The 57671-nt window shown below is 70.6% G+C and carries 50 protein-coding genes, 2 tRNA genes and 4 pseudogenes (2 of these 56 only partly in view); 31 read left to right on the top strand and 25 right to left on the bottom strand.

Annotation, left to right across the window (positions count from 1 at the left end; translation table 11 throughout):
• Together AB0P24_RS10635 and AB0P24_RS10630 are read right to left on the bottom strand one after the other, a co-directional pair.
• Positions 1–2589 carry the 5' portion of a PKD domain-containing protein gene (locus AB0P24_RS10635; RefSeq protein WP_365792299.1) on the bottom strand. The gene continues 213 nt to the left of window position 1, outside the view, so only the first 2589 of its 2802 coding nucleotides appear in the window; its start codon is at positions 2587–2589; the stop codon falls past the left edge of the window.
• 129 nt (positions 2590–2718) lie between these two features.
• Positions 2719–3036 (bottom strand): hypothetical protein, encoded by a 318-nt coding sequence (locus AB0P24_RS10630; RefSeq protein WP_365792297.1) that lies wholly within the window; start codon positions 3034–3036, stop codon positions 2719–2721.
• 107 nt (positions 3037–3143) lie between these two features.
• Between AB0P24_RS10630 and AB0P24_RS10625 the strand changes: the two genes are divergently transcribed.
• Complete coding sequence (locus tag AB0P24_RS10625) at positions 3144–3743, top strand: hypothetical protein (protein ID WP_365792295.1); 600 nt, start codon at positions 3144–3146, stop codon at positions 3741–3743.
• Positions 3744–3894: 151 nt separating this feature from the next.
• Here the strand turns inward: AB0P24_RS10625 and AB0P24_RS10620 are convergent, their stop codons facing one another.
• The 4 genes and pseudogenes from AB0P24_RS10620 to AB0P24_RS10605 all read right to left on the bottom strand — a co-directional run bounded on the left by AB0P24_RS10620 (position 3895) and on the right by AB0P24_RS10605 (position 7234).
• Complete coding sequence (locus AB0P24_RS10620; RefSeq protein WP_365792462.1) at positions 3895–5259, bottom strand: replication initiator; 1365 nt, start codon at positions 5257–5259, stop codon at positions 3895–3897.
• 299 nt (positions 5260–5558) lie between these two features.
• Entirely contained in the window at positions 5559–5756 is a 198-nt protein-coding gene (locus tag AB0P24_RS10615; protein WP_365792293.1) for a hypothetical protein, read from the bottom strand.
• Positions 5753–6716 (bottom strand): annotated as a pseudogene (locus AB0P24_RS10610) (FtsK/SpoIIIE domain-containing protein); the annotation flags it as partial. The pseudogene AB0P24_RS10610 and the gene AB0P24_RS10615, both read right to left, overlap by 4 nt.
• A gap of 188 nt (positions 6717–6904) precedes the next feature.
• A complete protein-coding gene (locus tag AB0P24_RS10605) occupies positions 6905–7234 on the bottom strand; it encodes an antibiotic biosynthesis monooxygenase (protein WP_365792291.1) in 330 nt (109 codons plus the stop codon).
• Positions 7235–7343: 109 nt separating this feature from the next.
• On the opposite strand from AB0P24_RS10605, the gene AB0P24_RS10600 reads away from it, so the two are divergent.
• A complete protein-coding gene (locus tag AB0P24_RS10600; RefSeq protein WP_365792289.1) occupies positions 7344–7892 on the top strand; it encodes a hypothetical protein in 549 nt (182 codons plus the stop codon).
• Positions 7893–7990: 98 nt separating this feature from the next.
• Here AB0P24_RS10600 and AB0P24_RS10595 read toward each other — a convergent pair whose 3' ends face one another.
• Both AB0P24_RS10595 and AB0P24_RS10590 read right to left on the bottom strand, forming a co-directional pair.
• Entirely contained in the window at positions 7991–8608 is a 618-nt protein-coding gene (locus AB0P24_RS10595) for a hypothetical protein (protein WP_365792287.1), read from the bottom strand.
• Between the two features lie 175 nt (positions 8609–8783).
• A pseudogene (locus tag AB0P24_RS10590) lies at positions 8784–8915 on the bottom strand (antibiotic biosynthesis monooxygenase); the annotation flags it as partial.
• Positions 8916–8949: 34 nt separating this feature from the next.
• On the opposite strand from AB0P24_RS10590, the gene AB0P24_RS10585 reads away from it, so the two are divergent.
• Positions 8950–10461 (top strand): FG-GAP and VCBS repeat-containing protein, encoded by a 1512-nt coding sequence (locus AB0P24_RS10585; protein WP_365792285.1) that lies wholly within the window; start codon positions 8950–8952, stop codon positions 10459–10461.
• Positions 10462–10719: 258 nt separating this feature from the next.
• Positions 10720–11694, top strand: coding sequence for a Yip1 family protein (locus tag AB0P24_RS10580; protein ID WP_365792283.1), 975 nt, complete (start codon positions 10720–10722; stop codon positions 11692–11694).
• Positions 11695–11836: 142 nt separating this feature from the next.
• On the opposite strand, the gene AB0P24_RS10575 is transcribed toward AB0P24_RS10580, so the two are convergent.
• From AB0P24_RS10575 to AB0P24_RS10565, 3 genes are all read right to left on the bottom strand, one after another.
• Positions 11837–12343 carry a phosphoribosyltransferase gene (locus tag AB0P24_RS10575; RefSeq protein ID WP_365792281.1) on the bottom strand — a complete coding sequence of 169 codons (507 nt, stop codon included), beginning with the start codon at positions 12341–12343 and terminating at the stop codon, positions 11837–11839.
• Positions 12344–12353: 10 nt separating this feature from the next.
• Positions 12354–12929, bottom strand: coding sequence for a dCTP deaminase (gene dcd / locus AB0P24_RS10570; protein ID WP_181803915.1), 576 nt, complete (start codon positions 12927–12929; stop codon positions 12354–12356).
• A gap of 87 nt (positions 12930–13016) precedes the next feature.
• Positions 13017–13178 carry a hypothetical protein gene (locus AB0P24_RS10565; RefSeq protein WP_177233016.1) on the bottom strand — a complete coding sequence of 54 codons (162 nt, stop codon included), beginning with the start codon at positions 13176–13178 and terminating at the stop codon, positions 13017–13019.
• A gap of 294 nt (positions 13179–13472) precedes the next feature.
• Between AB0P24_RS10565 and AB0P24_RS10560 the strand changes: the two genes are divergently transcribed.
• Positions 13473–13543, top strand: a tRNA-Gly gene (locus tag AB0P24_RS10560).
• A 75-nt stretch (positions 13544–13618) separates the two neighbouring features.
• On the opposite strand, the gene AB0P24_RS10555 is transcribed toward AB0P24_RS10560, so the two are convergent.
• Entirely contained in the window at positions 13619–14233 is a 615-nt protein-coding gene (locus AB0P24_RS10555; RefSeq protein ID WP_365792278.1) for a TetR/AcrR family transcriptional regulator, read from the bottom strand.
• Positions 14234–14370: 137 nt separating this feature from the next.
• On the opposite strand from AB0P24_RS10555, the gene AB0P24_RS10550 reads away from it, so the two are divergent.
• The 3 genes from AB0P24_RS10550 to AB0P24_RS10540 are packed head-to-tail and all read left to right on the top strand — an operon-like array spanning position 14371 to position 17145.
• Positions 14371–14829 carry a cupin domain-containing protein gene (locus tag AB0P24_RS10550; protein ID WP_365792276.1) on the top strand — a complete coding sequence of 153 codons (459 nt, stop codon included), beginning with the start codon at positions 14371–14373 and terminating at the stop codon, positions 14827–14829.
• 58 nt (positions 14830–14887) lie between these two features.
• Positions 14888–15712 (top strand): alpha/beta hydrolase, encoded by an 825-nt coding sequence (locus AB0P24_RS10545; RefSeq protein ID WP_365792274.1) that lies wholly within the window; start codon positions 14888–14890, stop codon positions 15710–15712.
• A 14-nt stretch (positions 15713–15726) separates the two neighbouring features.
• Positions 15727–17145, top strand: a complete 1419-nt coding sequence (locus AB0P24_RS10540; protein WP_365792272.1) for a DHA2 family efflux MFS transporter permease subunit — start codon at positions 15727–15729, stop codon at positions 17143–17145.
• Positions 17146–17629: 484 nt separating this feature from the next.
• Here the strand turns inward: AB0P24_RS10540 and AB0P24_RS10535 are convergent, their stop codons facing one another.
• On the bottom strand, positions 17630–18040 hold the full coding sequence (locus AB0P24_RS10535) for a PIN domain-containing protein (protein WP_365792270.1): 411 nt from the start codon (positions 18038–18040) through the stop codon (positions 17630–17632).
• Complete coding sequence (locus tag AB0P24_RS10530; RefSeq protein ID WP_365792268.1) at positions 18037–18258, bottom strand: type II toxin-antitoxin system VapB family antitoxin; 222 nt, start codon at positions 18256–18258, stop codon at positions 18037–18039. The genes AB0P24_RS10535 and AB0P24_RS10530 overlap by 4 nt, the downstream gene beginning before the upstream one ends.
• Positions 18259–19109: 851 nt before the next feature.
• Between AB0P24_RS10530 and AB0P24_RS10525 the strand changes: the two genes are divergently transcribed.
• Positions 19110–20675: a hypothetical protein gene (locus AB0P24_RS10525; RefSeq protein WP_365792266.1), complete on the top strand. Its 1566-nt coding sequence runs from the start codon at positions 19110–19112 to the stop codon at positions 20673–20675.
• Between the two features lie 723 nt (positions 20676–21398).
• Here the strand turns inward: AB0P24_RS10525 and AB0P24_RS10520 are convergent.
• Entirely contained in the window at positions 21399–21707 is a 309-nt protein-coding gene (locus AB0P24_RS10520; RefSeq protein ID WP_365792264.1) for a hypothetical protein, read from the bottom strand.
• Here AB0P24_RS10520 and AB0P24_RS10515 point away from each other — a divergent pair.
• From AB0P24_RS10515 to AB0P24_RS10495, 5 genes are all read left to right on the top strand, one after another.
• On the top strand, positions 21689–22726 hold the full coding sequence (locus tag AB0P24_RS10515; RefSeq protein ID WP_365792262.1) for an alpha/beta fold hydrolase: 1038 nt from the start codon (positions 21689–21691) through the stop codon (positions 22724–22726). The two genes, AB0P24_RS10520 and AB0P24_RS10515, sit on opposite strands and share 19 nt — an antisense overlap.
• A gap of 215 nt (positions 22727–22941) precedes the next feature.
• The gene (locus AB0P24_RS10510) at positions 22942–24513 is read left to right on the top strand and encodes a hypothetical protein (protein WP_365792260.1); all 1572 of its coding nucleotides are present in this window, start codon (positions 22942–22944) and stop codon (positions 24511–24513) included.
• Between the two features lie 515 nt (positions 24514–25028).
• A complete protein-coding gene (locus AB0P24_RS10505; protein ID WP_365792258.1) occupies positions 25029–26087 on the top strand; it encodes a hypothetical protein in 1059 nt (352 codons plus the stop codon).
• Positions 26088–26244: 157 nt separating this feature from the next.
• Positions 26245–26397, top strand: a complete 153-nt coding sequence (locus AB0P24_RS10500) for a hypothetical protein (protein WP_365792256.1) — start codon at positions 26245–26247, stop codon at positions 26395–26397.
• 426 nt (positions 26398–26823) lie between these two features.
• The gene (locus tag AB0P24_RS10495; protein WP_365792254.1) at positions 26824–28128 is read left to right on the top strand and encodes a HEAT repeat domain-containing protein; all 1305 of its coding nucleotides are present in this window, start codon (positions 26824–26826) and stop codon (positions 28126–28128) included.
• Positions 28129–28534: 406 nt separating this feature from the next.
• Here the strand turns inward: AB0P24_RS10495 and AB0P24_RS10490 are convergent.
• Positions 28535–28975 (bottom strand): annotated as a pseudogene (locus AB0P24_RS10490) (PIN domain-containing protein).
• A gap of 747 nt (positions 28976–29722) precedes the next feature.
• Here AB0P24_RS10490 and AB0P24_RS10485 point away from each other — a divergent pair.
• Complete coding sequence (locus tag AB0P24_RS10485) at positions 29723–30964, top strand: PP2C family protein-serine/threonine phosphatase (RefSeq protein ID WP_365792252.1); 1242 nt, start codon at positions 29723–29725, stop codon at positions 30962–30964.
• A 295-nt stretch (positions 30965–31259) separates the two neighbouring features.
• On the opposite strand, the gene AB0P24_RS10480 is transcribed toward AB0P24_RS10485, so the two are convergent.
• On the bottom strand, positions 31260–32102 hold the full coding sequence (locus AB0P24_RS10480) for a helix-turn-helix transcriptional regulator (RefSeq protein ID WP_365792460.1): 843 nt from the start codon (positions 32100–32102) through the stop codon (positions 31260–31262).
• A 151-nt stretch (positions 32103–32253) separates the two neighbouring features.
• Here AB0P24_RS10480 and AB0P24_RS10475 point away from each other — a divergent pair, with 151 nt between their 5' ends.
• The 3 genes from AB0P24_RS10475 (at position 32254) to AB0P24_RS10465 (ending at position 35486) form a co-directional block, all read left to right on the top strand.
• Complete coding sequence (locus AB0P24_RS10475) at positions 32254–33213, top strand: NADP-dependent oxidoreductase (RefSeq protein WP_365792250.1); 960 nt, start codon at positions 32254–32256, stop codon at positions 33211–33213.
• 398 nt (positions 33214–33611) lie between these two features.
• Positions 33612–33815, top strand: a complete 204-nt coding sequence (locus AB0P24_RS10470; protein ID WP_004986771.1) for a cold-shock protein — start codon at positions 33612–33614, stop codon at positions 33813–33815.
• Positions 33816–33995: 180 nt separating this feature from the next.
• Positions 33996–35486: a DEAD/DEAH box helicase gene (locus AB0P24_RS10465; protein ID WP_365792248.1), complete on the top strand. Its 1491-nt coding sequence runs from the start codon at positions 33996–33998 to the stop codon at positions 35484–35486.
• Between the two features lie 192 nt (positions 35487–35678).
• Here AB0P24_RS10465 and AB0P24_RS10460 read toward each other — a convergent pair whose 3' ends face one another.
• Positions 35679–36053 carry a hypothetical protein gene (locus tag AB0P24_RS10460; protein WP_365792246.1) on the bottom strand — a complete coding sequence of 125 codons (375 nt, stop codon included), beginning with the start codon at positions 36051–36053 and terminating at the stop codon, positions 35679–35681.
• 699 nt (positions 36054–36752) lie between these two features.
• Between AB0P24_RS10460 and AB0P24_RS10455 the strand changes: the two genes are divergently transcribed.
• A complete protein-coding gene (locus AB0P24_RS10455; protein WP_365792244.1) occupies positions 36753–37097 on the top strand; it encodes a helix-turn-helix domain-containing protein in 345 nt (114 codons plus the stop codon).
• A gap of 376 nt (positions 37098–37473) precedes the next feature.
• Here the strand turns inward: AB0P24_RS10455 and AB0P24_RS10450 are convergent, their stop codons facing one another.
• The 3 genes from AB0P24_RS10450 to AB0P24_RS10440 form a co-directional block, all read right to left on the bottom strand.
• Entirely contained in the window at positions 37474–38982 is a 1509-nt protein-coding gene (locus tag AB0P24_RS10450) for an FAD-binding oxidoreductase (protein WP_365792242.1), read from the bottom strand.
• Positions 38983–39257: 275 nt separating this feature from the next.
• Positions 39258–39908, bottom strand: a complete 651-nt coding sequence (locus tag AB0P24_RS10445; protein WP_365792241.1) for a hypothetical protein — start codon at positions 39906–39908, stop codon at positions 39258–39260.
• Positions 39909–40164: 256 nt separating this feature from the next.
• Positions 40165–40566, bottom strand: a complete 402-nt coding sequence (locus AB0P24_RS10440; protein WP_365792239.1) for a DUF5994 family protein — start codon at positions 40564–40566, stop codon at positions 40165–40167.
• Between the two features lie 414 nt (positions 40567–40980).
• Between AB0P24_RS10440 and AB0P24_RS10435 the strand changes: the two genes are divergently transcribed.
• Positions 40981–41325, top strand: a complete 345-nt coding sequence (locus AB0P24_RS10435; protein WP_365792237.1) for a hypothetical protein — start codon at positions 40981–40983, stop codon at positions 41323–41325.
• Between the two features lie 225 nt (positions 41326–41550).
• On the opposite strand, the gene AB0P24_RS10430 is transcribed toward AB0P24_RS10435, so the two are convergent.
• A complete protein-coding gene (locus AB0P24_RS10430) occupies positions 41551–42033 on the bottom strand; it encodes a DUF5994 family protein (protein WP_365792235.1) in 483 nt (160 codons plus the stop codon).
• 453 nt (positions 42034–42486) lie between these two features.
• On the opposite strand from AB0P24_RS10430, the gene AB0P24_RS10425 reads away from it, so the two are divergent.
• The 6 genes from AB0P24_RS10425 to AB0P24_RS10400 all read left to right on the top strand — a co-directional run bounded on the left by AB0P24_RS10425 (position 42487) and on the right by AB0P24_RS10400 (position 46495).
• Positions 42487–42747: a hypothetical protein gene (locus tag AB0P24_RS10425; protein ID WP_365792233.1), complete on the top strand. Its 261-nt coding sequence runs from the start codon at positions 42487–42489 to the stop codon at positions 42745–42747.
• Between the two features lie 84 nt (positions 42748–42831).
• Positions 42832–43119 carry a hypothetical protein gene (locus AB0P24_RS10420; protein ID WP_365792231.1) on the top strand — a complete coding sequence of 96 codons (288 nt, stop codon included), beginning with the start codon at positions 42832–42834 and terminating at the stop codon, positions 43117–43119.
• A gap of 466 nt (positions 43120–43585) precedes the next feature.
• Positions 43586–43792 (top strand): cold-shock protein, encoded by a 207-nt coding sequence (locus AB0P24_RS10415; RefSeq protein WP_181807290.1) that lies wholly within the window; start codon positions 43586–43588, stop codon positions 43790–43792.
• 277 nt (positions 43793–44069) lie between these two features.
• On the top strand, positions 44070–45611 hold the full coding sequence (locus tag AB0P24_RS10410) for a DEAD/DEAH box helicase (protein ID WP_365792229.1): 1542 nt from the start codon (positions 44070–44072) through the stop codon (positions 45609–45611).
• Positions 45612–45705: 94 nt separating this feature from the next.
• Positions 45706–46125 carry a CBS domain-containing protein gene (locus AB0P24_RS10405; protein ID WP_365792458.1) on the top strand — a complete coding sequence of 140 codons (420 nt, stop codon included), beginning with the start codon at positions 45706–45708 and terminating at the stop codon, positions 46123–46125.
• A gap of 82 nt (positions 46126–46207) precedes the next feature.
• A complete protein-coding gene (locus AB0P24_RS10400; RefSeq protein ID WP_365792227.1) occupies positions 46208–46495 on the top strand; it encodes an SCO5918 family protein in 288 nt (95 codons plus the stop codon).
• 494 nt (positions 46496–46989) lie between these two features.
• On the opposite strand, the gene AB0P24_RS10395 is transcribed toward AB0P24_RS10400, so the two are convergent.
• A tRNA-OTHER gene (locus AB0P24_RS10395) sits at positions 46990–47074 on the bottom strand.
• Positions 47075–47510: 436 nt separating this feature from the next.
• Here AB0P24_RS10395 and AB0P24_RS10390 point away from each other — a divergent pair.
• On the top strand, positions 47511–47834 hold the full coding sequence (locus AB0P24_RS10390) for a hypothetical protein (protein WP_365792225.1): 324 nt from the start codon (positions 47511–47513) through the stop codon (positions 47832–47834).
• Positions 47835–48306: 472 nt separating this feature from the next.
• Here the strand turns inward: AB0P24_RS10390 and AB0P24_RS10385 are convergent, their stop codons facing one another.
• On the bottom strand, positions 48307–49953 hold the full coding sequence (locus AB0P24_RS10385; RefSeq protein ID WP_365792223.1) for a hypothetical protein: 1647 nt from the start codon (positions 49951–49953) through the stop codon (positions 48307–48309).
• A gap of 328 nt (positions 49954–50281) precedes the next feature.
• Here AB0P24_RS10385 and AB0P24_RS10380 point away from each other — a divergent pair, with 328 nt between their 5' ends.
• Positions 50282–50461, top strand: a complete 180-nt coding sequence (locus AB0P24_RS10380; protein ID WP_365792221.1) for a hypothetical protein — start codon at positions 50282–50284, stop codon at positions 50459–50461.
• A gap of 198 nt (positions 50462–50659) precedes the next feature.
• Here AB0P24_RS10380 and snpA read toward each other — a convergent pair.
• Positions 50660–51334, bottom strand: a pseudogene (snpA, locus tag AB0P24_RS10375) (snapalysin); the annotation flags it as partial.
• A 617-nt stretch (positions 51335–51951) separates the two neighbouring features.
• Here snpA and AB0P24_RS10370 point away from each other — a divergent pair.
• The 3 genes from AB0P24_RS10370 to AB0P24_RS10360 form a co-directional block, all read left to right on the top strand.
• Entirely contained in the window at positions 51952–55641 is a 3690-nt protein-coding gene (locus AB0P24_RS10370; RefSeq protein WP_365792219.1) for a BTAD domain-containing putative transcriptional regulator, read from the top strand.
• Between the two features lie 163 nt (positions 55642–55804).
• Positions 55805–57634, top strand: coding sequence for a serine/threonine-protein kinase (locus AB0P24_RS10365; protein ID WP_365792217.1), 1830 nt, complete (start codon positions 55805–55807; stop codon positions 57632–57634).
• Positions 57631–57671: the beginning of a hypothetical protein gene (locus tag AB0P24_RS10360; RefSeq protein WP_365792215.1), read on the top strand. Its footprint extends 667 nt past the window's final position; the window shows 41 of its 708 coding nt (coding positions 1–41); it begins with the start codon at positions 57631–57633; the stop codon falls past the right edge of the window. The genes AB0P24_RS10365 and AB0P24_RS10360 overlap by 4 nt, the downstream gene beginning before the upstream one ends.

Genomic DNA, 57671 nt, shown 5'->3' with positions numbered 1-57671 from the left:
GGTCAGCACCAGGTCGGCGGCCGTAGTGCCGGACGACGGGATGCCGTGGACGCCGCTGAACCTGAGCTTCAGCGTCTGGTGCGCCCCGAGTTTGGCGATGCGGCCACCGGTTCCGGTGCCGTTCCGGGTGTCGAGGATCCGGGTGGGCGTGGACGGCAGGTAGACCGAACCGGTGCCGGTCGCGTCGGCGTAGCCGAAGACGTCGGTGACCATCTGCACGGAGCCGCTGCTGCTGTTGTGCAGCACGACCTTGCCGTCGGCGAGCGGCACGACGGTCAGGTTCGACACCGTCTGCCCCTTGGCCCAGTACGACGTGGTGACGGCCGAGTCCACCATGCCGTGCGAGGTGACACTGAGCGATCCGGACGCCTGGGCGCTCGTCGTCTGGACGTCGAGGACGACGGCCGCCGCGTCCGACGGGATGCCGTGGGTCCCGGCGACACTGACTGTGATCGACTTCCCGGGCGTCACCGGGCCGGTGACGCCACCCGTGCCGTTTCGTGTGTCGAGCACGCGGACGGGGGTGACGGGCGTGTAGGTGTGCCCGTACTGGGCGTGGCTGAAGAACCCGGCGGTGACGACCTTCACGCTGATGGAGGCCGCGCTGCCGTTGAAGAGGTATACGTCCCCGGAGGGGCTTGTCCTGACCGTCATGCCGTTCTCGGTGGTCTGGTGCGCGGCGAAGTTCAGAGCTGAGACGGACGGCCGCGTGGTGCCGTACGGATAGAGGGTCAGATAGCCGCCCGCGGTGCCGCCGGTGACCGTGACCCTCAGGGCGGCCGCGTCGACGCCGTTCGAATCGGTGTGCAGGGTGCTGCTGGTGAGGTCGAGGAGGCCATGGGCCTTGACGGTGCCCTGGTAGTCGTACTCCGGCGGCGTCAGCGGCGTGTAGGAGTCGGCTGGCCGGAAGGTGGCGGTGGCGGTGGCGGTACGCCCGAAGATGTCAGTCTGCGTCAGCGTCAGCGTGTAGCTGCGGAACGGCTCGTAGTCATGCCCCGTGGCTCCCGCGGTGACGGGCACGCTGCTGGACGAGGCGTCGCCCCAGGAGATCGTGCGCGAGGCGAGCTCCCAGTTGTCCGAGTGGTCGAGCGTGAGGGAGGCGGTTCCCGCGTCGACGGTGCCCTGGGCGATCTCCGGGCTCACGGTCAATGACGTGGCCGGGGGCGTCGCCGTACCGACGGTGACCTTCGCCGTCCGGGTCGCGCTGCACCCGTTGGCGTCGGTGACGGTGACCTTCTCCGCGTAGACGCCGGGGGTGGTGTACGTGTGCGTGACGGTCCCCGAGGCCTCCGTGACGGCCGGGTTGCCGTCGCCGAAGTCCACCGTGTACGTCTGCGGCAGACCCCAGGAGCCGGGATGCGTGCTGCTCGGCGTCACCGACACGGTGAGCGGTCCGATACCGCTGGACGACGTGGCGCCGCTGGGCACGGGGAGCGTGTCCTGTCGTTCGAAGGCCCCGCGGTCGTACGTCGTATGGGCGCCGGTGCCGGTGTCCGCGACGAGGGGGTCGTCGACCCGGGGCGCGCCGTGCACGTCGGTGGCGAGTTCGCCCGGCGCGTCGGCGTCGGCCGAGTCGATCACCGGGGAGTTCTCGTCCGTGGCTTCCGGGTAGGCGTAGCCGACGTGGTCGAGGTCGTGGGCGCCCTGGCCGGTGGCCGCGGTGAAGGCGGCGACCGTGGTGTACGCGGTGCCGCCCCAGGAGTACTCGGTCCGGCCGCTGTTGACCGCGAGGGCGTTGTAGTCGGCGGTCACGGAGGCCGCCGAGTCGGCGGCGACGGAGAACGCGGGGGCCGTCGGGGCGGGACAGACGGTGTCGTGCCCGACGCCCGTGAAGACGTTGTTCTCCACCGTCGCGGAGGAACCGCCGTCGATGGTGAGGCCCGGCCCGCACGCGTCGTCCAGCGTGTTGCCCGTCAGATCCGCGGTAGCGGTGCCGCTGACCGCGATCTCGGCGTATCTGCTGCCTTCGAGCTCGTTGGTCGTCACGATGACGTCGTGCGCGCCGGACGCGACCTGGACAGCGGTCCCGTGACTGTCGTAGATCTGGCTGCGGGAGACGGTGACATCCGACGAGGCGCCGTCGACGGAGACCCCGTCGGTGGCCACGGTCCCGTCCTGGGGGCCCTGCTGGGCGATGAACAGACGGTCGAGCACCACGTGCTGCGAGCCCTTGACGTCGACGGCGTCGGTCGTGGTGTGGTCCAGCTGGAGGTAGGAGACGTGGACGTCGTGCACGCCCGACAGGGTGATCGTTCCGCCCAGGAGCGGCGGCAGGATCAGGGCGGCCGAGGTGCCGAGGGGGTCGGAGGAGACGCCCTGGAAGGTGATCGGCGCGGAGGAAGTGCCGGACCGGGTGAGGGTCACCCTCCCGCCGTGGCGCGGGGGGCCGACGATGTCGACCGTCTGGCCCGGCACAACCACGTCGGCGGCGGCCTGCACCGAGCAGAGCGGCACGCCCTGCGTGCCTGGGCCCGTGTCGCTGCACCAGTCGACGTCCTGCACGTACAACGTCTCGGGCTGCCCGGTGTCCGCCGCAGCGGCCGGCGCTCCGGCCAGAACGCCCACGATGACCAGCATGCTCGCGGCCAAGGCGACGAAGCGTGACGAGCCCACCATTCCCCCAATAGATCGGGTGTCCTGAGGCGCAGTCTGGCACCGGCATCACAAAGAGGGGGTCTTGCGTTGCCCTTGATCGTCTATCCGTTTGAACGTGTTCGGTCAGCCCCCCCTCGCGCGGAAGACCGCTGCACGGCGGTCAAGTACCGCCCGGAGCCGGTCGGCGTCGGTCGGGGCCTGGATGCCGCGCTTGGGCAGCATGGTGAGTCCTGTGGCGTTCATGTCGGTGCTGAGCATGACGAACAGCTCGGCCGTCTCCGCATAGCGCGGCAGCGACCCCCACCCACGATCGTCGGGGTGTCGCCCGTGGTGACCCGCACCGGAATCGTCCACCCGGACCCGGAACTCACCGCGCAGCACGCTGATCTTCGCGAGCCGGCGTGCCTGCAGCCGGGGCAGCAGCACCAGTACCAGCGTCAAGATCCACTTTCACAACACGCCTTAGTCCTCCAGTACGCAATGATCCCGCAAAGATCATTGACGGCAGGCGGCGGCCACTGTGCCATCGAGGCGATGAGGAGGAGATGTTGAACACCACTATTCGCCACGGCGCCGTTCTTGCCGCCACTGCCGGCGTCCTCAGCGCGCTCGCCGCCCACGGTGCCGCGGCTGCCGCTCAGCCCAAGGACGCCGCCACCGGGTACAACTGCCGGTACGGAGCGGTGTCGGTCTCGGACGCGGCCGGATCGGTTACACCCACCGCACACAAGCCCGGCGTTCCGCTCTACGCCACACTCCGGCTCCACAACACCGAGAACACAGCGCTCACCAAGGCCTCCTATGTCTTCGCCATCGGCAACCTCATGAAGAACCGGGGCCCCGCGCCCCATATCAAGTGGCGCGTCGGCAAGGGTTCTTGGCACGCGATGGCGCTGCACTGGAACAGCAAGACCAACGGCACGCTGCCTCTGTGGAACTCCCAGGCTCTGGCCGTGGGCACGATCCCCTCGCGCGGCACCGTCACCACGGAGATCTCCGTGACCTTCCCCAAGAAGTCCATCAAGGCTGTCTACTTCGACTTCCTCGACGTGCACAGCGGTGCTTGCGGCAACACCCGCCTGGACTGGTACACGGGCAACAGCTTCGAGTACTGGCCGTGGAAGGGAACCCCGGGCAAGCCCGCCTAGGCCTCCGGCGAGGACGGAGGAGGACCCGGGCGGCGGGTGGTGACATTCAGTCGAAGCGTAACGTTCACCCGCCGCCACTTCCGCTCCGACCATCGCGGCGCCTTGCGGGCGTGCGCCCGTGCCCATTCTCGTAACTCTTGATCCGGATCGTTCACCAAACGGCGCTCCCCCCGGCACTGCCCGCCTCAAAACGTGCGATCTCTCTGTTGAGGACGAGGTCGGAGGCGGCACTGGCAGCTATCAATGCAGCGCCCGGGGTGTGGCCGGAGCCGACGTAGCGCCAGTGCCGATCAACGATGGCTTCGGGGGTTTCGCCGTGGCCCATGTGGTGGGCGCGTTCTGCGCGGAGGGCTGCGTAGGTGGTCGAGTAGGCCCGGGACTTGGTCAGGATGTGGCCCCGGTAGCCGATGGTGTGCGTCCAGTCCCGGAGGCGGAGGGGCGCGTACTCGGGAAGGCCGCCGAGGCGCCAGGAGGCCCGCATGAGGGTGCGGACGTGTTCGCTCACGGGTGCCGACTCGATGTCCGACTGATCGGTGACAGGGTGGTCGAGGCCGGCGCCTGTCTCGCTGGCTCCCTTGCTGACGTATTTGGCGACGTACGCGGCCACGGCGTCATCGTCTGGGCCGTCGCCGTTCGTGCGCAGGGGCCGGGCGTCGATCTGGGCGCCCCAGCGCAGTGCCAGCTCTCCCACGGCCAGGCTGTACGGGGCGTGGACCAGGACGCGACCGGCGGAGGCGCGCACGGCGTCGGCCAGTAACTCAGTGGTGCCCCAGGCCGGGGGTTCGTCATCGGCCCCACTCGGTCCGTCGAGGCGTACGACGGCGTGTACGTGGACGGCCGCGCGTTTCTGGTACTCGGCGACGCGTGCGAAGGACAGTCGGGCGTGCCGTGCGAAGTGGGACTGTACGAGGCCGACAGCGGAGGCAAGGCGCCGCCGGACGTCGATGACGAACCGGTCCCACAGCTTGGAGGCGTGCGCCTGCCACAGCACGTGGGTGGTGTAGTCGTAGCAGTCGGCGCACAGCGGTTGGCCGGCGGCCGGAGCGTCCGGGGTGTGGACGGCGCCGCAGCCAAGGGGCCGCCCGTGCTCGCAGGTCCCACCGCCACGGCGAGGACGGCACACATCCCCCGACCGGTGGACCGGGCCGAAGGACGGGGCAGTCAGGGTGACGAAGAGCCGAGGCCGATGGCGGACCGTGGCGGGGACGTTCTTGCCGCCCAGCAGGCCCGCGCGGACGAGGTGGAAGGTGTCTCCTGCGTGGAGGCGGGAGCAGGCCGGGCAGACGGTCGCCCGGCGGTTGCGGCAGCGGACGAGGAGGCGTTCACCCGGTTCGCTACGGGTGTCGTAGTGGTGGAGGATCTCGCCGGTCGTGCCGTCCAGGGTGGTGGTGGAGCCGGAGAGGTGGACGGGGTGGGCGCATCCGCCGGTCGCGGTGATCTGCTCCAGCCAGCGGGGGAAGTTCGGGTCTTGGGCGAGGCGGATGGCGTCGCGGTCGGTTTCGGGGAGCTGACGCAGGCGCGCTGCGCGGTCGAGGGCGGCGCGCCTGTCAGCCGGGGTGAAGTCCGGGGTGATGGTGGTGGCCTTCCGGGGTGGGCCGCCGGGGCGGCTCGGTGGGTGGGTGGTGGTGCGCCGTTGTCCATGGGGTGGTCCCTTCGGTGGTCCGGTGGGTGGGGTTGTGGGTCAGCGGATGGTGCCGGTGCTGCGGCAGATGCGGCAGCGCCGCAGCCGTCCGGTCCAGGTCTTCCGTGCTCCGTCGCCCTTGCAGTGGGGGCACCTCACGCGAGGCATGGGCATGGTGGTGGTCCCTTCTCTGCTCAGTGGTGGGAGAAGCTGCTGATGACCCAGGTGACGAGTTCGTGCACGGTCAGGCCTACGGGGGTCTGGCCGAGGGAGAGGCCGAAGAGGCCGACGCAGGCGGCTTCCCACGGGCGGACATCGCGGGAGCGGACGAGGAGGATGGTGATGATCCCGAAGATCACCGCGAACCCGTAGGCCGTACCTTCGCTGATCACTTGCTCTCTCCTTCCAGCACCGCAAGAGCGCGGATGAGGGCGGGCAGTTGAGGGGTCAGCGCGCTGTGCTTGCGGGCCGTCGACACGGCTTCTTCGGTGGGGGTGAGGTGGGAGCGGGCGCGCGGCTCCAGCCGCCGTCCGGGCCGGTGCACACGGCCACCCCGCGTTCCTCCGCTCTGATGGACTGGGCGACGGCCACGGCGTCTTTGTTGAGGTCGCCGAGGGTCATTTCGGCGGTGCCGGGGTCGTTGACGCGGTGACAGATGCGGCCGCCGAGCTGGGCGCGCAGAGCGGTGACGCCGGGGCCGAGGTCGGAGCCGACACGCTGCCCGGCAACGACCAGGTGCAGGCCGAGGGCGGCACCGAGCTGGGCCAGCCGGAGCAGGAGCGTGGAGCATTGCTCCGCCTCGGTCTTGCTCTCGCGGGTGCCGTCCGACAGGTACAGTTCGGCGATCTCGTCGACGATCACGACGACCGGGACCGGGCGGAGCTTGTCGGGGAGCTCCCAAATGGAGCGGACGCCGGCCGACCGGCACGCGCTCATCCGCTCCCGCATGTCGGCCGCCAGCGCGAACAGCACGGTGACCGCTTCACTGCGGCAGGTGGCGAGCGCGCTCAGCCGGTCGGCGAACAGGCCCAGTTCCATGCCGCCCTTGCAGTCGATCCCGACCAGGGCAACCCGCTGCGGGGCGAGCTGTGTGATCAGCCGGGCCAGGAGCGTGGACTTGCCGGACCGGTGGCACCGGCGATCAGCCAGTGCGGCACCAGCCGCAGGTTCATCACCCAGGCACCGCCGGACTCCAGGACCCCGATCAGCGCGCTGAGGAGTTCGGCCGGCGCGGTGGCTAAGCCGGGCCGCTCCAGCGGATCCGTGGCCGTCGCCGTCAGCAGGACGAGCCCACGTTCGGGCGAGGTGACCCGGACCGCGTGGACCTTCCACGCGTGCACCAGGGCATCCGCCCGCGAGTGATCATGGCCCCGTAAGCTTCCGGCGCGTCGGGCAGGTAGTGGACCTGGCTGGTAGAGCGCGACGTTGGGGCCATGATCTTCGAGGCTCGCGCCGCGCGCGGAGCCAGCCGTCCTGAGCCCCTAGAGGAGGTTGCAATTCAGTCGGACATATAGGGCACGAAGAGTAGGTGCTTTCTGCCCTATGCGGTCTTGGGTTCGGCTTGCTGGACCACCTCGAAGGACCACAGAGTCGACCCCGTGGCGGCCGGCTTCGGCTTCTCGCCGCTCTCCTTGCCACCGCCTTGGTGCGCCGCTTTCATGGGCCCCTCCATCCATGCCTGGAATGACTCCTCATCGCGCCACCGCGTGTAAACGAGGTAGCTGTCGGTCCCTTCGACCGGACGGAGAAGTTCGAACCATTCGAACCCGTCGGAGCTCTCCACGGAGTGGGCACGGGAGGCGAACCGCTTCTCCAGCGTCTCCCGCTGTTCTGCCGGTACGGTCAGTACGTTGATCTTGACTACGCTCATGGGCCCATCCTGCCGCAAGGGTGATCAGGAGAGCGTGAGCGACGAGGACTTGTGTCCGAGCGCATCTTGCAGCCGGTGAGCGTGTTTCCGTGGCGCTGCCGTAGCCTCCGTGGCCATGTTCAGGTGGTGGCATGTGCTGGCTGATGACGAACGGCAGCGTTGGACTCTGGATCCGTTTGTGAGCGTGGGGCCGCTGGGGTTCGGTATGGCTCCCGGTGAGGTATCACGGGTACTGAGTCGGGTCGCAGGAGAGGCTCAGCGGCACAGGCTCAGCTGTCGTGCGAACGAGGCTGTCGACGTCGTGGAGGAGGGCGAGTACCGAGAGTTCGGTCTGAAGCTCTACTACCGAGAGGAACGGCTGGCCGGCATCGTGGTCGATGCCCTGCGAGGGCCTCAGGCCTTGGTAGAGGGTGTGGCCTTGGTCGGCCGGGTCCCCTCTGTTCTGGAGCAGTGGATGCTCGACCGTGCCGAAGCCCGAGAGCCGTATGCGGAGCTTTCTTACTTGGATGCCGGTGTCCCCGGGTCGGACTTGCTGGGTGTCGTTCTGGATGTGCAGCGCGCAGGCGATCACCTCCTCACCCGGCCGGTGTTCGTCCCCCGTGAGGCCCTGGAAGACTTGCCCCACTTCCTGCCCCGGGAAGCTTGGTCGCGCTGCTGAGCATGTCTGTCAGGTAGACCAGGACGACTCCGTGGCCCGTCTCCTGCATGGGTCTTAGTGGTACGTCAGCGCACCTATTGCGGCGCGTGGGTGAGGCTTTAGAACGGGCGCTCGGCTGTGCCCAGGACGACGAGGTCAGTGCTGTCCAGCGCCTCCGAGAGCGCCTGCGGCGCGCCGCGCATGTGGTAGTAGTCCCACTGCGCGCGGCGGATAGCTTGGTTCGGGTGGCTGAGCGCGCGCAGCACGTCCCAGTGCAGGGCCTGGGCCCAGACGTACCCCGGGTCGCCGTCGACGTCCTTGTCCTCCGCGTCGATCGGGGTGTCCGCGAGCGCGGAGGCCAGGCGGTGGCTGTCCACGGGCCCGGCGGCGAAGTCCAGGAACGCAGCGGGGTTCGCGCCCACGGGTGCGTTGTTGGCGGCCTCATCGTCCCGGTCTGGCCAGGAGTCGTAGCGGTGGGCGCGAACCCCGTCACGCCAGACCTCCAACTCCAGCCGGTCACCGTCGTACTGGAAGGCGGCCAGTACCGGAGCACCCAGTTCGGCGCTGATCGGCCCGGCGAGCGCGAAGACGTTGTTTTCGTCGACGGACCGGTCCGGGTGGACGAGGCAGAATCTCGGCCCGGCGGGGGTCGCGTAGCCCGCCGGGCAGACCTCGCGTAGGACGGGGGTCGCCTGTTCGAGTGGTACGGGAATCAATATCGTGCCGTACGTGGTCACGGCCTCACCCCCTGGGACGCGGTGACCCTACGTGGCGGTGACGCTGCGAGACCAACGAAATACGCCCACTTCGGTCCTGCCGTTACAGGTCAGGAGCACTTTCCGACATTTTGATCAACCCTCGGACGGGCTACCTCAGGAAAACGCGGCTAGTGGTACATCAACGCACCTGTTGCGGCCGCAGCAGCTCGAACCACTCGAACCCGTCGGAGCTCTCGACGGCATGGGCACGATGCGCGAACCGCTTCTCCAGCGTCTCCCGCTGTTCCGCTGGTACTTCGAGTACGTTGATCTTGACTACGCTCATGGGCCCATCCTGCCGCACGGGTGATCAGGAGGGCGTGAGCGACCGGGGAGCCGTCCGGTCGATCTCCACTCCCGCGCAGCCGCCCCCGGAGCACGGCTCGGCCGGAAAGCAGCGGGCGTGCGTCACAGCCGCCCCGGAGACTTCACGGAACTCACCTACAACCCTTACTTCTTGGCGCGGGTCTCCTGACTTCAACGGTGACGGCATCGGCGACATCGCCACCTCGGCCACCACCGCCTACGTCAGCGGTCACAAGGGCGCCGGCCAGGTCATCGCCCTCTACGGTTCCGCCACCGGTGTCACCACCGCCAAGCGCACCACCCTCAGCCAGAACAGCACCGGCGTCCCCGGCACCGCCGAGACGGGCGACAGCTTCGGCGAGGCCCTGGCGTACGCCGACTTCAACGCCGACGGTTACGACGACCTTGCCGTCGGCGCGCCGGGGGAGAAGGTCGGCACCGACACCGACGGCGGTACCGTCACCCTCCTGTGGGGCTCCAAGAACGGCCTCACCGGCAAGAGCGTCGACATCAAGGACCCGTCGCCGAGCAGCCACGACTACTGGCGGCTGCAACTCGCCGCCGGTGACTTCGACGGCGACGGCAAGGCGGACCTCGCCGTCGGCAGTTCCGCCGCCACCCTGTGGGTGTTCAAGGGCGGCTTCTCCGGCAGCGGTACGCCCGGCGGCCGGTACACCGTCAAGCCGCCGATCCAGCCGGGCACCGGCTCCTACCCGTACGGCCCGATGAAGCTCACCGCCGGCGACGTCAACGGCGACGGCCGTACCGACCTCGTCGTCGACGGCTACGAGACGAAGACCAGCGACCACTGGAACACCAACTACTGGCTGCCGGGCAGCGCCACGGGCGTGACCCTCACCGGCGCCAAGACGCTGAAGAGCGGCGTCGTCACCGGCATCGGCGACATCAACGGCGACGGCTACGGCGACATCGTCAGCGGCGCCTCCTGGGACGCCAGCAGCGGCGGCACCGTCTTCCCGGACTCCGCCAACGGGGGCAGGGTGGCCATCACCTACGGCAGCGCCTCCGGCCCGGCCAAGGCCACCATGTTCAACCAGAACAGCGGCAGCGTCCCCGGCACCTCCGAGAAGGGCGACAATTTCGGCTGGGAGATCGACCTCGGTGACATCAACGGCGACGGCTGCGCCGACCTGGTCGTCTCCGCCCCGTACGAGGACATCGGCAGCAACGCCGACACCGGCCAGGTGACCGTCCTCTACGGCTCGAAGACCGGGATCGACCTCGCCTCCGGCGCCCAGTCCTTCGCGCAGAGCACGGCCGGCGTCCCCGGCGACGACGAGAAGAACGACCTCTTCGGAGCCGACGTCAAGCTCGACGACGTCACCGGCGACGGCAAGGCCGACCTGGTCGTCGGCTCGTACGAGAACGGTGGCGACGGCGCGGTCACCTACCTGCCGTCCAACGGCTCGAAGATCACCACGACCGGCTCCCGGGCCCTCCCCGCGAGCAAGCTGGGCGTGTCCACGACCGGCCAGCCGCAGCTCGGCGCGGTCTTCGGCGACTGACCCACGGGGCGGAAGGCCCCCTTCCGCCCCGCCGCCACCGCACACGACGAGGCGCGTCCGGCACCGGGCTGACCGGCTGACCGGGTGACCGGTTGACCTGGGCCGCGGCATGCCTCCGGGCGGATCCGGGCCGGCCCCTCAGGGGGCCCTTGGGAGGCCCTCGGGGGTCCCTTAGGGGATGTCACAGCTCTGCCGCAATGGCGGCCTCCGCCGTCCGAGCCCGCACGCGGCCGCCACGGACCAGGTACGTTCGATGACGTGGCTGGATTCAGGATCGGACGCGGCGGCCGGGACGACCGTGCCCCGCACACGCGACCGCAACAACCCGCGTACGGGCAGCAGGCGCCGCCCCAGAGCTACGGGGGGCAGCCGGGGCCGTCGTACGGATACCCGTCGGCCCCGCAGCCGTACCCGCGGCACGGGAGCGGCCCCGGCTGGCCGCAGGCGCGTGGCGGCCACCCGGGGCAGGGCGGCGGCGACGGCCCCGAGTACTTCGGCGACGACAGCGGCAGAGGCAACGGCAACGCCAACGGTTACGGCGGACACGGCGCCGGACCGGGCGCCGGCACCCCCGACCCGTACGCGGCGAACAACCCGGGCCACACCCAGGCCTTCTCGGTCGACGAGGCCGACGGCTACACGCGGGGCGCGACCTACCACGCCGGCTCCGCGGCACCGTCCGGCCCGATCGGCCCGCGCCTGCACTGGAAGGACCTGCTGAAGGGGATCGTCCTCGCCCCGAACCAGACGTTCCTCCAGATGCGGGACTACGCGATGTGGGGCCCCGCCCTCGTCGTGACCTTCCTCTACGGCCTGCTCGCCGTCTTCGGCTTCGACGGCGCCCGCGCGGACGCGATCAACGCGACCCTCACCAACGCGGTCCCGATCGTCCTCGTGACGGCGGTCGCGATGGTGCTCTCCTCCTTCGTCCTGGGCGTGGTGACCCACACCCTGGCCCGCCAGCTCGGCGGCGACGGCGCCTGGCAGCCGACGGTCGGCCTCTCCATGCTGATCATGTCGATCACCGACGCCCCCCGCCTCCTGTTCGCCATGTTCTTCGGCGGCAACGCGGGCTTCGTCCAACTCCTCGGCTGGGCCACCTGGGTCGCGGCGGGCGCCCTCCTCACCCTGATGGTCAGCAGGTCCCACGACCTGCCGTGGCCGAAGGCCCTCGGCGCCTCGGCGATCCAGCTGATCGCCCTGCTGTCGATCGTGAAACTGGGCACGTTCTGACGCCGGACGCACACGAGAAGGGCCCCGGCTGCTGCCGGGGCCCTTCTCACGTATCCGCCGTATCCATATCCGTATACGTATCCCTCTCCGACCCGTATCCGACCCGTATCCGATCCGTATCCGCCGACGCCCGTCAGCCGTCTCAGGCGTCGAGAACCTGCCCGGCCCTCTTCGTCACAGGCGGTAGGACGCTCCACGGGAAGTTGATCCAGTCGTCCGTCCGTTTCCACACGTACTCGCACTTCACGAGCGACTGGGACTTCTCATAGATCACGGCGGACCGGACCTCGGCCACGTGATCGAGGCAGAAGTCACGCACGAGCTTCAGCGTCTTGCCGGTGTCGGCGACGTCGTCCGTGATGAGGACCTTCTTGTCGCTGAAGTCGATGACGTTGGGGACGGGCGCGAGCATCACCGGCATCTCGAGCGTGGTCCCCACCCCGGTGTAGAAGGCCACGTTGACCAGGTGCACGTTCTTGCAGTCGAGGGCATAGGCCAGCCCGCCGGCGACGAACACCCCGCCGCGGGCGATGGAGAGCACTATGTCCGGCTCGTACCCGTCGTCGGCGATGCTCTGGGCGAGCTCGCGGACGGCGACGCCGAACTGCTCGTAGCTGAGATTCTCCCGGACGTCGCTGCCGCCGCTCATGCCCGCTCCCTCACACCTGGGTCCGATGGAAATTGAGGTAGGAGCGGGAGGCGGTGGGCCCGCGCTGCCCCTGGTAGCGGGAGCCGTAGCGCTCACTGCCGTAGGGGTGCTCGGCGGGGGAGGAGAGCCGGAACATGCAGAGCTGCCCGATCTTCATGCCCGGCCACAGCTTGATGGGGAGGGTCGCGAGATTCGACAGCTCAAGGGTCACGTGCCCGCTGAACCCGGGATCGATGAACCCGGCGGTGGAGTGCGTGACCAGCCCGAGCCGCCCCAGCGAGGACTTCCCCTCCAACCGCGAGGCGAGATCGTCCGGCAGCGTGATGACCTCGTAGGTCGAGGCGAGGACGAACTCACCGGGGTGGAGGATGAAGGGCTCGTCGCCCTCGGGCTCCACGAGCCGGGTGAGGTCCGGTTGCTCGACGGAGGGGTCGATGTGTGGGTACCGGTGGTTCTCGAACACCCGGAAGAAACGGTCCAGCCGGACGTCGATGCTCGACGGCTGCACCATGGATTCGTCGTAGGGATCGATCCGTACCCGCCCGGCGTCGATCTCGGCCCGGATGTCCTTGTCTGAGAGAAGCACGCCCCGAGGATACGCAAGGCGCGCGGACCCACGAAAACCGTGACGAGTCCGCGCGCCCCCGCTACTGCTGTTCTCTACTGCTGTTCTCTACTGCTGCTTCTCAAGAGCGACCGGCACGACGCTGCGCAGCCGGGCGCACTTGGGACACCGCACGAGCCGGCCGGGGCCGAGCCGTTCGGCCTGCTGCATCGGGAACGAAGCGGTGCTGAACACGTGCCCTTCGGCACAGCGGACGACGGTGCGTTCCATCAAGTCCCTTAAGTCCCTTCCCCAGGAGCCGCGGCGGGCTTACTGCCGTGACGACGGAAAGCCACATTACGGGATCAAAGGGACGGCTCTCCAGGCGGCACTCCGACCCCGCCAGGACCCTCTCCCACACCTCCACCGTACGCCCCAACTCAGGCCGCCCGCACCCGGATCCGGCTCCCGACTCACCCCCGACCCACCCCCGAAACGCAGGCGAACCCCACGGTCCGAGCACCGGGGGTCCGTCATGAGGTACAGTGAGCGAGCGTTCGGACACCGACTCGTTCGGCGTCTTGCGCGGGTGTAGTTTAATGGTAGAACATCAGCTTCCCAAGCTGAGAGCGCGAGTTCGATTCTCGTCACCCGCTCCGTAGCGAAGCCCCAGGTCAGTGGCCTGGGGCTTGTGCTTTATCGGAAACTCTTCAGCGACCTCCGCGTTCGGCTCACCCTTGCACAGTCGTCCGCAGTGCGGCTTCGGTCAGAGCGGTCGCCGTGCGCACCGCGCTGGCTATGGCGTCGTCGGGGGCGAGGCCGCACAGGTCTGTGAGGGAGAAGAGGGCTTCTGCGCCGACGACCACGGCGAGATCCCGCTTGAGCTGGGCGAGGGCTTCTGGATCCGTGACCCCGAGTGTGTCCTCCAGGGGGAGGAGCGCGAAGTCGATCAACCCGAAGCGGACCCCGGGCCTGGCGGTCGCCGTCTCCGGGCGGGTGATGGTGGCCGCGATCATGGCGCGCACCGCTCCCTGCCGGACGAGTATGCCGCGCAACAGGAACTCGCAGGCGAAGGCGACCCGTTCGACGGGGTCGGTGGAGTCAGCGACCGGTGCGAGCGCCTCGGCGGGGGGCGGCCAGGCGCCGGCCAGGGCCTCGCTGATCAGCGAGGGAAGGTCGGGGAAGTAGCGGTATGCGGTGGCCTCGGAGACCAGGGCCGCGCGCGCGATGGCGGGCATGGTCACCTCGCCGCCCGTGCCGATGAGTTCGCAGGCGGCTTCGACGATCGCTGTACGGGTGCGCTTCTTCTGATTGGTGCGGCCGGTCTCCGCCTGCGTCGTTGCCACCAGTACGTCCCCTTTCCTGTCCGTCCATCCGCCGTCACCTTATCACTGGCCGCTCTCGTCGTAAGAGTTCACTTGCATGATGACGCCGAACCCTCTAACTTTCTTCGCGAGAGTCAACTCTCACGAAGGAGATGATGATGACCAAGGTTTCCGTGGTAGGTCCGGACGACGGCGAGACGATCCATCTGGGACCGGCACAGATCCGCATCCTCGAGGACGGCAGCACCACCGGGCACCGTCTCGGCATGGCCGAGATCACCCTCGCCCCGCATACCGAAGGGCCCCCGCAGCACCGTCACGCCCAGCACGACGAGGGCTTCTACGTGGTCTCCGGCACCGTGCACTTCACCGTCGGGGAGACGACACATGTCGCACCGGCCGGCACCCTCGCGATGATCCCGCCCGGGGCCCCGCACACCTTCGCCAACCTCGGCGACGAACCGGCGGTGATGCTCAACACCTTCACGCCCGACCTGTACGTGCAGTACTTCCGCGACCTGCGGGACATGATCGCCGGCGGCCGGGAGCTGACCCCGCAGGCGACCGTTCAGGTGATGGGCCGTTACGCCACCGTGGCGGCGACCGACTACGCGTGACGGCGGCGTCAGCAGTCCTCGCCAACCCCCGCCTCCGACAATCGACTTGGAGACTTCCATGACCGGCACCGCCCGCACTGTCACCCTCACCCTCGACTCCGGCGACGTCGACGTCGACCTGAGCTTCACCGACGATGAGCGGGGCAAGGGTCACCCCTTCCTGCTCCTGCACGGCGGCGGCGGTCCGCAGACCGTCGCCGGGTTCGCCGGGCTCCTCGCCGAGCAATGGCCGGCGCGGGTCATCACCCCCGTCCACCCCGGCTTCGGCGGGACCGCCCGGCCCGACTGGCTGACCGACGTGCCCACCCTCGCCCAGGTCTACGTACGACTGCTGGAAGACCTCGGCCTGGAGGACGTCACCGTCGTCGGCAATTCCATAGGCGGCTGGATCGCCGCCGAAACAGCCCTGCTCGGCAGTGACCGGATCAGCAGCGTCGTCCTCGTCAACGCCGCCGGCATCCATGTCCCAGGCCACCCGGTCGCCGACCCCTTCGCCCTGACACCCGCCGAGCTGTCCGCTCTCTCTTTCCACGACGTCGAGAAGTTCCGCATCGACCCCAGCACGTTCTCCGACGAACAGCGCGCGGTCGCGGCCGCCAACATGGCCGCGCTGCAGGTCTACTCGGGCCCGCACACCATGGCCGATCCCACCCTGCGCGAGCGCCTGGCCAAGGTCACTCTCCCGGTCCTCGTCGCGTGGGGCGAGAGCGACCAGGTCGTCGACACCGCGTACGGACGCGCGTACGCCGCCGCCATCCCCGGCGCCCGGTTCGAGCTCCTCCCTCGCACCGGTCACATGCCCCAGATCGAGACTCCCGGGCAACTCCTCCCTCTGGTCTGGGACTTCGCCGAAGCACACGCAACCCATCGGTCCACCAGCTGAGCGCGGGAGCCCACGTGTCCGATCCCGTACGGGGGCGTCGCGCCCCCGTCCTCGCCGTCTGCTGCCTGAGCGTGCTGCTGGTCAGTCTCGACGTCACCGTCCTCAACGTCGCACTTCCCTCGATGCAGCGGTCCCTGGACGCGTCCGTCTCCGGCCTGCAGTGGACGCTCGACGCGTACACCATCGTCCTGGCCTCGCTGCTGACCCTGGCCGGCGCCACCGCCGACCGCGTCGGACGGCGGCGCGTCTTCCAGTTCGGTCTCGTGCTGTTCACCGGCGGGTCGGCCCTGTGCAGTCTGGCGCCCACGACGGGATGGCTCGTCGTCTTCCGTATGGTGCAGGCGGTGGGCGGCAGCATGCTCACCCCCGTCGCCATGGCCATCCTCGCCAACACCTTCACCGCACCACGGGAGCGGGCGCGGGCCATCGGCGTCTGGGGCGGGGTGGTCGGCCTGAGCATGGCGGCCGGGCCGGTCCTCGGCGGGGTACTGGTGGAGTGGGCCGGATGGCGGTCGGTGTTCTGGCTGAACGTGCCGGTCGGGCTGGCCGCGCTGACGCTCACCGCGCTGTTCGTTCCGGAGTCCCGCGCGCACACGGCCCGACGCGCCGACCCCGTGGGCCAGCTGCTGGTGATCGTCCTGCTCGGCGCACTGACGTACGCCATCATCGAGGCGCCCGGAGAGGGCTGGACCGCTCCGATCGTGGCCTGCCTGATCATGGCAGCGGGCGCGCTGGCCGTCTTGATCCCGTACGAGAACCGGCGCGCCGAACCGCTGATCGACCCGCGGCTCTTCCGCAGCGCGCCTTTCAGCGGGGCCACCGCGACAGCGGTCCTCGCCTTCGGCGCGCTCGGTGGCTTCCTGTTCGCCAATACCCTCTACCTGCAACGGGTGGTGGGACTGAGCGCCCTGGGCACCGGGCTGCACCTGCTGCCGATGGCGATACTGTCCCTGGTGTGCCCGCCGCTGTCCGGGCGGATCGTGGGCAGCCGCGGCCCGCGGATCCCCCTTGTCCTCGCGGGGGCCGGTATCGGCGCCAGCGGTGTACTGGCCGTCGCCGTCACCCGCTCCGCCCATCCCTCGGACATCCTGCTGTACGTCATATACGGACTGTTCGGTCTCGGCTTCGGCTTCGTCAACGCACCGATCACCTACACGGCGGTGTCCGGTATGCCGCGCGCCCAGGCCGGCGTCGCCGCCGCAGTCGCCGCGACCAGCCGTCAGGTCGGATCCTCGCTCGGCATCGCGGTGATCGGCGCCGCGGTCGCATCCGGCGCGTGGCCTACGGCCTGGTGGATCATCGCCGGGTGCGGGGCGGCCATCCTGGTACTGGGCACCGTCACCTCCGGCCGCTGGGCCGCCGCCACCGCAGAACGTGTCGCCGCCCAGCTCAAACCCAACCCGCCGCGCGCCAAGGCGGACACCCCCGGGTGACCGTCACCGGTCTCACCGCCCTTCGCGAGCTGCAAGTGCACGTTCGACACAGTTGCCGCGTGCCGGATTCTCACCGGAACGTTGATCGCCTGGGTCGCTGGTGTCGACATGTGGCCCGCGCAACCTGCTGCGAGCGACGATCCGGCCCTACCGGCCGTCATACGAGGGCTCTAGCGTGCTCTTGCCAAACGTCAACGCGATCCACGGACCTCCAGTTCTGCCGACTCCTCGCGCAGCCATCATCGGCCCGGCACCGGACGCGGTCGCCCCAGACCCGGAGGCGACGGAAACAGCGTTGCTGAACGTCCCTGGGAACTGGGCGCCGAAGTTCTCGACTGGTTCGCCTGGAGCCCGATCCCGAGGGTGGCTCGTCCATCACCTCCGGCGTGCCGCTGGCATCACGGCCCAGGTCAGCACGCCGCCGAACCAAAGCGGCGTGTTCGCAGAACGTGCCCGTCCAGAACCTGTCGGGTGACAATGCTCCTCAGGCGATGTCGTGGATGTTGTGCTCGGTCAAGTCGGATGCATGCCGGGCGACAGTGCGGTAGTCGGCGTCGTCGTGCAGGACGGCCAGACCGTGGTGGGCCGCGGTGGCGGCGATGACGAGATCCACCGCCGAGGCACTGCGATGCCCCCTGGCCTGAGCCATACGCTGTTGCACCGCGCCGATCCAGCGCCCCGCGTTCTTTGGCACCGACACGTCGGGGTAAAGATCGGTGAACATCTCCGTGATCTCGTCGTACTCGCGTCCGTTCCGGGCACCGTGGAGGAACTCGGTGCGTTGCACGTAGCAGGATGCGATGGCCCCGGCGTCGATCGCGACGTACCAGGCTGCTTGCAGTTTTGGATCCCGGAGCAGCCGGACCAGGCCGGACGTGCCGAGCAAGTAGATCACCGGCTGTGCTTCTCCGCCCGGTGCGGAGGCTCGGCGTCCTCGACGGCGCCCCACTCACGCGCACGCTCGAAGTGACGACTGATGCGCGCCGCACGCTCCTGCTGCTCGGCGTAGAAGTGCAGAGCGAGATTGACCGCCTCCTTCTTGGTCCTGACCTTGGCCAGAGCCATGGCCCGTTCCGGGGCGTCGTCATCGATGTCGATCTGGGTCACGGACATGTGGCACCTCCCGCGCAATGCTGGGGATGTACATAGAAGAATCTGTCACCAACATCGACGATTAGTGCAGTTCAGCGGCCGTCCGGTCGCGCAGGCGCCGTCGCTTCCCAAGCTGAGAGCGCGAGTTCGATTCTCGTCACCCGCTCCATGAAGAAGGCCCAGGTCACAGACCCGGGCCTTTTTGCCGTCCATGGACAGCCCGGCCCGGACCATGGTGTCCTTGCGCGTGGCGCCGGAGCGGGTCGAAGCCGATGGACAGTCCCCGACGACGGTGCGTGGGCACGCGAGTCGGCAGGACTCGCCGTCGTCGGTACAGACTGCCGTGAACGCCTCGACGAACTTCTCCTCGCCGGCGACGGGCCGCATGCCGGGTAATCCTGCGGCGTGGCCCTCGTCACCCCGGTCGAAGCCCGAGACCGGGGGGCGGCCGGAGGAGTCCCGGACTTTTCGTCCGGGCCCTGTGCGCGGTCGCGTCGGAGGTCGGCTCTAGGATTGGCCGACCCGCAGCGCTCTGCGAGCGGCGCTGAAATGGCGTGGGTGGCGGGGCATTTGGTTTCTTTGGGGGGATTCATCGAGTGAGACTTCGCGTTGTTCTGCCTGCTCTGACAGCCGGTGCACTGCTGACAGCCGTACTGGCCCTTCCGGCAACCGCCGCCGACTCCGCGACATCTGTGCCGCACGAGTCGGAGTCGGGTGCCACCGCGAGCCCGTCCGTCGCTGCGAGCCCGGGGCCAGCGGACACACCAACGAGCCCCGCGGCCGCCACACCGACCGACACCGCCGGCCCGGTCCCGTCCGGGACCGCGACGTCCGCCCCGACCGAGAGCAGCCCGGACCCGCACCAGTTCGAGGTGTACGGAGTCGGCAACTCCTGGTCAGACCACTGGAAACTCTCACTGTCCGTCTACAGCGCCACCGCGACGGTCACGGGCATCACTGCCCGCTACCGGCCGCACGGGGCGCCCGCGGACGCGCCCGACGCCGCCACGACGTCGGACTTCGTGCCCAATCCCTACTACGGCGGTCAAGTCTCGGCCGACCGGCCCGCCCTTCCCGCCATGGGCGTCTACGACGTCTCCGTGGACGTGACGGACAGCTCGGGAAACGTCGAGCACTTCCCCGACGCCGGCGAGTTCACCTACGCGGCGCAGGTGTCCGTCGGGAAGCTGGCGTCCGACCGGAGTTCCGTGGACTACGAGCACCGCTCGTACACCGTCTCCGCCCCGATCACCGTCACCGACCCCAGCACCGGCGCGGTACTCGACCCGGCCGGTGTGTCGGTTGCCCTTGCCGACCCGGAGGCCGGGGTCCCGTCGGAAACGGTCGCGGTCGCCACCGCGCGGGCGGACGGGCGGGTAGCCGCAGCGGTCACGGTGAAAGATCGTGTCACCTACCGGACGGCCGGTGCCGACGGCACCGCCATCGCGGGATACCCGTATTTCCTCGACACCGGCGATCAGACCACGCTCACCGTGCCGGCGACGGCGGAGACCACCCGGATCCGCATCCTGAGCAAGACCGACGTCGACGTTCCCAAAGGCGGCCGCACCACGATCACCGGGGTGCTCGAACGGAAGGTCGGGTCCACCTGGGTGGGCACGCCGGACCAGAAGATCTACACCATGGGCCCGGCGTCCTTCTCCGCCACGGTCAAGACCGCCGCCACCGGCACCTTCGCCGTCAGCACCGGCACCGCCGGTGCGTACTATTTCAACAACTACTGGGACTATGATCCCTTCCTCCTGACCGCCGACAGTGACGCGACACCGGTATATGTGCACGTTCCGTCACCCAGCCGCGTCACTCCGTTCCACGTCAGCGAGGACGAGTACGGCGAGGCGGTGATCGACGGCCATCTGGACCTGCACGGGGCGGAGTTCGCGAGCGGTACGCACTCCATGACGATCCAGTACTCGTCCAACGGCAAGACGTGGCACACCGTCGGCAGCACCCGGATCGGCCGATCGGGTCTCGCCGGCGATGAGTTCATGACCTACGCGACCTACGACGGCCAGGCGAACGGCTACTGGCGGGCATACTTCCCGGGCACCCCGGACTACTCGCCCTCCTACAGCGCGGCGGTCAAGATCTACCGCACCCCCACCCGCGTCACCGGCGGCAAACCCAGCCATACCACGGTGCGCAAGAACACGTACGTAACGTTCGGCGGCCATCTTCAGCAGCGCAGTTCGTCCGGCGCCTGGTCCGGCATCTCCCATACCTACGCCTACCTGGAGTTCCGGGCCGCGGGGAGCAAGACGTGGCACTACGTCACCCGCGTGAAGACCGACACCAAGGGCACCTACCACCTGAGCGGCAAGGCAACTCACGGTGGCACCTGGACTGTCGTGTGGTTCACCTCCGACAGCCACCACATCGACTCCAGCGGCCCGGAGACGTACGTCCACGTGCACTGAGTTCTTCCTCGGGCCGAAGCCCGAGGAACAACTGCGGGATCCAGCACCGCGGCGAGGCCGGCCGGCCCACTGCCGCCGCGGTGCTGCCGCTGCTCGGCGACTCGGAACAAGGGCACCAGCGCCGGGAGGCTCTGCTGGTCCCCCCGGCGGTGGCGCTGGAGCCCTTTCCGCCAGCTCAGGCTTCCGGAGGCCGCCCGCCTGTCAGCCGCTCGGGGGAGTGCCCCGCACCTCTGAGCCGACGGCGTGCCCGTAGCGTGCCCCTATTGGGGTGTTGCAACGACCGCTGGAACGGAAGCGTGGACCCGGGGGGTTCTTTGTTGTCCAGGCCCGTGGGCTGGTGCCGCACCACTAGCGCATCATCAGCCCGCTGACGGCTGTCGGGGCCGGCGGTCCTTGTTGTGTGCGCAACAGGCGTGGCCGACCGATCAGCTCGGCCAGGCATCGGCAACCGTGCCGTCGGTCAGAGTCGTCTTGACCAGGCCGAAGGAAACCGCCATACGCCCTGCCTCCCCACGACGGCAAGTCTCCCTCTTGCCCGTTCCGTCCGACCGCATCCCATCGCCATTTGCTGCGTTTTGCAGACACGCCGACGTTGTGACGGCCGGGCATACCGCAAGTGCAGCCAACCCGCGGAGGGCAATGGCTTCGTGCTTGGCCAACGGGAGTGGTGGCGGTCGGCGAGAGAGGGAAGCGGTACGTGCCGGGTGGTCGGGTGCGCCGGGTTCAGGGTGTGTTCGGTGGGGGTGTGGCGTTGAGGAGGCGGGAGACCAGGAGTTCTGGGTGACCCGTGGGGGGGTGGGGCGATGCCGAAGATCGCGCGTAGGTAGAGCGGTGCGATGAGTTGGTCGAGGATCTGTTCCAGGGGCGGGGGTTCTCGCCGCGGGCCGTCGCCCGGTCTCGGATCTTCTCGATGGAGGCGATCCGGCGCTGGAACTGCTGTGCGCGCTCGCCCTGCGCGGTGGCGCTGCCGGACGTGGACAGGGCGACGGCGCGGATGAGGAGCAGGCCCTCCGGTGTGCGGATGCTCGCCACGCCGGCTTCGGCCCAGGCACGGATTCCTGCGGGCGTCGAACCACTACCGGTCGGCGGAGTTCTTCCTGCACGGCCACCCCTGCGGCCCGCGCCACGACCACGCCTACGCCCGTTCCGTGGAGTGCTTCAAGGCCGCTGCGGCCCTCTACACCACCCCGCCCATCGAGACCGTCGAGATCCCCTGCGAGAACACCACCCTGCCGGGCTACCTGTACCGCGTCGACGACTCCGGGACGCCCCGCCCGACCCTGATCATGCACAACGGCTTCGACGGCACCGCGGAGGAGATGCACTTCTTCGGCGCGACGGCCGGCGTCGAACGCGGCTACAACGTGCTGGTCTTCGACGGCTCCGGCATGCCAGGGCCCCGCCACCGCGAGGGCCCGGTCTTCCGCCCCGACTGGGAGAACGTCGTCTCACCCGTCGTCGACTTCGCGGAGACCGTCCCCGAGATCGACAACGACCGCATGGCGCTGCTGGGCCTCAGCATGGGCGGCGTCCTCGCTCCCAGGGCCGCCGCCTTCGAGCACCGCCTCGCCGCGCTGATAGCCGTCGACGGCCTCTACGACCTCGGCCAGGTCTCGGTCCGCAACATCCCCGGCACCCGCCAGGAGGCCGAACGGCTCTTGCGCGCCGCGTCCGCCCCCGAACTCGACGCGGCCCTCGAACAGCTCATGGCCAAGGATCCGGTCTCGCGCCGGGCCATCAACCACGGCATGTACGTCATGGGCGTCGACACCCCCCGCGCCTTCAACGCTTCCTACCTCGACTACACCGTTGCCGGCGGCATCTCCGAACAGATCCGGTGCCCCACCCTGGTCTGCGACGCCGTGGAGGACATGTTCTTCACGGGCCAGCCCGAACAGCTCTTCGAGCATCTGACCTGCCCCAGGACCCTCATGGTCTTCAGCACCGAGGAAGGCGCCGGAGCACACCGCCACCCCGGTGCCGTGCGCCTGGCCCAGGCCCGCATCTACGACTGGCTCGACGGCACCCTCAGGGCCGGTCAGCCGAGGTAGCCCTCCAGCGGTCGCGCTGACGGGGACGCCGTGGACACCGGCGACCTTCACGGCGAGGAAGAATTTGATCAACGGAAGGGCATCGCACGGCCGATGCTTGACCCCGCCATTGCCTGGGCCGTGTCGACGGCGGCGGAGCGGCTCCTCGCTTGATCGGTCGTGTCTGTGGAGTGCCTATGCTTGGCGGACTTCTTTGATTTGAGGGGGAGTTGCAAGTGACACGACGGAGATCGCTCGCTTTCGTCGGTGTTGCCGCGCTGGTACCGCTGGCCGCCTCCGCCGTCTCCGCGCAGGCGGCGTCGGGCTCGCTGACGGTCACCACGCTGGGGCGGCACGGAGCCAAGGTCTCGACGACGGTCACGGTCGTCGCCGTGCCGTCCGGCCAGACGTACAGCGTCAAGTCGGGGAAGCGGATCAGCCTGCCGGCGGGGCGCTACCTCGCGATGACCGACATATACGAGAGCGCCACCGACGGACTGGGCACCGACACCATCGGCGCGCAGGTCGTGACGGTGTCGGGCAGCAAGTCGGTGACGCTCGACGCGCGCAAGGGCAAGGCCGTCAAGGTGTCGCTCGACACGCCCGCCGACGTGACCGACCCGCCGCGGATCAGCGCGCAGGTGTGCGCCGCCGACATGGACATGCCCTCTGCCTTCAGTGCGGGCGGCTGGAACGACGAGGGCGCCCTCTACGCCATCCCGAACTCCTCCAAGCTGCTGCAGTTCGGGTATCTCGCGCAGTGGTCCGGCAAGGACAGCTATGTCGCCGTGAAGAAGACCACGGGCATCCCGGCGGCGCCCGGCGGGTCGTTCAAGCGGTCGGGGCTCGCGACGATGCGCTTCTCGGTGCGCGCCGGGACGCAGATGGGCACTCAGGTCGACACCGCGCTCCAGGTGGCGCCGAAGACCGATGACTGCACGACCGACCTGATGGCGCAGGTGCGCGACGACAACGCGCCGTACAGCGCGACCGTCCATGTGACTCCCGGGACCTGGCAGCCGCGCGACGACATCTTCGGCAGCAACGGCGACGACGTCAGCGGCGGCTTTCCGAACCCCAGGACTGTGAAGGCGGGGCAGAGCCTCACCCAGTCCTTCGGCCGGGCCGCGTGGGGCCCCATGCACAATCTGCCGCTGCTCGGGCAGAAGTCGGTCACCTTCTCCCCGGACGCCATGATCGGCGACCTCGACATCGGCGGCACCTGGGGCGACATAACGAAGGAGACGGTGGTCCTGTCCAAGGGCAGCACCACCGTCAAGAAGCAGACTCTCACCGACTGGCGCACCGGGCCCGCCGAGTTCGCCGCCCCTGTCCGCTCGGCCGGCTGGTACCGCCTGACCGTCGACGCCCTTCGTTACCGCCCGGGCATCACCTTCCCGGCCGGCATGCTCTCGCCGCGGGCGACCCTCGACTGGCACTTCAAGGTGGCCGACCCGGCCAAGGCGATCGTCGCACCGGTCTTCCTGACCCGCTTCCTGCCCACCGGTCTGAACAGCCACAACCAGGCCGCGCCGAGCAGCACCACGACGGTCGGCGTGAGCGCCGGGCGTGCCTCCCAGGGCCCCGACACCAAGCTCACCAAGGTGACTGCCAAGTCCGTCCGGGTCTGGTCGTCCGCCGACGGCGGCAAGACCTGGCAGGCGGCGACCGTCAAGCACTCCGGGTCGGCCTGGCAGGCGTCCGTCCACAACCCGGCCTTCGGCGCGGTCGCCCTGCGCTCGGAGGTGACGGACTCCGCCGGGGACCGCTCGGTGGAGACGGTGTACCGGGCGTACGCCATCGGCTGAGGGTTTTGCTCCCTCGATATTCCGACAGCCCGGAGGAGCCCTGCCTCCGGGCCGCGCCCGACTGACAGGGTCCGCCGCTGCTTCGTGTGCTCGTGCAAGGCCGTCTCGCCGGCAGAGGTCCTGCGGGGTGCTCCGGAAACGGCGAGCCGGCCGTGGGCCAGGGTGTCGGCGGAGGTCTTCTGCCGCCAGACGACTGCCTGGCCGGAACCGGAGATGTCGCCCGCGCCGGGCACGGAGGTCGTCCGCGGACGCGGCGACGGCCGCGACAGCGGTGCCGGCCTGGTGCACGGCGAGCGCTGTGAGGGCGGCTGCCGGGACAGCGAGGAACCGGCGTCTGAGGGGAGGCACGGCGGCCCGATCTCTTCACGCAGACGGTCACCGACTCCGACGGGCGCACCGCCACCGCGACCGATCCGATCACGGTCGGCGCGGCCTTCGTCGCCCACGGTCCCGTACGGCTGCTGGACACCCGGTACGGGACGGGCGCGCCCAAGCGGGCCGTCGGCGCGGGCGGTGTGGTCCGGCTGAAGATCCTCGGCGTGGGCGGCGTCCCGGCGTCCGGGGTGACGGCGGTGACCCTGAACGTCACCGACATGGGTGCCACGGCGTCCAGTTACGTGTCGGTCTACCCGGACGACGCCGCCCGCCCGAGCGCCTCGAACCTCAACTTCCGTGCCGGGCAGGTCAATCCGAGCCTGGTCACCGTCCGGGTGGGCGCCGACGGCTACGTCGACCTCTACAACGCGCACGGCAAGGTGAACCTCATCGCGGACGTGGAGGGCTACTACACCACCACCAAGCCCAGCACCGACGACGAGTCCATGACCGGCCTGGCCATGGTGACCCCGACCCGGGTGCTGGACACCCGCAACGGCACCGGGGCGGCCAAGGGCGCGGTCGGGCCGCGCACCACCACGACCTTCACCTTGCCGAAGTACGCCCGGGGCGTGGCGACCGTCGGCGCCGTCCTCAACGTCACCGTCACAGGAGGCACCAGCAGCGGCTACATCACCGTGGACTGCGGCGGTCCCACCACTCCGTCCACATCCAGCCTCAACTACCGGGCCGGACAGACCGCCTCCAACCTGACCGTCCCCTGTGTGAGCGCCGGCAAGGTCCACATCTACAACAGCGCCGGGCACGTCCAGCTGATCGCCGACCTCCAGGGGCTGTACACCAACGAACTGGCGGGCGGGGCCGACGACCCGGTCGCCCCCCACGGCGGGCCGTTCGTGGCGACCGCGCCCACCCGTTTCCTCGACACCCGCACGGGCCTGGGCGCGTCCGCAAAGCCGCTGGGTGCGAACGGCACCCTCACCGTGAAGCTCACCAAGGTCCCGGCGGGAGCCACCGCCGTACTGGTCAACCTCACGGGCGTCGCCCCGACCGCCGCCACCCACCTGACCGCCTACGGCGACGGCACCCTGCCGACCGCGTCGAACGACAACCTCACCGCGGGCCAGACCCGCCCGGTCCTCGCCGTGGTCCCGGTCGGGACCGACGGCTCCATCCGCATCCACAACGCGCTCGGCTCGGTCGATGTCGTCGCCGATCTGGAGGGCTACTACGGCTGAGGCAGAAGCCCCCCAGCGTAAAGGCCGCTAGGGTGCGGCCTCTTGCCTGGGGGCTTGCCTGGAACATCATCCGAGCGGCGGGTCCATGACCCGCCACGCGACGCTGCCCGCACGCGCCTCTCCAAGCCTTCACCCAGCGCGCCCGGAGAGGTCCCGCATGGGCAGACGCGTGCTCGTACGAGGCGCCACCGCCACCGGCCCGCTGACGGCCGGCGGCGTCTGGGGCAGCAGCAAGGACGTCACCGCCACCGACACCGACGAGGAAACGGCATCCCTGTGCACTCGCGACGGCGCGCTTCAACCGGCATAGGAGTCCTGGCCTCCAGCACAGGGAAGCGACACCACAGATGCGTTGCGCGCCTCCGTGCCCTTAGCGTGCCCGTAAGGGCGGCCAACCACGGTCAACAGGAGTGCGATCCGACCGGAACAGCCACTTTGGCACAGGGCATCTCCGCAGGTCAGAACCAAAGGGGCCAGTCAAGCGCCGTCGCTTCCCAAGCTGAGAGCGCGAGTTCGATTCTCGTCACCCGCTCCAGAATTGAGGCCCAGGTCCGAGACCTGGGCCTTGTTCGTTGTCCAGTCCGGTAGGTGGCACACCACGACCGCATCACGGAGCGGCATTCCTGGACGAACGGCCTGCCCGGGGCACGTACGAGTAGCGGGACCGCTCAACCAATGTCAGACCCCTGCGGAATCATGACGCTCTGAAGCCGGGTCGACCTTGCTGGAGGGGCACGTGGTGAATGCCGACCTGATACGGGACCTCGGCAGGTCAGACCGGTACGAGGCAGCAGCAGACGCGTTGGTCACGTTCGGCGCCGACGGGGTGGAGCAGTTGGTGCGGGAGGTGATGGACGCGGAGTCCCCGGTGGACTGGCGGCCGATCACCGCCGTACTCGGGCGGATCGGGGAGGCAGGGTTCGACGGTCTGCTCCAGGGGCTCGTCTCCGCGTCCACCGAGGAGTCCCGCAAGCGAGTCGGCTTCGCGTTCTCCCAGCTCGGCGTGGCCGTTCTCGACCGTTACACCGCAGCCCTCGCCCACCCCGCGCCGCTCGTGCGCCGTCAGGCCGTCCGTGGGATCGAGCACTGCGGCGAGGCCGGCCAGTCGGCCGCCGTCCTGCTGCCGCTGCTCGGCGACCCGGACCAACAGGTCGCGCGGCAGGCCCAGGACACTCTGATCCGAACAGGCGAGCACGTGCTTCCGCTGCTCCGGCACGTCCGGGAGCGGGGGCCGGGCCGGCAGCGGGCGCGGGCGTTGACCGTACTCGCCGAACTCGGTGGCGAACCGGCGCTGTCGCGCGCCGACATGGCCGCGATCGAGCGACTCATCCGCATCAAGCTCCGAGACGATCGCCCCGAACCGCTGTGGGCCTGCTGGAACTACTGGATGGCCGTCCCCAGCGGAGACCAGGCCGGGATCATGCGCGTCCTCGGCCTGACCGCCGCACGGCCCGTGACCTTCGCGCTCGGCAACGACATCGTTGACGCAGACGGCCACGGCTGCGACATGGACGAACACACCGGCTACGAACGGGTCTTCGTCACCCCGGAACTCGATGGCTGGACCCTCGTCCTCGGCGCCTGGTGCGACCCGCACGGTCAGGAGCGCCGTGAGGACGTGCTGCGTCTGTGCACCGAACTCAGTGCCCGTTACGGCCGGGCCCAGGCGTACTACTACGGCGGCCAGGGCGACGGCTCCGCCTGGCTTGTTGCCGAGCACGGCACGGTGATCCGGCGTTACGGCGAAACCGGCGAGGCGGAGGACGAGTTGCTGACGCTCGGCGAGCCGCTGCCGTACGAACGAGCACGCCGCACGGAACTGGGTCTGCACCCCGACTGGGACCCTGCGCAGGAGAGTGAGGACGACGAGGACGAGTGGCGGTGGACCGCTCACGACCTCGCCCCGGACATCGCCCGCTCCCTGGGCGCCGTAAGCCCACTCGACGTCACTGCCGACACACCGTCACGCGGCACCGGCGTCATCGCCCTGACTCCGTACGGTGTCGCCCACGGCGTACCGGCGGGCGCCTACCGCATCTGAGTCACGGCGGCAAGGATCGGCGCCGATGCTCCGTGCTCGACAATCCCTGCCCTCGATGTGCTCCCGCAACGGCGTCCTTCCGGCCGGCGCCCGCTTCCCGTGCTCGTCCGCCCGCCGACCACCTCGAAGGGCTCTCGACGTCTCGGAACCGACGGCGTGCCCATAGCGTGCCCATAAGACCGGTAAACCACGGTCAACAACGGTGCGATCCTGTACTCCAGGGCGTCACACCAGAGCACGTATGCCCAGGTCAGAGGCCATCCGGCTCCGCAAGCGCCGTCGCTTCCCAAGCTGAGAGCGCGAGTTCGATTCTCGTCACCCGCTCCAGAGGGAAACCCCCAGGTCAGTGGCCTGGGGTTCGCTCATTTTCTCGCGGGAGCAGGCATGTGACCGCGGGGACCCTGCCTCACAGCGGGAAGTCGGGGAGCACCCGGAATGTCTTGTGGCGGCCCAGCGGGCGTACGGCCCGGAAGTCGCGTCGGTCGAGGGTGAGGAGCGCGTCCGTGTCGTAGTCGGCGGCAAGTGCCACGTTCACCGCGTCGGCAAGGTCGAGATTCAATGCCCCGGTAGCGGCCGCGGAGGGACTGGGCCGCGCCCAGGTGGTCCTCCGTGATCTCCGGCAGGACTACCCGCCCCGGCCGATCCAGCGCCGCAGGTCGTCCACTGCACTGAGGTGGGCCTCCCTGTCGAGATCACGCGCGGCGACATGATCCCGCTCGGCCAGCAGGAGTGGGGACATGACCAGCAGGCCGGCCGCCATGATCGCCTCGTTGGCCGCCACGTGGTCCTGGTGAACCGAGTCCAGGGCCGCCAGGAGGCCGGACGTGTCCGCGATGTCAATGATCACGCGGCGGTTCCGGAATCCGGGTCGGTCTCGCGTCGCTGAAACCCCTGATGCCCGAAATGGGCATCAGGTATAGCGTGAAAGCGGGTCGGCACACTCTCACGTGCGACCGGCCTGGAAGGGCGACCCCGGTGTGTATACGCCGGGGTCGTTGGAGATCGGCCGACGCGTCATCGGAAGCAGGGCAGGGCAGGGCAGGGGCGCGGGTAGCGGTGCGGCGGTGGAAGCGATCCCCGTGGACACCGAGACCGCGACCAGCAGGCCATGGACACCGTCGGTCCGGTTCGGTCAGACCGGTACTCCGGGCCTGGCCCGTTCACCGGCCTGGCCCGTTCACCGGTCGGCCCTGTTCACCGGCCAGCGCGTCCATGGCCCCGTCGGCCCCGTCGGCCCCGGCGTCTTGTGGCGGCCGGCATGTGGGGCCGACATGCCGCCCATGGCGTAATCGGCTCGTCGGACCGGTCGGCGATGCAAGCCTGGACCGGTCGGCAGCGTCGTGCCACGCCGATCGCTGACGGCTGCCGGATGGATCCGAGAGGGGCGGGGTGCGCGTTGCGTCGGGGCACCATGAGTCGGGATACGCGGTCGGGTGCTGAAGGCGCCGGCGCCGTTCCGGCCGTCACCGCCCCGCACCGGCCGCGGTTCGAGGAGGCCGGGGCACCCGGCCGCCTGGCGGACACCGCGTGGACACGGCCGCCCCATGAGTTCCCCAGGTAGCTCGCGCCCCGGGATGAAGGGAAGCAGGCAGCGATGACGGACGGTGGGAACAGGCCGGGCGGGATCGGGGTGGACCGGTCGGAGGGGTTCGGCGAACGACTGCTGGGTGTGCTGCTGGACCGGGCCCACGAGATGCCGCCGGAGTTGATCGCCCCACTCGTCGCGGAAGAGGTGGCCAGGGTCGGGGGGCGGGAGGTCTCCATTCTCCTGCAGGACTACGAACAGGTGCTGCTGGTGCCGCTGCCGGGCCGGAGGCTGAGGGTCGGGGGCCCCGAGTCGGTCGAGGACTCTCCCGCCGGTGAGGCGTTCCTGAGCCGCAGAACGGTCGAGGTACCACAGGACGGCAGTGTGCGGATGTACCTGCCGCTGCTGGACGGCAGCGACCAGATCGGGGCGATGGCCGTCACCATGGACAGGGTCGATGACGACGACCGGCGACTGCTCCGCAGACTCGCGGGTCTGGTCGCGGACATGATCGTCACCAAGGACGCCTACACCGACCTGTTCTTCCAGGCCCGCCGCAGCGCCCCGATGAGTGTGGCCGCGGAGATCCAGTGGTCGTTGCTGCCCCCGCTGTCGATGACCGTGCCCCAGGTCGAGGTGGCCGGAATCCTGGAGCCCGCCTACGACGTGGCCGGCGACAGCTTCGACTACGCCCTCAACGGCGACATCCTTCACGTGGCCATGATCGACGCGATGGGCCACGGACTGGATGCCGCGACCATGGCGACGGTGGCCATCGGCGCCTATCGCCACACGCGACGGGCCGAGACGGATCTGTCCCGGGTGTACGCGTTCATGGACAGGGCCATCAACGAGCAGTTCGGCCAAGACCACTTCGTCACCGCGCAGATGATGGTTCTGAACATCGCCACGGGCCGGCTGCGCTGGGTCAACGCCGGCCACCCGGCTCCGTTCCTGATCCGTGGCCGCGCCGTGGTGGACCGGCTGGAGAGTCCCACCACGTTGCCGGTCGGCTTCGGTGGTGAGGAGCCGGTGGTCAGCGAGCGGATGCTGCGTCCCGGGGACCGGCTGCTGTGCTTCACCGACGGCCTGATCGAGGAGCACCTGGCCGGCGGGGAGCAGTTCGGTGAGGAGCAGCTCGTCCAGTGGACCAACCGGATCCTCCGCGACCGCACCGAGGTACGGGCGGTGGTGCGGGCCCTCTCCCATGCTCTGAAACAGGAACGCGGCGGCACCACGACCGACGACGCGACCATCTTCCTCATCGAGTGGCGAGGCGGCGACGCCGACCATCTCACCGCCCTCGACTGAGTCCGCGTCGAGGTCGGCCGGGCCGTCGGCGAGGGACGAGGAACGCCGCCCGGTTGGGTGCGACGGAGCCGGCACGGCGGATGCCGGTGTCGACGACGAGGATCCGAGCCACTCGTTCCGTGTCCAGACCCCCTCGTAGGGACCAGGTCAGCGGCGAGGAGCACCAGCCGTTCTCGCCGCCGACCGTCTCGACCGTCTCGACCGCCTCGACCGCCCTCGACCGCCCTCGACCGGGCGGGCTGAGGCCCGCCGCTCCAAGCTCGAAGCGGCCCGCAGGACTGGATTCCGTGGTGGGTCAAAGGGCGCCCGGCAGACCGGCGAGCAGGTGGAGACGCTCGGCGTCGAGGCTGCCTTCGGCCGCGGTGCAGACCATGAGCGCGGGGCCGGGGTTGCCCGGTATCGGGTAGGCGTCCCAGTCCAGGTTCAGTTCGCCGACCTGGGGGTGGTTGAGGCGCATGTGGCCGCGGGTCGGTTCCGCCACGTCGTGGAGGGCCCACAGTGCCGCGAACTCGTCGCTGCGGAACGCGAGTTCACCCACCAGCTCGACCGCACGCGGATGGCCCGGATCGGCGGCGACCTGCGTGCGCAGCATCCCGATCAGCTCCGCGACGGTGGCCGCCCGGTTCGGGCACGCCCGGTCGGCTCCGGGGTGCAGGAACAGCGCCAGCAGGTTCCGCTCCCGCTGCGGCTGCCGGGTGAACTCCCCCAGCAGGGCGCCGCCGAGCGGGTTCCAGGCCAGCACGTCCAGGAAACGGCCGACGACCAGAGCGGGCGAGGTCATGGCACGCAGCAGTCGTAGCGTGGTGTCGGGTACCTCCTCCGGCTCGTACGAACGCGGCAGGCGGGCCGGGATGCGTGCGGCGGCGGCGAGGCTGTGCAGGTGACGGGTCTCCTCGGCGGAGAAGCCGAGGGCGCGCGCGAGGGCGTCCAGGACCTGTTCGGAGGGGCGGACGTCGCGTCCCTGCTCCATGCGCTGGTAATAGTCCGGGCTCACCCCGGCCAGCAGCGCCACTTCCTCCCGCCGCAGCCCGGCGACGCGCCGACGCGGGCCGGGCTCCAAGCCGACGTCCTGTGGTCGCAGCCGGGTTCGGCGGGTGCGCAGGAACTCGGCGAGTTCGCGTCGGGGATCGTCGCTCATGGCGGGGGAGGAGCCGGTCACGGCGCCAGTATGCCGTCGGCACGGCCCGCGAGGGTGGGTCTGCCAGACCCAGGAAAAGGAGAACGACCGCGATGCGGCGCGCGGGGTCCAGCATCGGACACACCACAGCCGGTCACGGAGGGACAGCGACATGAAGGCCGTTCAGGTCATGAGTTTCGGTACGGCGGACGTACTGCGGATCAATGACGTGGAGCGTCCCGCTCCCGGCGCGGGTGAGGTACTGGTGTCGGTCGAGGCGTCCAGCGTGAACGGGCACGATGTGATCGTCCGGGCAGGGGGGTTGAAGATGGTGTCCGGGCGCCGGTTCCCGATCGGTGTGGGGCTGGACTTCGCGGGCACCGTCGCCGCGACCGGCGCCGGTGTCGCGGGCTACCGGGCCGGGGACCGGGTGTGGGGCATGGTGCATCCCCGGCAGCGGCACACGATCGCGGGGGCGGCCGAGTACGTCGTGGTGTCCGCGGACCGTATCGCGCACGCCCCGGCCGACCTCTCGTCGGTCGAGGCGGCCGCCCTGGTGGTGGCGGGTGCCACGGCGCTGATCGCGCTGCGCGACAGTGTGCGCCTGGCGAGCGGGGAACGGGTTCTGGTCCGGGGCGCGGCCGGAGGCGTCGGCACGGCCGCCGTGCAACTGGCGCACGCCATGGGCGGCCATGTGACCGCGCTGGCCCGCGACCGCCACGCCGAGCTCCTCACCGGCCTGGGCGCCGACGAGGTCCTGGACTACGGCTCCACCACCTCGGACCGGATCGGGCCGTTCGACGTCATCGTCGACACCGTCGGCTCGGAACTGCACTGCTACCGAGGCCGGCTGGACAGGGGCGGCCGGATGGTCACCGTGGGACTGTCCCCGTCGGCCCTGGCCGCGATCGCCGCGTCGAGCGTGCACGGTTCCCGCCGCATCCGCACCTTCAGCGCCAACCCCGAGACCCCCGTGCTGCGCGAGGTGGCCGGCCTCGTCACGTCAGGGGCGCTGCGCCCGGTGATCGACAGGGTGTACCCGCTCGCGGACATCGCCGCGGCGCACCGGGCGTTCGAGCGCGGCGGCGTCGTGGGCAAGCACGTGGTGACGGTGCCGCGCGGTTCCGTCTGACGGAGCCCGGTCAGCGGGGTGTGGCGCGCAGGTCGATGCCACGGTCGTGGGCGTCGCCGCTCACGATCCGGGTCGCCGTCCGTGACAGCAGTCGCCGGTCGGTTTCACGTCGAAGGAGGTCACAGCGCTGCGACCGGACGGACCCGGCGGCAACAGTGCGGCCCGGGAGAGCAATTCCTGTGGTCGGGAAGTGAGAAATCGACACGGCGCACGAGAAATATTCCTGAGGCGGGAGACGGCCGAGAATTGCTCACCGCGTGGGGTCGCCCACGACGTGCTACTGTCAGTATCAGTTGCAGGTGTGGTTGCCAGAAAGGTTTTTCCGGCGGCTGATCATCACGGCGACACGGAAAGCGCACAGAGCGTATTCCTGACACCGTCTCCGAAGGAGAAACAAAATGGCTACTGGCACCGTGAAGTGGTTCAACGCGGAAAAGGGCTTCGGCTTCATCGAGCAGGACGGCGGCGGCGCCGACGTCTTCGCCCACTACTCCAACATCGCCGCCCAGGGCTTCCGTGAGCTGCTGGAAGGCCAGAAGGTGTCGTTCGACATCGCGCAGGGCCAGAAGGGCCCGACGGCCGAGAACATCGTTCCCGCCTGATGCGTCGACACTGACACGTACTTCGCAGCTGGGGCCCGCACCTTGGGGTGCGGGCCCCAGCTCGCTTTATTTTCAGGGCGATTCAACCCTGGTTTTTCGGCTCGTTCTCGCGATTCTCTGCGCCGTTCGTCTTCACTGCGGAAATTCCTTGATACGCGCCCATGTCGAGGAAGGTTCCACATGAACCGTGCACGTACAACTCGCACACGCGAAACTCGCTCATACGACCGCTCCGGAGCAGGCGCTGGCGTCGGCCGCTCCGGTGTGCAGGGCCGCTCCAAGGGCATCGGAAACCGGCGGGCCGCACAAGGTGAGTTCGCACCGCCGAAGACCATCACCCCGGCGTTGCCCGCGGTCGAGACGTTCGCCGATCTCGCCATGCCGACGCCGTTGCTGGCCGCGCTCGGCCATGAGGGCGTGACCGTGCCGTTCCCCATCCAGGCGGCGACCCTGCCGAACTCCCTGGCCGGCCGTGACGTGCTCGGTCGTGGCCGTACCGGGTCGGGCAAGACGCTCGCCTTCGGCCTCGCGGTGATGGCCCGCACGGCAGGCCGGCGCGCCGAGCCCCGGGAGCCGCTGGCCCTGATCCTGGTACCCACCCGTGAACTCGCCCAGCAGGTCACCGACGCGCTCACCCCGTATGCCCGCGCCGTCCGGCTGAGGCTGGCCACCGTGGTGGGCGGCATGTCGATCGGCAGGCAGGCGAGCGCGCTGCGGGCCGGGGCCGAGGTCGTCGTCGCGACACCGGGGCGGCTCAAGGATCTGATCGACCGGGGCGACTGCCGGCTGCGGGACGTCGCCGTCACTGTCCTGGACGAGGCCGACCAGATGACCGACATGGGCTTCCTGCCCCAGGTCACCGCCCTGCTCGACCAGGTGCGGCCGGAGGGCCAGCGGATGCTCTTCTCGGCGACCCTGGACCGTAACGTCGACCTGCTGGTCCGCCGCTACCTGACCGACCCGGTGGTCCACTCCGTCGACCCGTCGGCCGGTGCCGTCACCACGATGGAGCACCACGTACTCCACGTGCACGACGCGGACAAGCACCGGACGACCACCGAGATCGCGGCGCGGGACGGCCGGGTCATCATGTTCCTGGACACCAAGCACGCCGTGGACCGGCTGACCGAGCACCTCCTCAGCAGCGGCGTCCGCGCCGCCGCCCTGCACGGGGGCCGGTCCCAGCCGCAGCGCACCCGGACCCTCGCCCAGTTCAAGGACGGTCACGTCACGGTCCTGGTCGCCACCAACGTCGCGGCCCGCGGCATCCATGTCGACAACCTCGACCTGGTCGTCAACGTGGATCCGCCCGGCGACCACAAGGACTACCTGCACCGTGGCGGTCGTACGGCCCGTGCGGGGGAGTCCGGCAGCGTCGTCACCCTGGTGACACCCGGCCAGCGCCGCGGCATGAGCCGGCTGATGGCCTCGGCCGGCATCACCCCGCGCATCACCCCGGTGCGCTCGGGTGAGGCGGAGCTGAGCCGCATCACCGGCGCCCAGGCGCCGTCCGGTGTCCCGGTCGTCATCACCGCTCCGGCCGTGGAGCGTCCCCGCCGCACGTCCTCCCCGTCCCGTGGCCGTCAGGGCCGCACCGGCCAGGGCCGGCCCGCCGGCGCTGCGGTGCGCCGCAGGGCACAGCGCCGCACCGCCGTGGACTCGGCGGCCTAGGCGAGGCCCTTCCGCTCCGCCCCCCGTCGGCACTGCTCGACGGCACCTGCCCTGTGGACGGGTGAGGACGGGCGGGCAACCGCCCTCAGGATCCCGGTGGGGGCTCTGTCGACCCGCGTCGACAGAGCCCCCACCGCTGTGTCCTCGTCCGCTCGGACACTCTCGGCCGAGCAGCGGGGCGGGGACAGCGCCTCACTGGTCGAAGTAGCTGAAATCACCCACGGTCCATGCGCTGACGTCCTTGATCGCGACTCGGTACATGCCGCCCGTCTCCGGGATGCCGAGGCTGCCTTGCAGGATCCGGGCGAGATGGAAATGCAGATGCGTGGGATCTCCGCCGTGGCCGGTCCGGTCCCCTCGCGGGCCGCCGGCGAAGACGTCGGAGAACGGGCCGAGGCGGTCCGACTCCTTCAGGACCTCGGCCACCCGCTCCCTCCACACGGCCTCGGGCGCCAGCCGGCCGGTGATGACGGCGCCGCCGACGACCACGGTCAGCGACATCTGATTGCTTCGCTCGGACTCCACCGCGGCGGAGAGGGCGACAAGCAGTTCATCAGGGTTCGACATGAGAGCAGATCCTATTCAGGTGCCTGCGTCGGAGCCGCCCCGCGGCGGGTGAAGCAGCTTCGCGGACGGCGGGAGGCGACTCCTGGCCGAGCGGCGAGGGGTCCGTCCGCCGTGGCGCCGCGCGCGACGGCCTCGGGGCGGCCATCATCGCAGGTGGCAGGATTCCTCTTCTGCCATGGGGGTGAAATCTATCCTTGCCAGGGTAGACATTCCCTCCCGTCGTGGTTATGCTTCTTTACGTAGAACACGGTCGAACGAGACCCGGCAGAAACGAACTGGCGGGTAGCTGTACACGAAGTTCGCAGGTCAGTGCGGCTCTCGAGCCTCGAAGCCAAGGTGTTCCCAGAACGGTGACGGCGCTGGGAGCCGCACTGGGCGGCTCGCACATCAAGGAGCTGCCGCAGCAGTACCGCAGTGCCGATTCATCCAGTGGTTTGTTCAGAGAGGAACGGAGGAGCAGACGCCATCAGGATCGCCCGGTCCGACAAGCACTCGGCCCGGGTACCGCAAGGCCCCGGAATGGATGGTGGTCCCCGGTCAAGCAGCTGCGATCCCCCCGCACCCCGCCCCCTGGCGGGCCGGGTAGCGGAAACAGAAGGTCGGCACAGCAGTAGGGCCGACAGATGGTGTTGAATTTCCTTCGGGGCCTTGGTGCCGTACGGCACCAAGGCCCCTCGACGCGTTGCACAGCGAGGTGACATGACAGCGGACAACCCTCTTAGTGATTTTCTGGACGACGACGACTACCCCGCCTACACGATGGGCCGGGCAGCCGAGATGCTCGGCACCACCCCGGGCTTCCTTCGAGCCATCGGCGAGGCTCGTCTGATCACTCCGCTCCGTTCGGAGGGAGGGCATCGCCGCTACTCCCGCTACCAACTGCGGATCGCCGCTCGCGCCCGCGAGCTCGTCGACAGGGGCACCCCGATCGAGGCCGCCTGCCGCATCGTCATCCTCGAGGACCAGCTCGAGGAAGCTCAGCGCATCAACGCCGAGTACCGTCGTGCCGCGGGTGAGGCGGCCGGCAGCCCCGGTTCCAGCTGATCGCGTGCGCGCGGGCCACCCGGAGCGCTTTGTGGTGGCCGAACGAGCGTACGGGTCGGGTCGGAAGTCCCGCGGTCGGGTGGACACAGCGTCGGCTGTCGCGGGAGCGACGGTATGGAGCTGGGCCGCTGGGCCGGTTCCCGCCCGCCCGGCGCATCCAGACCCCACCACCAGGGCGGCCTCACGGGCGGGCCCGGAAGGGCTGTGCACCGACGCCGCGGTTCGGTACGGCGAGCTCCACCGCCGCGCTGCGATCGCAGCGTGCGGCCGACGCCCAGATCAATGATCAGTTCCGGAGCGGATTCCACTACGAACCCCCAGGTCATCGACCCGGGGGTTGGCTGTGATCGGGAGCTGCGCCTGCGGACCTGCTCGGTCAGCAGGTCGCGGGCGGGATGCTCTGGTCGTACTGGAAGACGTTGTGCGGGTCGTACGCCTCCTTGATCCTTCGCAGTCGGGCGAAGTTGGATCCCCAGTACGCGGTCTCCCAGTCCTGCATGCCGATGTTCGGCACGTTGACGTAGGCGCCGTCCACGTAGGGGCGCAGTGCCTGGCTGAATTCGGCGATCCAGGCCTGGGCCCGCGGGGTCAGCGGGTCGCAGACGCCCGGCTGGTCGGAACGGGTTCCCCAGCCGACGCCGGGCTCGGAGTAGAAGATCGCGTCGCGGTGCGGGAACGCCGTGCCGCCGCGGGGGCTCCTCCTGACCGCCCCCCCGAACGCCTGGGTGAAGAAGTTGCTGTCCTCCGTGGGCGCGTTCCGCATGAACGAGGAGATCACGTCGATCGCCTTGCTCGGGAACGGTTTCCTGGTGAACTGCGAGTAGAACTTCCAGTTCGCGGGTTCCTTGTCTGTCGGGATCTGGAATCCCGAGTACACCTCGCCCCAGTTTCCTACCTGCACCGACACCTGCGGGCTGTCGACCGACAGGATCGGGGCCAGCAGCTTCTTCGCCTCCTCAGGTGTTCCTTCCGCGAGGACCGCGAACAGCAGGATCTGGTTCGGGTGCACTTCGAGCTGGGTGCCGAGACGGTCGTCGGTGTACGGCGCGGTGCGCTGCCAGGCGTCGAAGACCCTGCGCAGGTCGCCGATTCCGTCCCACGTGGCCTGCAAATACGTGACGCTCTTGAGCGGTGCCACCTTGTAGGTGAGGGAGGTGACGATCCCGAAGTTGCCGTTTCCCGCTCCGCGCAGCGCCCAGAGCAGGTCCGAGTGGTGGTTCAGATCGGTCTTGATCACCTTGGCGCACTCGGCGCCTTCCGCGATCACGACCTCGGCGCCGATCAGGCTGTCGCAGGCCATGCCGAGCCAGCGGGTGAAGAAGCCCAAGCCGCCGCCGAGCGTCGCCCCGGCCAGGCCCACGCTGCCTTCGGTGCCGGTCGTCACCGCGAAGTTCTGCTTCGCGAGCGTGGTCACCGCTTCCAGCTGGTTGAGTCCGGCGCCGACCGTCGCGACACGAGCGGCGCTGTCGATGTGGACCGACTTCAGCTCGCTGATGTCGATCACGAGGCCGCTGTCGACGTTCGACCAGCCCTCAAGGCTGTGGCGGCCGCTCCGGATCCGCAGCGCGACGTCGTTCTGCCGCGCCCACGTCAGGGCGTTGACCACGTCCTGGGTGTTCTGGGCGAAGACGATGACCAGCGGATAGTGAGAGAAGAGCTGGTCCCAGCCGAGGCGCGCGTCCGTGTAACCGGGGTCCTCGGGGCGGACGATGCGGCCGGTCAGATGCGCCGGCGGGCACTTCGCCCCGCCCGCCCCGCTCACGGCGGTCTGGGTCGCGGCACTCGTACCGGGGGCTTCGGCAGCCGCGACGCCCGGCACGACGACAGCGCCGGCACCGGCGACCGCCGTCGCCTTGAGCACTCCGCGACGGGAAAAGTCGTTCATGGCCCGTCTCCTCTCGATCATCAGCTGGGGCGAAATCTGCCCGTTGTGGACTATTTGCGCGAAGCGGACGTTAGCAAGAGGGTGATCACGGTGCACCGTTTCGACACGCTCGCAACCACGACCGAGGCACCTGACACTGTGGGGTCCACGCTGCTGCGCCCATGAACCGCTGGACACGCTGTGCGACCAGCCGGACTCGGGCCCCGGTCAGCGCGAGGTCGTCGGTGCTGCCGAGCGGCGTCCGGGCCCGGTGCGATCCATGAGGAGGCGGCCGCTCACGTCCCCGGAGCCAGTACCAGGATGCGGAACGGGCCGGGCGGCACGGTCAGCCGCACGGCCGGGAGGGTGTCGTCTCCCGCGTACCGCCAGCCCCAGGATTGCATCGTTTCGACCGTCCTGCGGTCCCGGGCGTCCACCAGCGTGACGCCGAGCGCGGCGCCGTGGTCGGCGAGCAGCCGCCGCTGCAGGCGCCGGGCGAGGTTCCAGACCTGGTCCTTGTACTCACGGCGCACGCGTGGCGGCACCACGATTCCGGAGACGACGAAGAGCCCGCCGGAGGCGGCACGGCGAAGCAGACTCTCCCCGGCGTGTCCGCCGAACCCCGTCTCCCACGGACCCGCGCCGGCCGTGGGGAAGCCGTAGGCGTACCCGGCCAGGGCGGTGGTCTCCCCGATCAGCAGCGAGAACCCCGGTCGTCGTGCGTCGGCCGCGAGGTGGAGCAGGAAGGTGGCACGCGCCTGGTTCCACGCCCACGCGTCGCCACCGGAGGTCTCCGCGTACAGGTCACCCAACTCCTGAAGACGGTCCGCGACCTGACCACGGCTCAGCGGACGGACGCGTTCGGCCACCTCGGGCGAGGAGCGGCGCTCCGCGTTCGCCGAGTCCGGCAGGCGGGTGCGCGGCCTGCCCCGTGCGGGTCGGAGCACGGGGAGGGCCAAGGTCGTCGGGAGGAACACGTGCGCGGGCATGAGCAACCCTGCCCCGGGCGCGGGCGAAGGCCGACCCGGCGTCGTCGATCCCCGAGAACGGCACCGGTGTCGGAGGCGGTGCGCGGCATGTCCTCGGTCTCTCCACGGTACTCCCGGCCGGGCACGCCACGGCGGCCCGGCGGTCGCTGAGAACAGGGCGGGTGTGCGGGGTGACCAGGGCGGGAAGGCCGGCAGGGAGGTGACGGCGCCCGGGTCAGCCTTCCCCTTGGGCGCCGGCCGCGGCCGCCATGAGCGGTTCGGCAGCGTCCTCGGTGGTGTCCGGAGGCACGACCACAAGGTCCCAACGCCCTTGGCCGGGGGCGAGCAGGACGACGGTGGGCGGGGCGTTCGCCGCCAGGGCTCTGCGCAGTCGTACGACCTGGTTGGAGACGAGTATCCGGCCGGGCCCCGCGGACCACGCCCCGTTGACGGTGGCACTGGTGATATGGCCCCACTCGCGCGGCAACCCGGCCAGCAGCCGCGGGAGTTCCACGAGGAGGTCGTAGGAGCGCGGCCACCATGCCCCGTCGATGGACCGGGGCAGGTCGCTGCGGGGCGCCAGGCGCAGGCGCAGGACGGGGTGGGAGGGAAGCGGTGATTGCAGTGCGGTGCTCATGAGGCTGCTGCCAACTTCGGTGGATGGATGCGGGGTTGCCGTCAGGCGCGACGCGCGGCGCCCCTGCCCGGCAGCGCCGGGCGCTGGTGCGGCCGGGGTCACGGACTGCTCCTGGGAACGGGTGGTGTGCTGGTGACGACCTGTCGGACGGGCACGACGCACCCTCGTTCCGCCCACCGTACTCCCCGGGCCGGGGGAGGCCCGGCTTCCGCTGATCAGCGGCCCTCGGCCGGATGTACTCGGGCCGGCATCGCGTTGACACGTATCGTCGCCGGACGTTGACTGGCGGGACGGCTGAGGGCCGGGAAGGGCAGGGTCGACCGGGTCTCCGGAAGCCTGAAGCAGGCCGTCGAGAAGGCGAAGGGCGCCTTCAGGCGGTGCCCCCCATCGCAAACGGAAGCGGTACACACGACGATGTACGACCAGACACGCGCCCAGCAGCCCCCGGACCGGACCCCGGGCCCGGACGGACGCCGTACCGCGGGCCCGGAGCCGCTGCTCCCCCCGGAAGCACGGGACGAGATCGTGCGCCGCCTCGGACACGCCGTCAACACCTTCGCGGACACCCCGCGCGAGGCGCTGGAGGAGGCCGAGGGCGCCTTCGACGAAGCCGCCGCCCAGCTGGCGAACGCCCTTTCGGAGATGCGGCGGGTGCTCCGGGCCGGCTGGCAGGACCGGGACCCCGAGACGGACTCCGCCGAACTGCGGGGGGCGTTGCGGCAGTACCGGGAGCTCACCCAGCGGCTGCTGCGCGCGTAGGAGGCGGGCCCCCGGGAAACGGGGGCCCGCACCGCGTCTTTCCCGGCGACGGCGAGAGACGAGGCTGCGGCCGGAGGCGCTGCCCCGGTACCGCGCGGCTCTCCGGCCCGGTACCGCGCGGCTCTCCGGCCCGGCACCGCGCGGCTCTCCGGCCCGGCACCGGGTCCGTTCGCCTCGCTCGTACCAAGGCCCAGGCGGAACCGAACCGAAGTCGGCTGAACGGGCTCAGCCGGCACCGGCCTCCGGCGCTGGGAACCGTGTCCTCGCGATCGCCAGCAGTTCGGTGGCGTTGTTGCTGCCGTCGACCGGAGCGGGTGTGTTCATCAGCCAGGCGGCGGTGTCGGCCTCCGTTGCGGGAGGAATGACGAGCAAGGTGCGAAACCCCTTGCGATAGGAGCAGAGCAAGATCTCGTTCTGCTCGTGACCGGACACGAACCACCCCACGGTCACGAAGTTCCTGCCCACGACGACCTGGTGCGGGACGTCAGGCCACAGCTCGATCCCCAGAGTGACCCTGGTGAAGCCGCCTGCCCCGTCCATCGCCTCCACCAGAAGAGGCAGTTCACCGACGAGGTCGTAGGAGTACGGCCACCAGGCGCCGTCGAGTCCGCCCGGAACGGCTTCGTAAGGCGCCAGCGAAAGCCGGACCTGCGGTGGGGGCGAGGGGTGCGTCGCCGTGGTCGCGCAATGATCGGCAGTCGGTTCCATGACAGTGAACCTGCCTCCAGGCGCGGTCTCACCGGCCTGGCATTGTCGTTCACCGAGAACGGCGCCGGCACGGCCACCGGCGCACGCAGAACCCTCGGTGATTTCAGCCTACTCCCCACGTGACCCGCCACCGCCCGGCTCGCACGGCACAACCGCACACGCTGGAACGTCCCTGGTCAGGGCCTGCGAGTGCCCGACCGGCCCGGCTCCGTGCGGTTACCGGGGGCGGGCAGCCTGTCACGGGCCGAACCACTGTCCGGCCCACTGTCCGGACCACTGCGTGACCGTGGCACGCACGGGCGGTCGTCCCCGGCATACCCTTCAGAAAAGGGGGTCGCCGGGTGACCCGGACGGGCCCGCGTGGCGACCCGCCGCAGCCGCCCGCGCACCGCCTCCCGGTGCACAGGGCGGCGATGCCTCCGCGTCTGCCCCGTCGCCCGCCAGGAGATCCGTATGGATGACGCCCCCTCGCCCTCCGAGAGCCAAGCCGAGGTACGCATCGTCGCGGCGACGCCGGAGGCCGCCCGGCGGGTGGCCGAGGTCCTCCGCCACTGCTTCGCCTCGACCGAGCAGCGCAGCTATCCCGCCGGAGAGGGCGGGGGCACCCGGCTCCATCTCACCCTCGACACCGCCCACACCGCGGAACCCGCACGGTCGTGGCTCACGGCCAGCGAGTCGACGGGGCAGGCGTCGGCCCACGCCGATGAGGTGTGATCCGGGGCTGGGGCCGTGCGGCCAGGAGGGCCCGTCGTCCCGGCCGTCCCCACGCGGCCGTCAACACCTCGGAGAACGACAGACATGACGAAACTCCGCGAACGCAAGAACAACCGGAAGGCGGTCCTGCGATCCCTGTACGGGGCTGTGGAGCACAACCGCACCGAGGTCAGCGGATCGGCGCTCCGCGCCGAGCTGGGCCTGCCCGACGAGGACCTCTCCGCCGCCTGCGGCTACCTGGCCGACGAGGGCCTGATCAGCGTGGAATGGACCTCGCACGGGACGCCGGCCGCCGTCTCGCTGACACACGAGGGCATCCGCCTGATGGAGGAACGGGAGGAGGAACGGGAAGAGCGAGAGGTGCAGGAGTAGCAGGAGCGGCGAGAGGAACAGGCGAGGCAGAAGGAGCAATCGGTACCGGACGTTCGACGGAGGGACATCGGGTCTGCCCGGAAGGAAATCTTTCGCAGCGGGGCCACATCTCCGTGCCCGCCGGAGGCAGGGCTGTGGCACGACGCGGACGCTGCGCCCGGAGGACCAGTCGGACGACGCCCTCCGCCTGAAGCGGGAAACGCGTCGGAAGCCGGACGTGGGCGATGCGAATACCTGGTTCCGCCGGAGTAGAAATACCGAATCCGGCGGGATGAGAATCAGCGCGCGGACGCAAAAATGTATGGCCGGTTCCTCCCGGACTGTGTTAGCGTGATAGCGGTTGCAGTTTTGGTTGCCATAGGTTTTTCCTTGCATAGCTTTCCGGATTTCTCCGGAGGGGTGATCATAGCGGCGACTCGGCCTCGCAAAGTGCGGGGTCCGGCACTGCCCCCCGAGGAGATTCAATATGGCATCTGGCACCGTGAAGTGGTTCAACGCGGAAAAGGGCTTCGGCTTCATCGAGCAGGACGGTGGCGGCGCTGACGTGTTCGCCCACTACTCGAACATCATCAGCAACGGCGGCTTCCGCGAGCTTCGGGAAGGCCAGAAGGTCAGCTTCGACGTCACGCAGGGCCAGAAGGGCCCGCAGGCCGAGAACATCGTCGCTGCCTGAGGTTGACGCGCATCGTCGCGAGCCAGTGGCTCGCGCAGCACATGGCTGGGGCCCGCGCTCTTGGGGTGCGGGCCCCAGCCATTGCGTTACCCGGGTGCTCGGACATTCCGATACCCGATTTCCGGGACCTTCGGGGAGTCCGGACCGACGCAGTCCCGGATTCGGCAACGAGAAGCCCGGATTTCCGCTTTTTCTTCGGCCCATTCTGTGATTCCTCGTACGGCTGCCCGCCGTCGGACGGAATTCCTCGATGCGCCGCATCGAGGAAGGTTCCTTCATGAACCGCACCCGTCGCACCGGCGGCAGTTCCGGTCACCACCGCGCGGACCGCGGTGCCACGCGCTCGGCAGGCTCCGCTCGCGCCGGCCGCTTCCGAGCGCAGGAGACGGGTCGGCCGGGTCCTGGTCCGGGGACGGGGACCGGGCGCGAAAGCGGCCAGGGCGCGCGCTCCGCCCCACGCCGGCAGGAGTTCGCCACGCCCATCACTCTGACCGAGCCGCTGCCCGCGGCCGAGACGTTCGCCGAACTGGACATGCCCGCACGGCTGCTGGATGCGCTCCGCGCCGAGGGCGTGGCCGTGCCGTTCCCGATCCAGGCGGCCACGCTGCCGAACGCGCTCGCGGGCCGGGACGTCCTGGGCCGGGGTCGTACCGGCTCGGGCAAGACCCTCGCCTTCGGCCTGCCGGTGCTGGCCCGCCTCGACGGGCGCCGCGCCGCGTCCCGGCAGCCGCTCGCCCTCGTGCTCGTCCCCACCCGGGAACTGGCCCAGCAGGTCACCGACGCGCTCACCCCCTACGCCCGTGCCCTGGGGCTGCGGCTCGCCACCGTGGTGGGCGGCATGTCGATCGGCCGTCAGGCGAGTGCCCTGCGCGGCGGCGCCGAGGTGGTCGTCGCGACACCCGGCCGCCTCAGGGACCTCGTCGAGCGGGGTGACTGCCGGCTGGACGGGGTCGCCGTCGCCGTCCTGGACGAGGCCGACCAGATGGCGGACATGGGCTTCCTGCCGCAGGTGACCACGCTGCTCGACCAAGTCCCTTCCGGTGGCCAGCGGTTGCTGTTCTCGGCCACCCTGGACGGTGACATCGACCTCCTGGTGCGCCGCTATCTGCACGACCCCGTGGTGCACTCGGTCGACCCGCCGGCGGGCGGCGTCACCACGATGGAGCACCATCTGCTGCACGTGCGGGACGGCGACAAGGACACCACCGCGACCGAGATCGCCGCCCGCGACGGACGCGTGATCATGTTCCTGGACACCAAGCACGCCGTGGACCGGCTGACCACGCATCTGCTGTCCGTCGGCGTGCACGCCTCGGCCCTGCACGGCGGGAGGTCCCAGGCACAGCGCACCCGGACCCTCGCCCGGTTCAAGGACGGTCAGGTCACCGTCCTGGTGGCCACCAACGTCGCGGCCCGCGGCATTCACGTCGACCACCTCGACCTCGTCGTGAACGTCGACCCGCCCGGCGACCACAAGGACTACCTGCACCGCGGCGGCCGTACCGCCCGTGCCGGCGAGTCCGGCACCGTCGTCACCCTCGTCCTGCCGCACCAGCGTCGGGCGGTGGACCGTCTGCTGGCCGACGCCGGCGTCACCGCGCGTACCGCACGGATCCGCCCCGGCGCACCCGAACTGCATGCCATCACCGGCGCACGCACGCCCTCCGGTGTGCCCGTCACCCTTCCCGCGCCGCCCGCCGCGCCCCGCGAGGGCAGGGGGTCCGCCGGCCGTGACCGCCGGGGCCGGGCCGCCGGACAGGGCGGGAACGGCCGGGCCGCAGCACGAACGCGGCGCTCCGCCCCCGGGTCCACCGCGTAGCCCGGCCACGGGCGACGCGCCGCCGCTCCCAGCACTCAGGCCGAGACGAGGCCTTCCTGCCCGCCCCAACGATGAGGAGAAGCCCTTGACGCCAATGACGACGATGAAGCCGATTCCGCTCCGAGCACACCGGTCCGGCCCGGCCGACGGCACCGGTCTGACCGCCCGCGACGCCATGCTGCACGCTCCCGGGCCGCAGGTCGACGACCACATGGCGGTCGACGTGGCCCTGTCCGTGCTCATCGGGGCTCGCGTCCCGCACCTGCTCCTCCAGGACGAGGACGGGCGGTGCGTGGGACTGGTCACGCGGTCCCAGCTCGCCGCGCACCGGGGCGGCTCGTGGTTCAGCGACCGGACCCGGCTGCGGGACATCCCGCTCGACCGCGGGCCGTTCACCGCGTCGACGGCCGCACTCGGCGACGCGGAATCCGCCATGCGGATACGGACACTGAACGTGTCCCCCGTGGTCGACGAGCACGGCTACGCCTTGGGCGTCCTCGCTCTCGCACCCTGACCGGCCCGTCCGGCCGCCCTCGCGCGTCCGGCCTCTCCGGAGTCGTACCCCGGCGTTCTCACTCATTCCCGCGGAGGCAGCCATGCGCTGTGTCATCGCTCGTTTCCCCTTCGACCTGCGCAAGAGCGAGGTCGAGCAGTCGATGGACGGCATCACCCCCGAACCCGTGACCGGCGTGTCCGTGACCATCGGCAGCCAGGTGTTCCCCGTGATGCAGGTCGGAGAGGTGATCACCAGGCAGAACCGACGGGACTTCACGTCCGTCGAGATGCGCCGGGCACTGACCCGGCTCGGCTTCACCTGCCACGGCGCGCCCCCGGTCGCGCCGCCCCGGGACGCGCGAGCCGACGAGGACGCGCTCGGCTGGTGACGATTTCCGGGGGCACGGCGATTCATGTGCCGTTCGCCGGTTGAAAAGCCGGGGACCTGGCACTCGGTCCGTGAGCGGGCCGGGCACGTGAACCCGCTCCCGTGGGGTCTGCCGGTTCGGCAGGGAGCCGCGAGCCGCACGAGAAGGGCATGGCCCGTTCAGCCTGGTTGCCGCCGTGAGGACGCCCGGCGGCAACCGGTGCGGCCCGACCGCCGCCCCCGGCGCTCCGGGTGGACACCGCCAGAACCACCCGACCGCACCCCGGAGGCGCAGGCTCGGGGGCTCCGTTTCGGCGCACCGATCGTCGGGATCACCGGCCGTGGATTGAAGGCGCCGGCCGCGAAGGCCTCGGCAGGGCGGTCTCCATCGGCGGGTACTTCGTGGTGCTCGGCATCGCCGAGTGGCTGATCGGAGCTGGGGACCGCCGCAGGTGCCCACCGCCGGAGCAAAGCCGAGGCGGCTCGCGCCCCGCACCGGGGCGGACGTGCCAAGGGTGGCCATGGCCCGGATTCGAACCGGGGTTTCCGCATCGGGGCGAACCCGAGTACGACGTCCTGGGCCGCTGAACGACACATGGCCAGGCGGATCGTACTGACTCAGAGACCGGCGAGCCCACGTCTTTTCAAGGGATGGCGTCTCCGGGCTCGGCTCTACTGCGACTCGCTCAGGCTCGCTCACACGCGAACAGGAGTGTCTCCTCGCTTGGACTGTCATGTCCGTGGCGTGCCTGTGATTGGCCGACTTCGGGGGTTCGAGGGGGAGTTGCTCCGCGCTTCGTCCGCCGCCCGTCCCCGATCTACGTGGCCGCCGACATCCTGCTCCGCGACGACCTGACCACCCTGCTCGCTCCCGGTCCGGCGAGGTCGGGGCCGTACCCGAATCCGCCGTCGGCGACGTCGACGTACGAGTGCCGCGGGAGAGGAGGCGACGGGAACCCTGCCCGCTTCCGCAACCCGCTTCGATGTTCGGGCGTCCACCTCCATGACGGACGGGCACCGATCACCCGGGAGATCACATGGCGCGGAAGGACCGGACGGCGGACGACGGGGCGGAGGAGAAGGACCGTGAGAAGTGGATGGCGCGTTTCCAGGTACGGCTGGCCATGCAGCCGGGCGTGGACCGGGCGGTCGTGCTCCAGGCGGTCAAGGAGGTGACGGCGCACTGCGCGGAGACGGGGGAGCAGCCACGGACCGCCTTCGGCGATCCGGACGCCTACGCCGTGCAGGCCGCCGAGCGGCTGGTGCCGGCGGACCGGGCCGCGCGTGAGCGCCGGCACAACGCCGTGGTGGACGCGCTCGACGCCGTGCGCAAGAGGGCCGGGGAGATCGCCGGTCTGTGACCGGCCGCGGCGGCTTCCGTCATGGCCCGGCGCGCGGTTTCTGACACGGCCCGTGTCCGCCGGGGCCGCTGGGCAGCTCAGGCGAGTACAGGAGTGCAGGAGTGCAGGAGTGCAGGAGTGCAGGAGTGCAGGAGCCGGGGAGGCCGGTCCTGCTTCGCGTGTCGTGGTGACGGACAGCGCGCCGTCCCGGTGACAACCATCCTGCTGCGCCCGGTCGGTCGGAGCCGTATGCCGGCCGACGCCGACGGCGGCAGCTGTCGTGCTTCGGCTCGGCGCCCTGCCAGCCGCGTTTCCGGTACTCGGGGCCTTGGCCACGGCCATGCGGTCGCGGTCGCGGAACCGGCGTGGGGAGAGAGTCCCGGCGTACGGCCGTGTCGCCACGGCGGCGGCTTCCGGTGACGTTCGTCCCGGGAGTGGCGAGTGGGGCGGGACGAGCGGATCGCTCGCTGTCCCGCCCCACTCGGCCGTACCCCTACTTGTCGGCCGGGGTGATCTCCCACGTGGTGTTGTCGCCGTGCTGCTGGGTCCAGAACAGCCGCCAGCCGTCGCGGAACAGGGTCGGCACCTTGGCGCCGAGGATGCCGTCCGTGCCCGGGTCGCCGTCGGAGACGTGGATGCCGGTGATCTCGTTGTCACCGTCGTTCTGGATGCCGCCGTTCACCGAGGACAGCATGTTGTCCAGGGTCGCCGAGGGGTCGCGGCCCTCGGCCAGGAAGCGCACCGGCTGCGCGCCGCGCGAGTAGTCGGTCGTCGTGGCGAAGACGTACCCGGAGTCGAAGGCGCCCCGCTGGGTGTGCACGGTGTCGCTGGCGTCCTCGACGAAGGCGACGTGCGTGCGGTCGAGGAAGGTGACGTTGTCGATGCCGGTGTGCGCCTTGTCGCCGGTGTAGAAGACGCTGAGCTTGCCGTCGTCGGAGCGCGGGTCGCTCTGGGTGAGCTTGTAGAGGGTGCCCCAGCCGCCGTAGCCGTCGTTGGCCGTGCTGGTGGTGTTGGTGTCCCCGGTGGCGTCGAAGTAGAACTCGCGGAAGTCCGTGCCGGGGCGGAACTGGCCGTTCTCCGGACGCTTGAACGGGGTCGCCTTGGCCGCCTTCGCCAGGGCGTTGGCGTCGAACGCCTTCCCGCTGGTGTCGGTCTTGGTGTCGTGGACGGTCACCCAGTGGGTGCTCAGGGCCGGACCGTAGTTGGTCAGGTCCTTCTCGTCGTCGGTGAACGCCCCGCCGGTGGGGTGCTCGCTGTCGACGCCCTGGTACGCGACGGGCGAGCCGCTGCGGCGGGAGATCACCTGCAGCGCCTGGAGCTTGCCGCCCTTGGTGAGGTCGTGCTTGTCGTAGGGGACCAGCCGGTAGATGAAGCTGTTGGGGAGCTTCGTCTTGTTGGCGACCGTGGCTCCGCCGGCGTCCTCGGCCATCCACAGGTTGCCGGCGGAGTCGTTCTGGATGCCCTCGTAGCCGGCCCGGCCGGTGACGAAGGAGATGTCCTGAACCTTCGAGTCGATGTCCGGGGTGGCCTGGAGCACCGCGCCCTCGGCCCCTTCCTCGGAGGTGAGCAGCAGCCGCTTGGCCCAGGGGTCCCAGGTGGAGCCGTCGATGGCGGGCAGGCTCGTGCCGTCGGTCTCCTTGGTGGCCAGCAGGGTCACCCGGTGGGCCTGGTCGGCGTCGAGGTTGACGCGGGTGATGTACCCGGCCTCACCGCCCTCGTGGCCCTGGAAGAGGAAGTGCTTGCCGTACCGGTACGACGGGTCGGCGCCGTGCAGGCCGGACATCCGCAGGTAGGTGTTCTTGTCGGGCTCGGTCTTGCTCGCCTCGATCTTCACGCCCGGGGCCTGCTTGACGGCGGGGTCGGGCAGCAGGGTGCCGTCGCCGAGGTAGCCGTAGTAGGGGACCTGGTCGGTCGGGTTCTCCAGCTTCAGGGAGCCCTGCGCGACGGGGTGCTCGGCGAGTCCGGGCGACAGGACGTTCGGAGCGGTCACGCCGCGGGCGTCGGTGACTGCCGGCACCGACGACCAGGCACCGACGCCGCCACTGGCGTCGGCGGCACCGGCGGACAGCGCGAGGCTGACCCCGACCGCACCCGTCGCCACCGATATTGCAACAACGCTGGCACGTCTCTTTTTGGCCATGTGCGAACACCTTCCAGATGAGCGAGGGCACACAGTCAAGACACAGCCGCCGTCACAGAATGGCTGGATCGGTGTCGGTCCGGTTGATGATCTGTGAACATTGCGCGGCCTTGCCCGGGAAGGAGAGGCCGCCCGGTCGAGGTCCACAACCACGGGTGGCCTTGTTCGTTGTCCCGTCCGATTCGATTGCGGGACGCAACCGCTCTCCAGGAGCTGGCACTCATGCGGCCGGTGCGTTTCTCTGCATCGGCGACGACCGGGACGCCTGGGATGTTCGCGGGCGCGCGGCAGAGCGCGGCGTCCCGTTCACGCCGAAGGCGAAGGGCTCGTGAGCTGTACGTACTCCTTCGACACGGAACCGGAGGTCACGGTCGCCGCGGGAGCCGACGGTACCGCGGACATCGACTGGACCCCGCCCTCGGACGGCTCCTACGGCCTCCAGGTCTACGCGACGACCCGCTCCGGCATCCAACTGGCCACGTACGACTACTCCTTCACCGTGGACTAAGTCCGCGAACCGATCGCTCGGCAGCCGTGCCCGGGCCCATCGCTGCCATCGGTGGGCCCGGGTGCGGGGTTTCCCGCGCCGGGGGGATCAACTCCAGGGCACGCCGAGGAGCGAGCGCCACGGGCCCTGGCCCGGTGTCACGGTCGGTACCGACGGCGCGGTGCCCGGCTGGGCGGCGGGCTGGTTCACCGTGCCCGGGGCCTGCGCGAGTCCGGTGGCCCACAGCTGGTCGACGCGCGAGCGCTCGGCGGCGCTCGGGTAGCGGTTGGTGCAGGACGGGCCGGCACCGCCGCCCGACATCAGCTCACTGCACGGCCCGCTGTAGTCGTCCGGCAGGCCCAGCACGTGCCCGGTCTCGTGGGCGACGACGCGGACCGCGTCGTACTGCCGGCTCTGGGTGTGGTCAAGGAAGATGTAGCCGCTTCCGTGGCCGTTGGTGGAGGCGTAGGACCCGCGCTGGTCGTTGCCCTCGTAGTAGGAGAAGTCGGCGCCGCTGGACGCCTCCTGGAGCTTGACGTGGGACTCGGAGCTGTTCCATATCGCGGCCGCGCTCGATATCTGCGAACGGAAGCTCGGGGCCCGGGAGGCGTTGTAGTAGACGGTCACCGCCTGCGCGTTCGGCTGGGCGGCGCGCTTCTCGGCGACCGACCTGAGCACAGCCTCGAAGAACGCCTTGTTGTTCGCGGCCTCCTCACCCGACCCGTCGTACCGCGCCACGGAGGTACCGGCGGAGGCGGACGGGGCGGCGGCCGTTTGGGCGCTCGCCGGCACCGCCGTGCCCAGCAGGCCGGAGGCCAGACCCAGGCCGAGAGCGAGAGCGAGGGCGAGAGGTCTCGCGGACGTTCGGGACGAGTTCATGTGGGGGGCTCTCATGTGGGGGGCTCCTACTCACTCGGTGACGCCGAGCGCCCGGTGTGCGGTCGACTCGGCGTGAACACCGGTTCCGAACTGCGGCGACGTCCTGTGGGTCGACATTCTTAGAACGGCTTCACAGGGAGCGCAAAGGGCTCCGCCACTACGTCGCCTCGTAGGTCCCGGGACCTCGCCGGGGCGGTGCGCGGGTCCCCCGGTCCGCCCGTGGCGGCGGGAGGAGGAGCTGGCGCGACGTCAGAAACCTTGCAGGACGGGGCAGGGGGCGTGCCGGTCGGCCGGGCTGGATTCCGGAGCGCGCGTTGACGCACACATCGACGCCAAGACGGACAAATATCCACATGTCTTCCATGTGGCATCTACTAAGTACGCCGGTTGATCGGTCGAGCGCTGTGACCGACGTCATAGGGCATGCGTGTCCGGTATTTCTCCGAGGGCCGTACGGCCATATCGATACGAACAGGGCATGTCCATCGGCCCCCCGACATGGTCCAATCGGTCGTACGGCCGACAGCGAGTGGGGACGCATGGAGCACGCCGACGGAGAGGGGCCGAGACCGGGCGCCCCGGGACCGGAGCCTCGCGGGGCTGCCGGGCTCCGGGTCGGAGTGCTCGGTGAATTGACCGCGACGTACGACGGGCGGGCCCTGAGCCTCGGCGGGCCCCGGCCACGCGCGGTCTTGGCCCTGCTGGTGGTGGCACGGGGCGCCGTGGTCACCGGCGACCGGCTGGTCGACGCGGTGTGGGGCGAGGGGCCGCCGCCGAGCGCGGTCGGTGCCCTGCAGGCGTACGTCTCGCGGCTGCGGAGGGAGCTGGAACCGGCCCGGGCGGCCGGTACCCGCAGCAGCGTCATCGTGTGGGAAGGCGCCGGTTACGCGGTCCGTCTCGCCGCGGACCAGGTCGACGCCTGGCGGTTCGAGGCGCTGCTCAGGCAGGCCGGGCAGGCCGAGCCGCCGGCACGGCGGGCGGCACTGCTCACCGAGGCGCTCGCCCTCTGGCGGGGCCCGGCCTTCGCCGGGTTCGCGGACGGCCCGTGGGCACGGGCGGAGGCGGCCCGTCTGGAAGAACTGCGTGAGGTGGTGCGGGAACAGTTGCTGGCCGCCCGCCTGGAGTGCGGGGAGCACACCGAGGCGCTGCTCGCCGAAGCCGAGGGCCTCGTCGCCGGGCAACCCCTGCGCGAGGAGCGCTGGTCCCTGCTGGCCATCGCCCACCACCGCGCCCATGGCCGGGCCGAGGCCCTCGCCGTGCTCCGCCGCGCCCGCCGCACCCTCGCCGACAGGCTGGGCATCGACCCCGGCCCCGCCCTGCGCGGCGTCGAGGCCGAGATCCTGTCCCACGCGCCGCGTTCCGCCGCCCCCCTGCCGTCTGCTCCGCCCGCGTCCGCACCCGCGTCCGCGGCTGCCTTCGAGTGCGACCGACTGGTCGAGCGGGAAAAGGAGTTGGCCGAACTACGGCAATGCCTGGCGGACGCGGTCGCGGGCCACGGCGGGCTGGTGTGTGTTCAGGGTCCGGCAGGGATCGGCCGGAGCGCACTGCTGGCGGAGGCGGGGCGGCTGGGCAGGGAGTGGGGGATTCGGGTGCTGGACGTCGGTGGCGGTCCGGAGGCCCGCGCGGAGGGGGCGCGGGGGGCCGTGCGGCGAGAGCGGGATGGTGAGGGGGGCGGTGAGTGGGGCGGTGAGCCGGGCGGTGAGCAGCGTGGTGAGCGGCACGGTGAGCGGCACGGTGAGCGGCACGGTGAGGGGGGCTGTGAGCCGGGCGGTGAGCGGCACGGTGAGAGGGGCCGTGAGCGGGGCGGTGAGCAGCGTGGTGAGCAGGGCGGTGAGCCGGGCGGTGACGTGCGAGGTTCCCAGGGGGTCCGCCCGTGCGATCCCCACGACGTCGTACGCCGGTTGCTCGACGCGGTGGTCGCCGAGTACGACGGCACGCTGCCGGCCACGGCCACCGCCACCGCCACCGCCACCGCCCCGGTCCCGGCCACGCCGGTGTTCGACGGGCGGGCCGCCGACCGGCCCGGCGGCTTCGACGTCCTGCACGGGCTCTACCGGATCGTCGAGCGCCTGGTCACCGACGACCACCCGGCACGGCGGCCCCTGCTCCTCCTCGTGGACGACCTCCAGGCGTGCGATACGGCATCCCTGCGTTTCCTGGCCCATCTCCTGCCGCGGATCCAGAACCTGCCGGTCCTCGTCGTCACCGCGCTGCGCGCCGGGGAGCCTCCTGCCGGGCGCGAGAGCGAGCAGGTGCTCGCCGATCTCGCGCAGGACCCGACCATGGTGCACATCCGGCCCGAGCCGTTGAGCGCGGCGGGCGTCGCCCGGCTGGTACGCCGGCTGCCCGGCGGCACGGTGGACGAGGAGGTCGAACGTGCCTGCCACCGGGTGTCGGCCGGTCTGCCGCTGCTGCTGACACACGTGCTCGGGGCCCTGGAGACGGCGGGAGCGGGAACCGACCCGCGCGCCGTGGCGGAGTCGGGTGTCCGTGCCGTTTCCGACCTCGTGCTCACCGTGCTGGACCGGCTGCCGCCCGCCGCCACGGCCGTCGTACGGGCGGTCGCGGTTCTCGACGGCGGCGGCGCTGACGGCGGCGGCGGTGAAGGCGGGGCCTCGCTGCCGACGGTCGCCGCCTTCACGGACCTGTCCGAGCAGGACGTGGCCACGGCGACGGCGGCCCTCGTACGGGCGGAAGTGGTCCGTGACCAGTACCCGTTGGCCTTCGTCCATCCCCTGGCCGGCGAGGCCGTGCTGCGGACGGTGTCGCCGCGGGAGCGTCCGGCCCTGCACGAAAGGGCGGCGAGGCTCCTCGACCGTGCCGGTACGGCTCCGGAGCGGACCGCCGGGCATCTGCTCCTGACCCCCTGCCGGGGCGAGCCCTGGGTGGTCGGCGTCCTGCGCGCCGCCGCGGCCCGCGCGGCCGCCCGCGGCGCGCACGACACGGCCGCCACCCTGCTCACCCGCGCGCTGCTGGAGCCGCCCACGCGGGACGTCCGGCCCGAGGTGCTGCTGGAACTGGGGCGGGCCGAAGCACTCGTCGACGGGCCTGCGGCGGCCCGTCACCTGCGGGAGGCGTACGAGACGTCGTCACCCCCGCGCGGCGGCGCGGCGTGCCTGCTCGCGCAGACCCTGATCTACACCGGCAGGCCCGGCGAGGCGGCCGAGTTCGCCACCCGGGCGGCCGCGGAACTGCCCACCGCGCGGACCTTCGGGCAGGCTGCCGCGCGGACCGTCGGGCAGGCTGCCGCGCAGGTCGTCGGGCAGACCGCCGATCAGGTCGTCGCGGACGGTACGGCCGGCAGCACGGCCGACGAGCGGCAGGGGCTGCTGGCCCTGGCGCGGCTCGGCGCCTTCGCGCACGGGCTGTACACCGTCGGCGGCAGCGCCATGGACGAGCCGGTGCCACCCCCCGTCGGGGACGGGCCCGGCGCCCGCATGCTCGCCGCCGAGGCGGCGAGGGACGCCACCGCGCGGGGCCTCGACCGGGCCGCGGCCGTCGCCGCGGCCCGGTTCGCGCTCACGGACCGGGTGCTGCTGCGCGGCGGAAGGGTGCTCTCGTGGTGCACGGCGGGCGTCGTGCTGCACCTGGCCGACGACGACGTCAGGCTGCTGTGGGACGAGACGCTGACGTACACCGGGCAGCGGGGGTCGCTGATCGGGACGCTCTCGGCGCACCTGTGGAACGGGTTCACACAGTGGCGGCACGGCGAGTTGCACCAGGCCCGCCGGTCGCTCGAAACCGCGCTCGAACAGTTCGGCGCGTGGGGGGTCACGCCCGGTGCCCCGCAGTGTCGCGCGTTCCTGACCGGGGTGCTGCTGGACCTCGGGGACATCGCCGGCGCGCGGGCCTGCCTGGAGCGGATGAGGGCGCGGACCGGGGGCGCCGAGGGGGCGCGGCTGCGCGGGGAGAGCGAGGCGCGGGTGCTGATCGCGGAAGGCCGGTACGCACAGGCGCTGGCCGTGCTGGACGGCGTACGGCATCTCCAGCCGGACGTGGTGAACCCGGTGTGGTGGGACGGGGATCTGCTGCGGGTACGGGCGCTGACCGGGCTGGGCGAACGGGACCGGGCCGTACGGCTGGCACGGGAACAGCTGTCGATGGCCCGCAGGTGGGGCGCCCCCGGCACCGTCGGCCGGGTGCTGCGGCTGTGCGGCGAGGCGCGCGGGCCCGACGGCGGACCCGAACTCCGGGAGGCGCTCGCCCTGCTGGCCGACGGCCCGGCCCGCCTCGAACACGCGCGTGCCCAGCAGTCCCTGCACGCCCTGGCCGGTGGAGAGACCGGGAAAGGCGGCGTCGTACGCCGATTCCCCCCTGCGTGACCGGCGTACGACGCGCCGCCGGGACGAGAATCCGACGGCCGACTTGCGATCGGCTTGCAAGCGGATCGCAAGACCGATGGCGCATCATCCGTTCCGCGGACGAACCAGCCGCGCAACGAACTGACGGGGGGCGGCCCGGGGGACGGGCCGGGGGGCGAAGGACATGGGCGAAGCGACACGCGCCGGGGACCAGTGGGCGGTCTCCGGCTACACACACGACAAGGAACTGGGTTCCGGAGCCAGCGGGCGGGTGGTCCTGGCCACGCACGACACGACCGGCACCCGGGTGGCGATCAAGTACCTCGCCGACAAGCTCTGTGACGACCCCGCCTTCCGCGAGGTGTTCCGCGCCGAGGCCCGGCTGCTGGGCGAGCTCGATTCCCCCCATGTCGTGGAGCTGTACGAGTACGTCGAGAACCCGCGCGGCGCCGCCATCGTCATGGAACTCGTGGACGGCGTACCCCTGCGCAAGCTGCTGCGGGAGCACGGCGCCACGACCCCCGAGGCCGCGCTCGCCGTCCTCAAGGGCTCGCTGCTCGGCCTCGCGGCCGCTCACGCGGTGGGGGTCGTGCACCGCGACTACAAGCCGGACAACGTCCTGGTCGCCGCCGACGGTTCCTCGAAGCTCGTGGACTTCGGCATCGCCGTGCCCAGCGGGGTGGCCGCAGGAGCCTGCGGCACCCCGACCTACATGGCGCCCGAGCAGTGGACCGGCGGTGAGTCCGCACCGGCGACCGACGTGTACGCGGCGACGGCGACCTTCTTCGAGTGCCTGACCGGAATGAAGCCCTACCCGGGCCGGACGCTGGCCGAGCTGGCGGTCCAGCACATCGAGGCGCCGATCCCGGACGAGCTGGCTCCCGAGCCGGTGCGCCCGCTGATCCGCAGGGGCCTGGCCAAGGCCCCCGAGGACCGCCCGGAGAGCGCGGCGGCGTTCGTCGAGGAACTCGAAGCCGTCGCGGGGGCCGCGTACGGCGAGGAGTGGGAGGAGCGCGGCCGGCGCGAACTCGCCGCGCTCGCCGCCCTGTTCTTCCTCTCCTTCCCGACGGCGGACGGTTCCGCCTCGGGTACGACGGCCCTGGCCACGACCACCCTCGGGCCGGGCGCCCGTCGGCTGCCCGGCCGGAGCAGGAAGATGCTGGCCGGACTGACGGCGGGGGCTGTGCTGGTGGTCGGCGGCCTCGCGGCGACGGCGGTCGCCACGGGCGCGGGGGCCGGGCACCACACGGTGAACGGGGCCGGGTCGGGTCCGGGGCCGGACGGATCCGCCGACGGGACCGCTCCGAGCGGGTCGGCCGGCTCTCCCGGCGGGGATCCCTCGGCGTCGGACGGTTCCCCGTCGGCTTCGGGGAGCGCGTCGCCCTCCGCGTCGGCGTCCGGGGAGGGCAGTGCCTCGCCCGACGGGTCCGCGTCCGGTGGAGCGGGCGGCACGGGCGGCGGCTCCACGGGCGGCGCGGGAGGGACGACCACGACCGGCGGGGGTACGACCACGGGCGGCACGGGAACCACCGGTGGCAGCACCTCCGGCGGCGGTACGACCACGACGGGCGGCGGCTCCACGGGCGGCGCTACGACGACGGGCGGCGGTACGACGACGGGCGGCGGCTCCACGAGCGGCGGCAGCACCTCCGCGCCGCCCGCGCCCGTCCTCGATGTGAAGTCCGTACAGATCAACGTGGTCGGCCCGACGGCGGCCGCCTGCACCATCGTGGCCTCCGTCAGCGTGACGACAAACGGCGCCGCCGACGGCACGCTCTACCTCAGCTGGTACGCCGGCGACTCGGCCGGCGCGGTCGGGACCGTCGTGGCCACCGACCCGGTCGCGCTGCCCAAGGGGAAGACGCAGATCTCGGGCCGCTACACCCACGCCTTCGCCGTGCCGACGCGCTACGCCTACCTCGGTGTCAGGGTCACCACCGACCCGGCCGCCGACTCGGGCAACGGCTCCTTCCAGTCCACCGCGGCACCCGTCGATTGCGACCCGCCCCGATGAGCACACCTCCCGAGGACCCGCGACTGCGGTTCGTCCG

This window comes from Streptomyces sp. NPDC086519 (genome assembly GCF_040686075.1).
GTDB lineage: Bacteria > Actinomycetota > Actinomycetes > Streptomycetales > Streptomycetaceae > Streptomyces > Streptomyces shenzhenensis.
The sequence above is the reverse complement of the archived record's forward strand: the minus strand, read 5'-3'. Positions and strand labels throughout refer to the sequence as shown.

Excerpts from the sequence above, each read along its gene's own strand:
- AB0P24_RS10440 (WP_365792239.1), bottom strand. The coding sequence starts at position 40,566 with ATGAGCACCGCACTGCAATCACCGCTTCCCTCCCACCCCGTCCTGCGC.
- AB0P24_RS10365 (WP_365792217.1), top strand. The coding sequence starts at position 55,805 with ATGGGCGAAGCGACACGCGCCGGGGACCAGTGGGCGGTCTCCGGCTAC.
- AB0P24_RS10605 (WP_365792291.1), bottom strand. The coding sequence starts at position 7,234 with ATGAGCGTAGTCAAGATCAACGTACTGACCGTACCGGCAGAACAGCGG.
- AB0P24_RS10470 (WP_004986771.1), top strand. The coding sequence starts at position 33,612 with ATGGCTACTGGCACCGTGAAGTGGTTCAACGCGGAAAAGGGCTTCGGC.
- AB0P24_RS10545 (WP_365792274.1), top strand. The coding sequence starts at position 14,888 with ATGACCGGCACCGCCCGCACTGTCACCCTCACCCTCGACTCCGGCGAC.
- AB0P24_RS10465 (WP_365792248.1), top strand. The coding sequence starts at position 33,996 with ATGAACCGTGCACGTACAACTCGCACACGCGAAACTCGCTCATACGAC.
- AB0P24_RS10450 (WP_365792242.1), bottom strand. The coding sequence starts at position 38,982 with ATGAACGACTTTTCCCGTCGCGGAGTGCTCAAGGCGACGGCGGTCGCC.
- AB0P24_RS10575 (WP_365792281.1), bottom strand. The coding sequence starts at position 12,343 with ATGAGCGGCGGCAGCGACGTCCGGGAGAATCTCAGCTACGAGCAGTTC.
- AB0P24_RS10415 (WP_181807290.1), top strand. The coding sequence starts at position 43,586 with ATGGCATCTGGCACCGTGAAGTGGTTCAACGCGGAAAAGGGCTTCGGC.
- AB0P24_RS10410 (WP_365792229.1), top strand. The coding sequence starts at position 44,070 with ATGAACCGCACCCGTCGCACCGGCGGCAGTTCCGGTCACCACCGCGCG.
- AB0P24_RS10550 (WP_365792276.1), top strand. The coding sequence starts at position 14,371 with ATGACCAAGGTTTCCGTGGTAGGTCCGGACGACGGCGAGACGATCCAT.
- AB0P24_RS10480 (WP_365792460.1), bottom strand. The coding sequence starts at position 32,102 with ATGAGCGACGATCCCCGACGCGAACTCGCCGAGTTCCTGCGCACCCGC.
- AB0P24_RS10455 (WP_365792244.1), top strand. The coding sequence starts at position 36,753 with ATGACAGCGGACAACCCTCTTAGTGATTTTCTGGACGACGACGACTAC.
- AB0P24_RS10460 (WP_365792246.1), bottom strand. The coding sequence starts at position 36,053 with ATGTCGAACCCTGATGAACTGCTTGTCGCCCTCTCCGCCGCGGTGGAG.
- AB0P24_RS10405 (WP_365792458.1), top strand. The coding sequence starts at position 45,706 with ATGACGACGATGAAGCCGATTCCGCTCCGAGCACACCGGTCCGGCCCG.
- AB0P24_RS10385 (WP_365792223.1), bottom strand. The coding sequence starts at position 49,953 with ATGGCCAAAAAGAGACGTGCCAGCGTTGTTGCAATATCGGTGGCGACG.
- AB0P24_RS10400 (WP_365792227.1), top strand. The coding sequence starts at position 46,208 with ATGCGCTGTGTCATCGCTCGTTTCCCCTTCGACCTGCGCAAGAGCGAG.
- AB0P24_RS10390 (WP_365792225.1), top strand. The coding sequence starts at position 47,511 with ATGGCGCGGAAGGACCGGACGGCGGACGACGGGGCGGAGGAGAAGGAC.
- AB0P24_RS10425 (WP_365792233.1), top strand. The coding sequence starts at position 42,487 with ATGGATGACGCCCCCTCGCCCTCCGAGAGCCAAGCCGAGGTACGCATC.
- AB0P24_RS10475 (WP_365792250.1), top strand. The coding sequence starts at position 32,254 with ATGAAGGCCGTTCAGGTCATGAGTTTCGGTACGGCGGACGTACTGCGG.
- AB0P24_RS10485 (WP_365792252.1), top strand. The coding sequence starts at position 29,723 with ATGACGGACGGTGGGAACAGGCCGGGCGGGATCGGGGTGGACCGGTCG.
- AB0P24_RS10565 (WP_177233016.1), bottom strand. The coding sequence starts at position 13,178 with ATGGAACGCACCGTCGTCCGCTGTGCCGAAGGGCACGTGTTCAGCACC.
- AB0P24_RS10430 (WP_365792235.1), bottom strand. The coding sequence starts at position 42,033 with ATGGAACCGACTGCCGATCATTGCGCGACCACGGCGACGCACCCCTCG.
- AB0P24_RS10435 (WP_365792237.1), top strand. The coding sequence starts at position 40,981 with ATGTACGACCAGACACGCGCCCAGCAGCCCCCGGACCGGACCCCGGGC.
- AB0P24_RS10500 (WP_365792256.1), top strand. The coding sequence starts at position 26,245 with ATGGGCAGACGCGTGCTCGTACGAGGCGCCACCGCCACCGGCCCGCTG.
- AB0P24_RS10420 (WP_365792231.1), top strand. The coding sequence starts at position 42,832 with ATGACGAAACTCCGCGAACGCAAGAACAACCGGAAGGCGGTCCTGCGA.
- AB0P24_RS10530 (WP_365792268.1), bottom strand. The coding sequence starts at position 18,258 with ATGTCCGTGACCCAGATCGACATCGATGACGACGCCCCGGAACGGGCC.